The sequence below is a fragment of the Paenibacillus abyssi genome (assembly GCF_014640295.1).
Classification (GTDB): domain Bacteria; phylum Bacillota; class Bacilli; order Paenibacillales; family Paenibacillaceae; genus Paenibacillus_D; species Paenibacillus_D abyssi.
The window spans coordinates 57,672-115,342 of the sequence record NZ_BMGR01000001.1 but is presented as its reverse complement, the minus strand read 5'-3'; the positions used below and the strand labels follow the sequence as shown (position 1 = coordinate 115,342).

At 48.3% G+C, this 57,671-nt stretch carries 62 protein-coding genes and 1 riboswitch (2 of these 63 cut by a window edge); of the genes, 5 read left to right on the top strand and 57 right to left on the bottom strand.

Features of this window, described 5'->3' with window-relative positions; all coding sequences use genetic code 11:
• On the bottom strand, positions 1-114 hold the 5' portion of the coding sequence (locus IEW11_RS00630) for a CPBP family intramembrane glutamic endopeptidase (RefSeq protein ID WP_188528012.1). 480 nt of this gene lie to the left of the window's left edge; only the first 114 of its 594 coding nucleotides appear in the window; the start codon lies at positions 112-114; the stop codon falls past the left edge of the window.
• Positions 115-216: 102 nt separating this feature from the next.
• On the opposite strand from IEW11_RS00630, the gene IEW11_RS00625 reads away from it, so the two are divergent.
• Entirely contained in the window at positions 217-1,143 is a 927-nt protein-coding gene (locus IEW11_RS00625; protein ID WP_188528010.1) for a hypothetical protein, read from the top strand.
• A gap of 10 nt (positions 1,144-1,153) precedes the next feature.
• On the opposite strand, the gene IEW11_RS00620 is transcribed toward IEW11_RS00625, so the two are convergent.
• Complete coding sequence (locus tag IEW11_RS00620) at positions 1,154-1,483, bottom strand: rhodanese-like domain-containing protein (protein ID WP_229724897.1); 330 nt, start codon at positions 1,481-1,483, stop codon at positions 1,154-1,156.
• Between the two features lie 298 nt (positions 1,484-1,781).
• Here IEW11_RS00620 and serA point away from each other — a divergent pair, with 298 nt between their 5' ends.
• Positions 1,782-3,374, top strand: a complete 1,593-nt coding sequence (gene serA / locus IEW11_RS00615) for a phosphoglycerate dehydrogenase (protein ID WP_188528008.1) — start codon at positions 1,782-1,784, stop codon at positions 3,372-3,374.
• 166 nt (positions 3,375-3,540) lie between these two features.
• On the opposite strand, the gene IEW11_RS00610 is transcribed toward serA, so the two are convergent.
• The 37 genes from IEW11_RS00610 to IEW11_RS00430 form a co-directional block, all read right to left on the bottom strand.
• Positions 3,541-4,965 carry a HAMP domain-containing sensor histidine kinase gene (locus IEW11_RS00610; RefSeq protein ID WP_188528006.1) on the bottom strand — a complete coding sequence of 475 codons (1,425 nt, stop codon included), beginning with the start codon at positions 4,963-4,965 and terminating at the stop codon, positions 3,541-3,543.
• Between the two features lie 3 nt (positions 4,966-4,968).
• Positions 4,969-5,685 (bottom strand): response regulator transcription factor, encoded by a 717-nt coding sequence (locus tag IEW11_RS00605; RefSeq protein ID WP_188528004.1) that lies wholly within the window; start codon positions 5,683-5,685, stop codon positions 4,969-4,971.
• Positions 5,686-5,715: 30 nt separating this feature from the next.
• Positions 5,716-6,975: a cytochrome c biogenesis protein CcsA gene (ccsA, locus tag IEW11_RS00600; RefSeq protein WP_308422676.1), complete on the bottom strand. Its 1,260-nt coding sequence runs from the start codon at positions 6,973-6,975 to the stop codon at positions 5,716-5,718.
• Positions 6,972-8,627, bottom strand: coding sequence for a cytochrome c biogenesis protein ResB (gene resB, locus IEW11_RS00595; protein ID WP_188528002.1), 1,656 nt, complete (start codon positions 8,625-8,627; stop codon positions 6,972-6,974). The genes ccsA and resB overlap by 4 nt, the downstream gene beginning before the upstream one ends.
• 22 nt (positions 8,628-8,649) lie before the next feature.
• Positions 8,650-9,177 (bottom strand): redoxin domain-containing protein, encoded by a 528-nt coding sequence (locus tag IEW11_RS00590; RefSeq protein ID WP_188528000.1) that lies wholly within the window; start codon positions 9,175-9,177, stop codon positions 8,650-8,652.
• Between the two features lie 78 nt (positions 9,178-9,255).
• Positions 9,256-9,999, bottom strand: a complete 744-nt coding sequence (locus tag IEW11_RS00585; RefSeq protein ID WP_188527999.1) for a pseudouridine synthase — start codon at positions 9,997-9,999, stop codon at positions 9,256-9,258.
• A 174-nt stretch (positions 10,000-10,173) separates the two neighbouring features.
• Positions 10,174-10,707 (bottom strand): spore maturation protein, encoded by a 534-nt coding sequence (locus IEW11_RS00580; protein WP_188527998.1) that lies wholly within the window; start codon positions 10,705-10,707, stop codon positions 10,174-10,176.
• 15 nt (positions 10,708-10,722) lie between these two features.
• A complete protein-coding gene (locus tag IEW11_RS00575) occupies positions 10,723-11,382 on the bottom strand; it encodes a nucleoside recognition domain-containing protein (protein ID WP_188527996.1) in 660 nt (219 codons plus the stop codon).
• An 11-nt stretch (positions 11,383-11,393) separates the two neighbouring features.
• Positions 11,394-12,572, bottom strand: a complete 1,179-nt coding sequence (locus IEW11_RS00570; RefSeq protein WP_188527994.1) for a D-alanyl-D-alanine carboxypeptidase family protein — start codon at positions 12,570-12,572, stop codon at positions 11,394-11,396.
• Between the two features lie 174 nt (positions 12,573-12,746).
• Complete coding sequence (gene ytfJ, locus IEW11_RS00565; protein ID WP_188527992.1) at positions 12,747-13,226, bottom strand: GerW family sporulation protein; 480 nt, start codon at positions 13,224-13,226, stop codon at positions 12,747-12,749.
• Complete coding sequence (locus IEW11_RS00560; protein WP_229724926.1) at positions 13,199-13,885, bottom strand: DUF2953 domain-containing protein; 687 nt, start codon at positions 13,883-13,885, stop codon at positions 13,199-13,201. Before IEW11_RS00560 ends, ytfJ begins: the two co-directional genes overlap by 28 nt.
• A 64-nt stretch (positions 13,886-13,949) precedes the next feature.
• Positions 13,950-14,573: an SMC-Scp complex subunit ScpB gene (gene scpB / locus IEW11_RS00555; protein ID WP_188527988.1), complete on the bottom strand. Its 624-nt coding sequence runs from the start codon at positions 14,571-14,573 to the stop codon at positions 13,950-13,952.
• The gene (locus tag IEW11_RS00550; protein ID WP_188527986.1) at positions 14,542-15,327 is read right to left on the bottom strand and encodes a segregation and condensation protein A; all 786 of its coding nucleotides are present in this window, start codon (positions 15,325-15,327) and stop codon (positions 14,542-14,544) included. The genes scpB and IEW11_RS00550 overlap by 32 nt, the downstream gene beginning before the upstream one ends.
• A gap of 21 nt (positions 15,328-15,348) precedes the next feature.
• Positions 15,349-15,819 carry a 6,7-dimethyl-8-ribityllumazine synthase gene (gene ribH / locus IEW11_RS00545; RefSeq protein ID WP_188527984.1) on the bottom strand — a complete coding sequence of 157 codons (471 nt, stop codon included), beginning with the start codon at positions 15,817-15,819 and terminating at the stop codon, positions 15,349-15,351.
• An 18-nt stretch (positions 15,820-15,837) separates the two neighbouring features.
• On the bottom strand, positions 15,838-17,076 hold the full coding sequence (locus IEW11_RS00540; RefSeq protein WP_188527982.1) for a bifunctional 3,4-dihydroxy-2-butanone-4-phosphate synthase/GTP cyclohydrolase II: 1,239 nt from the start codon (positions 17,074-17,076) through the stop codon (positions 15,838-15,840).
• 30 nt (positions 17,077-17,106) lie between these two features.
• On the bottom strand, positions 17,107-17,784 hold the full coding sequence (gene ribE / locus IEW11_RS00535) for a riboflavin synthase (RefSeq protein WP_188527980.1): 678 nt from the start codon (positions 17,782-17,784) through the stop codon (positions 17,107-17,109).
• 12 nt (positions 17,785-17,796) lie between these two features.
• Positions 17,797-18,912, bottom strand: coding sequence for a bifunctional diaminohydroxyphosphoribosylaminopyrimidine deaminase/5-amino-6-(5-phosphoribosylamino)uracil reductase RibD (gene ribD, locus IEW11_RS00530; protein WP_229724925.1), 1,116 nt, complete (start codon positions 18,910-18,912; stop codon positions 17,797-17,799).
• Positions 18,913-19,059: 147 nt separating this feature from the next.
• Positions 19,060-19,226: riboswitch (FMN riboswitch) on the bottom strand.
• A 92-nt stretch (positions 19,227-19,318) separates the two neighbouring features.
• Entirely contained in the window at positions 19,319-19,750 is a 432-nt protein-coding gene (locus IEW11_RS00525) for a peptidylprolyl isomerase (protein WP_188527979.1), read from the bottom strand.
• 110 nt (positions 19,751-19,860) lie between these two features.
• Positions 19,861-21,192 carry a diaminopimelate decarboxylase gene (gene lysA, locus IEW11_RS00520; protein ID WP_188527977.1) on the bottom strand — a complete coding sequence of 444 codons (1,332 nt, stop codon included), beginning with the start codon at positions 21,190-21,192 and terminating at the stop codon, positions 19,861-19,863.
• Positions 21,193-21,328: 136 nt separating this feature from the next.
• Positions 21,329-22,951, bottom strand: coding sequence for a spore germination protein (locus IEW11_RS00515; RefSeq protein ID WP_188527975.1), 1,623 nt, complete (start codon positions 22,949-22,951; stop codon positions 21,329-21,331).
• A gap of 47 nt (positions 22,952-22,998) precedes the next feature.
• Positions 22,999-23,427, bottom strand: coding sequence for a stage V sporulation protein AB (locus IEW11_RS00510; protein ID WP_188527973.1), 429 nt, complete (start codon positions 23,425-23,427; stop codon positions 22,999-23,001).
• Positions 23,420-24,067 (bottom strand): stage V sporulation protein AA, encoded by a 648-nt coding sequence (locus IEW11_RS00505; RefSeq protein ID WP_188527972.1) that lies wholly within the window; start codon positions 24,065-24,067, stop codon positions 23,420-23,422. Before IEW11_RS00505 ends, IEW11_RS00510 begins: the two co-directional genes overlap by 8 nt.
• Positions 24,068-24,174: 107 nt before the next feature.
• Complete coding sequence (gene sigF, locus IEW11_RS00500; protein ID WP_188527970.1) at positions 24,175-24,930, bottom strand: RNA polymerase sporulation sigma factor SigF; 756 nt, start codon at positions 24,928-24,930, stop codon at positions 24,175-24,177.
• 12 nt (positions 24,931-24,942) lie between these two features.
• Entirely contained in the window at positions 24,943-25,389 is a 447-nt protein-coding gene (gene spoIIAB, locus IEW11_RS00495) for an anti-sigma F factor (protein ID WP_188527968.1), read from the bottom strand.
• Entirely contained in the window at positions 25,386-25,739 is a 354-nt protein-coding gene (gene spoIIAA, locus IEW11_RS00490) for an anti-sigma F factor antagonist (RefSeq protein WP_188527966.1), read from the bottom strand. Before spoIIAA ends, spoIIAB begins: the two co-directional genes overlap by 4 nt.
• 150 nt (positions 25,740-25,889) lie before the next feature.
• Entirely contained in the window at positions 25,890-27,065 is a 1,176-nt protein-coding gene (locus tag IEW11_RS00485; RefSeq protein ID WP_188527964.1) for a D-alanyl-D-alanine carboxypeptidase family protein, read from the bottom strand.
• Between the two features lie 195 nt (positions 27,066-27,260).
• Entirely contained in the window at positions 27,261-28,589 is a 1,329-nt protein-coding gene (locus IEW11_RS00480; protein ID WP_188527962.1) for a pyrimidine-nucleoside phosphorylase, read from the bottom strand.
• A 15-nt stretch (positions 28,590-28,604) separates the two neighbouring features.
• On the bottom strand, positions 28,605-28,784 hold the full coding sequence (locus IEW11_RS00475; RefSeq protein WP_188527960.1) for an aspartyl-phosphate phosphatase Spo0E family protein: 180 nt from the start codon (positions 28,782-28,784) through the stop codon (positions 28,605-28,607).
• 110 nt (positions 28,785-28,894) lie between these two features.
• Positions 28,895-29,719 (bottom strand): purine-nucleoside phosphorylase, encoded by an 825-nt coding sequence (locus IEW11_RS00470; protein WP_188527958.1) that lies wholly within the window; start codon positions 29,717-29,719, stop codon positions 28,895-28,897.
• A gap of 22 nt (positions 29,720-29,741) precedes the next feature.
• Positions 29,742-30,923 (bottom strand): phosphopentomutase, encoded by a 1,182-nt coding sequence (gene deoB, locus IEW11_RS00465; RefSeq protein WP_188527956.1) that lies wholly within the window; start codon positions 30,921-30,923, stop codon positions 29,742-29,744.
• A gap of 45 nt (positions 30,924-30,968) precedes the next feature.
• Positions 30,969-31,868: a site-specific tyrosine recombinase XerD gene (gene xerD / locus IEW11_RS00460; protein WP_188527954.1), complete on the bottom strand. Its 900-nt coding sequence runs from the start codon at positions 31,866-31,868 to the stop codon at positions 30,969-30,971.
• A 119-nt stretch (positions 31,869-31,987) separates the two neighbouring features.
• A complete protein-coding gene (locus IEW11_RS00455) occupies positions 31,988-32,221 on the bottom strand; it encodes a DUF4227 family protein (protein WP_188527952.1) in 234 nt (77 codons plus the stop codon).
• A 69-nt stretch (positions 32,222-32,290) separates the two neighbouring features.
• On the bottom strand, positions 32,291-33,409 hold the full coding sequence (gene ald / locus IEW11_RS00450) for an alanine dehydrogenase (RefSeq protein WP_188527950.1): 1,119 nt from the start codon (positions 33,407-33,409) through the stop codon (positions 32,291-32,293).
• Between the two features lie 152 nt (positions 33,410-33,561).
• Positions 33,562-34,020: a ferric iron uptake transcriptional regulator gene (gene fur / locus IEW11_RS00445; RefSeq protein ID WP_188527948.1), complete on the bottom strand. Its 459-nt coding sequence runs from the start codon at positions 34,018-34,020 to the stop codon at positions 33,562-33,564.
• A 97-nt stretch (positions 34,021-34,117) separates the two neighbouring features.
• A complete protein-coding gene (gene spoIIM / locus IEW11_RS00440; protein WP_188527946.1) occupies positions 34,118-34,762 on the bottom strand; it encodes a stage II sporulation protein M in 645 nt (214 codons plus the stop codon).
• A gap of 89 nt (positions 34,763-34,851) precedes the next feature.
• Complete coding sequence (locus tag IEW11_RS00435; protein WP_188527944.1) at positions 34,852-36,063, bottom strand: endonuclease Q family protein; 1,212 nt, start codon at positions 36,061-36,063, stop codon at positions 34,852-34,854.
• Positions 36,064-36,065: 2 nt separating this feature from the next.
• Complete coding sequence (locus tag IEW11_RS00430) at positions 36,066-36,629, bottom strand: NUDIX domain-containing protein (RefSeq protein WP_188527942.1); 564 nt, start codon at positions 36,627-36,629, stop codon at positions 36,066-36,068.
• A gap of 109 nt (positions 36,630-36,738) precedes the next feature.
• Here IEW11_RS00430 and mciZ point away from each other — a divergent pair, with 109 nt between their 5' ends.
• The gene (mciZ, locus tag IEW11_RS00425) at positions 36,739-36,876 is read left to right on the top strand and encodes a Z-ring formation inhibitor MciZ (protein WP_188527940.1); all 138 of its coding nucleotides are present in this window, start codon (positions 36,739-36,741) and stop codon (positions 36,874-36,876) included.
• A 61-nt stretch (positions 36,877-36,937) separates the two neighbouring features.
• Here the strand turns inward: mciZ and IEW11_RS00420 are convergent, their stop codons facing one another.
• Positions 36,938-38,065 (bottom strand): M20/M25/M40 family metallo-hydrolase, encoded by a 1,128-nt coding sequence (locus IEW11_RS00420; protein WP_188527938.1) that lies wholly within the window; start codon positions 38,063-38,065, stop codon positions 36,938-36,940.
• A gap of 75 nt (positions 38,066-38,140) precedes the next feature.
• Here IEW11_RS00420 and prli42 point away from each other — a divergent pair, with 75 nt between their 5' ends.
• The gene (prli42, locus tag IEW11_RS00415) at positions 38,141-38,239 is read left to right on the top strand and encodes a stressosome-associated protein Prli42 (protein ID WP_188527936.1); all 99 of its coding nucleotides are present in this window, start codon (positions 38,141-38,143) and stop codon (positions 38,237-38,239) included.
• Here prli42 and lipB read toward each other — a convergent pair.
• From lipB to lpdA, 5 genes are all read right to left on the bottom strand, one after another.
• Complete coding sequence (lipB, locus tag IEW11_RS00410; RefSeq protein ID WP_229724896.1) at positions 38,219-38,920, bottom strand: lipoyl(octanoyl) transferase LipB; 702 nt, start codon at positions 38,918-38,920, stop codon at positions 38,219-38,221. The genes prli42 and lipB overlap by 21 nt on opposite strands.
• Before the next feature lie 11 nt (positions 38,921-38,931).
• On the bottom strand, positions 38,932-40,257 hold the full coding sequence (locus tag IEW11_RS00405; RefSeq protein WP_188527934.1) for a dihydrolipoamide acetyltransferase family protein: 1,326 nt from the start codon (positions 40,255-40,257) through the stop codon (positions 38,932-38,934).
• Positions 40,258-40,271: 14 nt separating this feature from the next.
• A complete protein-coding gene (locus IEW11_RS00400) occupies positions 40,272-41,255 on the bottom strand; it encodes an alpha-ketoacid dehydrogenase subunit beta (protein ID WP_188527932.1) in 984 nt (327 codons plus the stop codon).
• Positions 41,255-42,289 (bottom strand): thiamine pyrophosphate-dependent dehydrogenase E1 component subunit alpha, encoded by a 1,035-nt coding sequence (locus IEW11_RS00395; RefSeq protein WP_188527930.1) that lies wholly within the window; start codon positions 42,287-42,289, stop codon positions 41,255-41,257. Before IEW11_RS00395 ends, IEW11_RS00400 begins: the two co-directional genes overlap by 1 nt.
• Positions 42,290-42,414: 125 nt before the next feature.
• Positions 42,415-43,848, bottom strand: coding sequence for a dihydrolipoyl dehydrogenase (lpdA, locus tag IEW11_RS00390; protein WP_188527928.1), 1,434 nt, complete (start codon positions 43,846-43,848; stop codon positions 42,415-42,417).
• A gap of 162 nt (positions 43,849-44,010) precedes the next feature.
• Between lpdA and IEW11_RS00385 the strand changes: the two genes are divergently transcribed.
• Positions 44,011-44,295 carry a DUF2627 domain-containing protein gene (locus IEW11_RS00385; protein WP_188527926.1) on the top strand — a complete coding sequence of 95 codons (285 nt, stop codon included), beginning with the start codon at positions 44,011-44,013 and terminating at the stop codon, positions 44,293-44,295.
• A gap of 94 nt (positions 44,296-44,389) precedes the next feature.
• Here IEW11_RS00385 and IEW11_RS00380 read toward each other — a convergent pair whose 3' ends face one another.
• The 12 genes from IEW11_RS00380 to dxs form a co-directional block, all read right to left on the bottom strand.
• Positions 44,390-45,490: a sensor domain-containing protein gene (locus IEW11_RS00380; RefSeq protein ID WP_188527924.1), complete on the bottom strand. Its 1,101-nt coding sequence runs from the start codon at positions 45,488-45,490 to the stop codon at positions 44,390-44,392.
• A 105-nt stretch (positions 45,491-45,595) separates the two neighbouring features.
• Positions 45,596-48,124, bottom strand: coding sequence for a bifunctional diguanylate cyclase/phosphodiesterase (locus IEW11_RS00375; RefSeq protein WP_229724895.1), 2,529 nt, complete (start codon positions 48,122-48,124; stop codon positions 45,596-45,598).
• Between the two features lie 24 nt (positions 48,125-48,148).
• Entirely contained in the window at positions 48,149-48,964 is an 816-nt protein-coding gene (locus tag IEW11_RS00370; RefSeq protein ID WP_188527916.1) for a 6-carboxytetrahydropterin synthase, read from the bottom strand.
• 21 nt (positions 48,965-48,985) lie between these two features.
• Positions 48,986-49,663: an SDR family oxidoreductase gene (locus tag IEW11_RS00365; RefSeq protein ID WP_188527914.1), complete on the bottom strand. Its 678-nt coding sequence runs from the start codon at positions 49,661-49,663 to the stop codon at positions 48,986-48,988.
• Positions 49,664-49,707: 44 nt separating this feature from the next.
• Positions 49,708-50,427, bottom strand: a complete 720-nt coding sequence (locus tag IEW11_RS00360) for an SDR family oxidoreductase (RefSeq protein WP_188527911.1) — start codon at positions 50,425-50,427, stop codon at positions 49,708-49,710.
• 155 nt (positions 50,428-50,582) lie between these two features.
• Positions 50,583-51,395 carry a sporulation transcription factor Spo0A gene (gene spo0A, locus IEW11_RS00355; protein ID WP_188527909.1) on the bottom strand — a complete coding sequence of 271 codons (813 nt, stop codon included), beginning with the start codon at positions 51,393-51,395 and terminating at the stop codon, positions 50,583-50,585.
• A gap of 263 nt (positions 51,396-51,658) precedes the next feature.
• Entirely contained in the window at positions 51,659-52,981 is a 1,323-nt protein-coding gene (gene spoIVB, locus IEW11_RS00350; protein WP_188527907.1) for a SpoIVB peptidase, read from the bottom strand.
• Positions 52,982-53,097: 116 nt separating this feature from the next.
• Positions 53,098-54,801: a DNA repair protein RecN gene (gene recN / locus IEW11_RS00345; protein WP_188527905.1), complete on the bottom strand. Its 1,704-nt coding sequence runs from the start codon at positions 54,799-54,801 to the stop codon at positions 53,098-53,100.
• Positions 54,802-54,833: 32 nt separating this feature from the next.
• The gene (ahrC, locus tag IEW11_RS00340; RefSeq protein ID WP_188527903.1) at positions 54,834-55,283 is read right to left on the bottom strand and encodes a transcriptional regulator AhrC/ArgR; all 450 of its coding nucleotides are present in this window, start codon (positions 55,281-55,283) and stop codon (positions 54,834-54,836) included.
• A gap of 21 nt (positions 55,284-55,304) precedes the next feature.
• On the bottom strand, positions 55,305-55,766 hold the full coding sequence (locus tag IEW11_RS00335; RefSeq protein ID WP_188527901.1) for a hypothetical protein: 462 nt from the start codon (positions 55,764-55,766) through the stop codon (positions 55,305-55,307).
• A 211-nt stretch (positions 55,767-55,977) separates the two neighbouring features.
• Positions 55,978-56,802, bottom strand: coding sequence for a TlyA family RNA methyltransferase (locus IEW11_RS00330; RefSeq protein ID WP_188527899.1), 825 nt, complete (start codon positions 56,800-56,802; stop codon positions 55,978-55,980).
• Positions 56,803-56,817: 15 nt separating this feature from the next.
• Positions 56,818-57,671 carry the final stretch of a 1-deoxy-D-xylulose-5-phosphate synthase gene (gene dxs, locus IEW11_RS00325; protein WP_188527897.1) on the bottom strand. 1,045 nt of this gene lie beyond the right edge of the window, so only the last 854 of its 1,899 coding nucleotides appear in the window; its start codon lies off the right edge, out of view; the stop codon is at positions 56,818-56,820.

Sequence of the window (57,671 nt, the reverse complement as noted above, 5' to 3'; positions counted from 1 at the left end):
GATAATTAAAGTGAGCGCCTGAGTGACATACAAATTGATCAACAGCAATCGATCATCGATCTGGTCTATCGTCACTTTCCGAAGCTTAAGCTTGCGGATGTCGAATTTTTTCATGTCTTCCCGCCTGTTGTAAAAGTATGATATTCCCTTTTAGCCAGAATTCCCCTATACTAGTAGCACAATCATTGAATCAATTACAAGATAAGGGAGATTATCATGGAGAAACGACTGACCCGTACGGAAATGTTGTTCAGCATCGGCTTTTTGTTCATGCTAATTCTGGCCGTCGCGGCTTTCTTCTACGGGGTGAAGATCGGATCCGAGAAGACGGAATCGAAATATCAACCCATGAAACAATTAAACAGCGAAACTGGTGCACAAACAATAGCCTATCAGCAGCAGGATCTGGTTTCTTTTTATCATACCGTATTTTTGCCTTATCGTGAATTTCAGAACGAATGGTACATCGCCATGGACAAATTAAGAACACAGCGCGTCAGCGACCCGGAATCAGCATTTAAAGAACTGAGCAAACAGGCAAAGAAGCATTACGATGCAATATCAACGGCTTCCGTTCCAGCTCAATCGCCTCTGCTCGAGAAATCCCAGGTGAACACGCTCAAAAGCTTAAAGCTGTTCGAGCAAGCTGCAGACAGGCAGTTAACAAACATCAATGATAAAAAGCCCGCACAAGTCTTGGAGGAACTGGTCAAGGACGCTTATTATGAGCAGGCACTGCAGTTCTCCGTCAATGCACAGCAAGAATACTACGCTTCGATGATGAAGTGGAGCGCTTCTGTTGATCCGGATATGCCGGACGTATACAAGATGCCTCCGCTGCTCAACATAAATGATTGGAACACGCTGCCGCTCATCGTAAAAAACAAAATCATGGCCGATCAGCTTGCATCCCGGTTATCGCTTTATCCCTTTTATCCGCATGACTTGACCACAAGAGTCGATGAATTCATCGCTTCCGGACAAGCCGATAAGATGAAGATCAAAACAGTGTCAGCGATCGTTGACCTGCTCATCAGTACGAAAGCGGTACGGGCCGGAGATTTCACATCAAGCAAATCAACATTGTATGAGAATGAACTGCTGCCTCAACTGCCGTTCTTTTTCCCTAATCTAGCAGAGTAAGAAATAACAATCAATCATATTGGAATCCTTCTACCAAGGCCACTGCCGCCATCCCGCCACTCACATTGTGGATGCCGCTGTGGCCTTGCCCGTATAAATAATCGCACACAGCAGCACTGCGGACGCCATGCGCACAAATGATATATAACGGCAGATCGCTATGAAGCTCACTCTGATGTAGAGGGATGGTGTTCATAGGAATAAGCGTTGTTCCTTCCAAATGATAATAATCCCATTCCATCTGCTCACGAACATCGATAATTTGTTCCGGCTTTATGTCACCATTCTTTAATCCGTTTAATAATGACCTTGCATCGATCTCTTCCCATGTTTCCATCATTTCTCTCTCCTTTAAGAAGCTTTATGTTTACGCTTTACCGCAGTTTCATACCGAAATACGGTGATGTCTTATATGCTTGAATCATAACGAAATTTTCACAATTGGGCAAGTTTGAGGATTGCAATTATGCACCTTGTTGCTATAAAATAGTAAAGGTTAAGAACGTTAAGTAAAAGCACAAATGAAATTCACTTTCAATTTTCGTGAATGAGACTCTCGTCCCGCTGCAGCATACGGAGCCGGGCCCGAGGGTTTTTCTCTTAAATAGCAAATCATCATTATAGGAGGCCAACTTTACATGTTTAAAGTGTTAGTATCGGATCCAATTAGCGACATGGGTATCCAACAATTAATGGATGCGCAGGACATCTCAGTGGATAAAAAACCAGGACTTAGCGAAGACGAGCTTGTGGCGATCATCGGTCAGTACGACGCTCTTCTCGTGAGAAGCCAGACACGGGTAACAGAAAGGGTTATGGAAGCCGGCAAACAATTGAAGGTCGTTGGACGAGCTGGTGTAGGCGTTGACAACATCGATCTCGAAGCTGCAACACAGCGCGGAATTATCGTTATCAATGCGCCAGACGGAAACACAATCACGACTTGCGAGCATACTTTCGCCATGATGATGGCTGTTGCCCGCCATATTCCTCAAGCATACCTGAAGACGGTTGGCGGCGTATGGGACCGCAAATCCTTTGTTGGCGTAGAGCTGCGCAACAAGGTTCTTGGCGTGCTCGGTATGGGCCGAATCGGCAGCGAAGTCGCCAAACGCGCCAAAGCGTTTGGTATGGAAATCATGGGTTATGATCCTTTCCTAACCGAAGAACGCGCGGAAAAAATGGGCATCAAATTATCCAGCGTAGAGGACATCGTCCGCAACGCCGACTTCATGACTGTGCATACTCCGCTGACGCCGGAGACACGTCATATGATCGGCAAGGCGCAATTTGAAATCATGAAGCCGGGGATGCGCATTGTAAACTGCGCTCGCGGCGGAATTATCGATGAATATGCCCTGGTCGAAGCAGTCGATCAAGGAATCGTTGCCGGCGCAGCATTTGACGTTTTCGAAGTTGAGCCGCCAACAGAGGACCACCCTTTCCTCAAACATCCGAAAATTATCGTTACGCCTCACTTGGGCGCTTCTACAGTTGAAGCCCAAGAGAATGTTGCGATTGATGTGTCGGAACAGGTGCTTCATATTCTGCGCAACGAACCATTCCGCAACGCAGTTAATATGCCGCCGATTCCTGCAGACGTATTGAATAAGCTGCAGCCTTACTTCTCGCTTGGCGAGAGACTCGGCAGCTTCATTGCCCAATTGACTGAAGGCGCCGTAGAAGAAATTACGGTCAGCTATTCCGGTGATGTAGCCGATGTTGATACACAGCCGTTAACGCGCCATATCGTTAAAGGCATCCTCTCCCACCATTTAGGTTCGGAGCAGGTCAATTTGGTCAACTCAATGCATCTTGCAAAACAGCGCGGCCTTAATATCGTGACACAAAAATCGAATGCAGCCAAAGGTTTCACTAACCTGCTCTCCGTTACGCTTCGCACGAAAAAAGAAGAGCGTTTGGTTGCAGGCACACTGCTTAACGGGTACGGCGCACGAATCGTTCAAATTGATAAATTCCCTGTAGACGTTGCGCCTGAAGGCAATCTTATCCTTGTATCACACAACGATAAGCCTGGTATCATCGGACGCGTCGGAACACTGCTCGGAAGCAACGATGTGAATATCGCAACGATGCAGGTTGGCCGTAAAATTGTAGGCGGCGCAGCGATCATGGTGCTGACAGTCGATAAAGGCGTACCGAAAAACGTCCTCACCGACTTTGCCCAGCTGCCTGATATCAACAACGCCAAAGAGATTATCCTTTTCTAATATATGAACCTCAAGGCCCGCTGATCGCCCCTGCGATAGCGGGCCTTCCCTGTCCCCTCCCCCTGCATGAACAACAAAGTAAAAAAGTTTGATGTCACCATAAAAAATAATCTTGCCGTACGTTGTTCCACGTACAACAAGATTATTCTCCATACTCGGACAGATCCTATTTCGCTTCGACAGGAAGCAGCAGTCTGAATGTCGTCCCGACTCCGATCTGGCTTTCCACATCGATGATGCCGCGGTGGGATTCAATAATGTTTTTCACAATCGCAAGACCTAAGCCCGTTCCGCCGGCCGAGGCTCTTGTTCTCGCTTTATCCGCTTTATAGAACCGTTCAAAAATATAAGGTAAATCTTCTCTGGGAATACCCTGGCCTTCATCCTTAATCCTAACCTCGATGTAAGAGGTGCCGTTCTTCAGCGTGAGGCTGGCAGATATGAAAATACCGGCCTCCCCGGGTGTATGGCGAAACGCATTATCCAGCAAATTCGTCAGCACCTGCTCCAAACGGTCTTCGTCGGCCGCTTCAACGATCAATGGTGTCTCAGGCAGGTCATAACGCAGCACGATGCCTCGTTCCTTTGCGTATACCTGGAATTTACGATGCACTCTGCGGATAAGCTCATTCAGCTCTACCTGGTGAAAGCTCATCTCGATATGCCCGGCCTCCATCCTTGCCAGATCAAGCAGATCCTTTACCAATCGGCCCATCCGGAGGGATTCATCATGGATAACCTGTACCAGTTCCTTGCGCTCCTCAGGTGAAGCGGCAATATCGTCAAGCAGTGCCTCGCTGTATCCCTGAAGCATCGATAGAGGCGTACGGATCTCATGCGAGACATTCGCCACAAAGTCCTTGCGCAGCTTTTCCAGCTTGACCTCTTCCGTCACGTTCCGCATTACAGCAACGGAGCCTCTCACGCTTTCATTGGATTTAAGCGGCGCCATCACAATTGACCATACGCCGTCATGCACATGGACCTTAGCGCTCAGATCCCTTCCTTCTCTGAGAACAGTGCGGTAAAGTTCATACAGCGGTTCAGGCACTTCGCCGAACGTTTTGTGTGACCCCGCTTCCTCCGACCAATCCAAGTTACTCCACTGCTCCATAATTTTCTGCCCTTGCGGATTTGTTAGTATCACATTACCGGAAGCGTCGAACGTAATGACCGCGTCGGCCATGCTTCGCAGTACACTTGAGAGATGGTCTTTTTCATGGTTCAAATCCTTTATGAGCGTTTCCAGTTCCGAGCCCATATGATTGAATGTATTGGCCAACTCACCGATCTCGTCGGATGACCGAATGGGCACGCGAGTCCTGTATTCTCCTTGCGATATAAGATCTGCAGCCTTCTTCAGCTGCATGAGCGGCTGCGTGATCTTCGTAATGAGGAAGAATGCAAAGAACGTCGTCAGCAGGAAGCCGATGACGCCCGTATAGATAAACAATGCCTTGATCTCATGCTGTGAATTTGCAAAAGCAATATCCACATATTGCAGCAAAAACATGCCTAACGTGATCAAAATGACAGCCACGAGCAGTATGATCGTGATCCACAGTTTACCGACTACGCTTCTCCATAACATGGCTTATTTAGGCACCTCAAGTTTATATCCGACACCCCAGACGGTTGTAATCATCGCAGCGGCATCGGGGGAAACCTTGTTTAATTTCTCGCGCAGCCGCTTAACATGCGTATCTACCGTACGAAGATCGCCAAAGAACTCATAGTTCCAGACGTCCTTTAACAGATCTTCACGGGAAAACACTTTGTCCGGAGAGATAGCCAGGTAATGAAGCAGCTCATATTCCTTAGGAGTTAAACTGACTTCATGTCCGCCTGCCGATACACGGTGGGCATCATGCTCAATCACCAAATGAGGGAACACAATATTGTTGCTTGAATTCGCTTCCTTTGTCAGATAAGCAGTAGCTGAAGAACGTCTGAGAATCGCTTTCACGCGGTAAATAACCTCACGCGGACTGAACGGCTTAACTACATAATCGTCTGCGCCAACCTCAAAGCCTTGTACGCGATTCATCTCTTCCCCTTTTGCCGTCAGCATGATGACCGGAGTCGCCTTCACTTGGCGAAGACGCGAACAGACCTCGATGCCATCGATCCCAGGCAGCATGACATCAAGCAAGATCAGATCATAATCGCTTCCGGTAGCCATGCGAAGAGCGCTTTCGCCATCCTCGGCTTCTTCGATCTGGTAGCCTTCTTTCTCAAGATACATCTTCAACAATCTGCGAATGCGTTCTTCGTCATCAACGACTAGAATACGATGTAATTGTTCAGACATTGGCATTAACTCCTCTCAATTGGAACTCACTTACACACCGGCGTAAGAATGCAATCCGGCAATGATGAGATTGACACCGATCAGCGTAAACATCACAATGACAAACCCGATAACCGCAAGCCATGCCGATCGATGCCCCTGCCAACCACGTGATAAACGAAGATGCAGGTATGCGCTGTAGTACAACCAAGTAATTAGAGCCCACACTTCTTTGGGGTCCCATCCCCAAAATCGCGACCATGCGATATTGGCCCATATCATCGCGAATATCAAAGCTCCTAAAGTAAATATCGGAAATCCGATCGCGATTGCGCGATAGCTAATCTCATCTAAATCTTCCGGATCGATGCCTTCCATCGCCGGATGAATGACCGCACCAAGCGGTTTTCGGAACACTAAACGCAGCAAACCGTAAAGCAGGCTGCCGGCAATAATCGACCAGACCACAGTATTAAGCTTGCGTCCGGCGTTTACCCCATCCATCCAATAAGGGGTTTCTAACAACGGCTGCTTCATGCCGATGAACGAATCCATGCTTATTGTCTCGCTATTATAAGGTTTAAAGATCGGAGGCATGGTGTATTGAACATTCTCTTCCGTAGTGGTCTCCTGCCCTCTGCTGTCTATGTTTACCTGCATTTGCTTAAACTCGGCTTCATACCCCATACCGCGGAATACAAACACGGTAATAATAAAGGAGATAACAACGATAATCACATAGAGGGTGAACTCAACCCAGCGTTGGGCCCGGCGAGCTTCTTTTGTTTTCCCTTTGAAATCAACAACACGCAGCAAGTACATTAAACCTGCGGCGAACCCTACAGCGAAAAATGCTTCTCCAAGCGCCGCAGTCGTTACATGGATTTTCAGCCAAATAGAATTCAATGCCGGGATTAACGGCTGCACCTCTTGCGGAAATACAGATGCATAAGCCACGATGATGATCGTGAGCGGCAGAGCGAACATCCCGAGCAGCGGCGACCGGTAGATCGAGTAAATGACAGTGAAAGCAATCATAATCGACATGCCCAGGAATGTCATGAACTCATACATATTACTGGTTGGAATGTGGCCTGCGCCGATCCAGCGCGTAAAAAAGAACGCGAGATGAGCGACAAGACCCAGCGTAGAGACAATATACGCGACCCGCCCCCAACGTTTGACATGCTGTTCGGGATCTCGGTTACTCCACTTTTTACCACCAATGGCAATCATATAAAACAAAAAACCAAAACAGTATAAGAAAAAGGCTGCTATAAACGCATCACTGCTGAATTCTAAAAAACTCACGTTTTGTTCCCTCCGTTATCGAGCGACTTCGGTTCTACTACAATATCCAATTTGCGCAGCGCCGAGGCGACATCGCCGCGCATGCCGAACCAATTTTTATTCGTATGTGCGCCAAGCGTCAGCTTGCCGTCATCTATCCTCAGCCAGATCCGTCGATGCTGCCAGTAAAATCCGAGAATAAGGCCAATCATCGAGATTGCTGCTCCAACCCAAACATATGGAATCGCAGTATCCACCCGAATATTGAGAAAAGTCGTTGCGCCGGATAACACTACATTCTCCATGGATCCAACCTTAATCTCAAATCGATCGGCAATATCCCGGTTGATCTGATCCTGGCTGAAGCGCACCTTATCAATCTCCCGTGGGAAGTACAAGTAAGACTCCCCTTCTTTCGGCAGTCCCGGTCCTTTAATAAGGAAGAAAAAGGCCGGAGCATTCGGTTCACGGGATAATGTCGTCGGTTTGCCGTTCTCTCCGATCGCAAACTCCATGAACTGATCTCTTAATTCCAGTGTATAAGGGCCAACCTGGTAAGAAATTTCCGGATTCGTCATCGACAATTCAAACGGTCCGTAGCTTTCCCCTGTCTGCTTGTCCACCAGAACCGGCTTTACCGCTTTAAGCTTGGGCGTCTCATCAAAATCAAATTGATAGGCATGCAGCCCCTTATAGGACAAGGGGTCGTTCACGATGATGTCGTGCCGGTGAACTTCTTTCAGCTCAGGTTCTCTGGTTAAGTCACCGCAATAGGCTGTGCATTCATACAAAACCGCTTTCGTCTCATAAAGCTTGGCCCGTAAAGTGCCTTTAAGCTCATCGGGTAGTTCATCGTCCGTGTAATACTGAACGGTAAACTTCTCATTCTTGATATAATAGTTGGTATCCTTAATCTCTACCGCTTCCCCTTCAGGCAGCGTTACGTAGCTGTCCATATACCAGCCTGGAATGCTCCGGGCGAGCACGGCAAGCAAAAATAAGATTAAACCGATATGATTAATGTAAGGCCCCCATCGGCTGAATCGCCCCTTCTCGGCCAGAAGCGCTGTTCCGTCCCGATTCACCCGATACCCTTTGCGCTTTAATTGCTCCCCGAGCTTCTCCACGAATTCTTCCGGATCTCCCGGGATATCCCTGGTGAACACGACTCTCTGACGTTTGAGGAACGTCAGATGCTTACGAATGCTCTGCTTGTTTAATGCGCGGTACAATGGCAGCACACGATCCAGGCTGCAGATAACAAGCGAAGTTCCGATCATAACCAGCAAGGTGATGAACCACCATGATTCGTATGTTCGAGATAAGCCAAGTGCATAATAAATTTTCCCGGGGAGACCATAGTTAACTTCATAGTAGGTTGTCGGATCTCCACTTAAAAACGTACTCTCTTGGGGATAAATAGTACCTAGTGTCGATCCAAGTAGTGTAATGACAATGAGATATACAGCAATTTTGACGGATGAAAAAAAGTTCCAAATTCGGTCTATCCAGCTGGGATTCGCTTTCTGGGAACGTCTTGCCACTCCGTCATAACGCATTTCTAAAGGCTCTTCGGACAAGCTTTCTTCACCTAGGGGCTTGCCGCAGTATTCACATAGCACGGTCCCCACATGATTTTGATGACCGCACTCGCACTTGGTGTTTTGAAACAATGTGGGAGACCTCCTTCCTTAATTATGTCTCCAGTAATCGTTCAACGCGCTCATTAATTTGTTCCTCTGTCATCCCGCCTACGAACACTTCCATAATCGTTCCGTCCTTTTTCACGAAAAATGTTGTAGGATAGGAACGCAGTCCATAATTACGCTCCGTTCTGCGGTTTACATCACGAAGCAGCGGATAGTCCAGGTCCATCTGACGTACAAAGTTGGCAACAGGAAGATCGGCTTCGCTTAAATTAATCGCCAGGATATCGAAATCCTCGCCCCGCCACTTCTCATATTGCCGTTGAAACTCAGGCATTTCCTCCACGCAAGGAGGACAGAAAGTGCCCCAAAAATTGATAACCAGCGCCTTCCCTTCGTAATCCGACAGATTGTGCACCTCACCATCCATGCCAAGCAGTGAAAAATCAGGAGGACGGTCACCGACCCCAGGAGGGCCTTGATCATCTGCAAACAGCGTCTTGCCTATCGCATATCCACCGATGAGCAAGACGCCAATTAAGATTACGATTTGAACTGTTTTTCTTGAAGCCCCCATCGTTCCACCACCTAAATAACATTACATTTAATAGTTACATTATAACGAATATCACCGTTTATTTGCTTTAACTGCCACTCACTTTTTATGAATATTATGTGTCTTGCCCGCGAGGTCCAGCAGTTCTTTCACCTCTTGCGGCGTCAAATGGCGATACTTGCCCCGCTGCAAATTCTGCAGACCGAGCTCACCAAAGCGTACGCGTTTGAGACGAATGACCGGATGGGATATCGCATCGAACATTCTACGCACCTGCCGGTTCCGACCTTCATGAATCGTAATCGTAATAGTCGATTGCTTGCTGTCCGGGTCAACGTCATAATACTCCACCTCTGCGGGGGCCGTCATGCCATCCTCAAGCTTAATTCCTTTAGCCAGCTTCTCCAGTGCTGTTCCATGCGGAACTCCCTTCACGGTTGCCAGATAAGTCTTGGGAACGTGATGCTTCGGATGAGTCAGCTTATTCGCAAATTCCCCGTCATTCGTAAGCAGCAGCAGTCCTTCGGTATCATAATCCAATCTGCCGACCGGGTAGACCCGCTCCTTGATATCTGGCAAAAAGTCAGATACGATCTTACGGCCTTCAGGATCCTTTGCGCTTGTGATAACACCTTTAGGTTTATTCATCATCAAATAGAGCTTTTTCTCACTCCTGATCGGTCTCCCATTAACGGTAATCACATCCTGGAGCGGATCCGCCTTCACCCCTAATGTCGTAACTGTTTCTCCATTGACCTGCACTTGTCCTGATTGAATAAGCTCTTCACATTTTCGACGCGAAGCGACACCCGCCTGCGCTAATATTTTCTGTAAACGTTCCAATATCTTTCACCTCATCCTCCATCATACCTATCCAGTGATAAAAGCACAAGCGGCGGCGGCGAAGCCAAGCCCGATTCCCCGCACACTAATGAAGAATGTGACGAAATGTTCATGAATTGACAGCAAAAAAGAGGGGTTATCCCCCCTCTTCCAGCTGCCGAAACTTATCTGTTTTTAGCCGAAAATGTAAAGGCAAATGAAAATAGCCGCGACAAATCCGACCAGGTCGGAGAACAAGCCCACCTTAAGCGCATATCTTGTTCGTCTGATGCCGATTGCCCCAAAATAAACAGTAAGCACATATAACGTCGTATCCGTGCTGCCCTGTATCGTAGAAGCAATTCTTCCAATCATCGAATCGGGACCATACGTCTTGATCAGCTCGGTAGTAAATGCCAGTGAGCCGGCACCTGTTAATGGCCTCAATACGCCTAGCGGCAGCACCTCGGAAGGAATGCCCATCCAATCAAAAAACGGACGCATGGCTTGTACTATCATTTCCATCGCGCCGGATGCACGGAACATGCTGATCGCCACCATCATGCCGACCAAGTGCGGGATAATCTGGATAGCCGTATCAAAGCCGCCTTTGGCTCCCTCAACAAAAGACTCGTATACAGGTACCTTACGAAAAGCGGCATAGAGGGGGATGAATACGATCATCGCCGGGATCGCCCATACCGAGAGAAGGGTGACGACTTCATACATTATGGTTCACACCTTTCAAGAGAGCAGCGATGTTCCCGCTCCCGATTCTCCGCTGCCCGAAGGCCCGCCAGTCCCTTTGATCGCCGGAACGAGCGGAGGTCTTACCCGGCTGCGATACCAGCGGTCTGCTAGTATTGCCGCTGCTGTGGCAATGGATGTAGCGATTAAAGTCGTGCCAACGATCTCGGCCGGATGCGCGGATTCAAAGTTCATCCGGATGGCGATAAGGGTGGTCGGAACGAGCGTAATGCTCGAAGTATTAAGAGCCAACAGCGTACACATTGCCGGCGTTGCGGTCTCTTTATCCGGATTGAGCTTTTGCAGCTCCTGCATTGCTTTAATGCCCATCGGTGTTGCGGCATTGCCAAGACCCAATATATTGGCGCTCATATTGGTCATAATATAGCCTAGAGCCGGGTGATTACGAGGGACATCGGGAAATAAAAAACGGACGAGCGGGCCGAGCAGGCCGGCTAATTTGCGAAGCAGCCCCGCATCCTCGCCGATGCGCATCATGCCTAGCCAAAAGACCAGAATGCTGATTAAGCCGAAGCTTACCGTTACGCCGGTTTTCGCGCCTTCGAAAGCAGCCTCGGTAACCAGCTCCATCCGTCCGTTAAATGCTGCAAACACAACGCTTACAACAATTAAGAATAACCAGATCCAGTTGACCATGTTTCATCCTCCTAACCAAGCAAGCTCTTCACTACCTTCATCAACGAAGACGCGAAGGATGACTTCTCTTGAATGCTTCTATTCATGCTCCAGGCTGCCTTATGCGGCTGCTGATTATTATGCCTGAAACTTTGGCTCTGTGCGTCCTGTCCTGCCGTTTCATATACAGGAACTGTACCAATCTTCGTTTCTTTCAAATATAGCTCCAGTCCGCCTCTCTCTCCTAACGCGTATGAGGAGGTCCTCGCATCGGCCAATATAAGCTTTGTTCTAAGGCCTGCCTGCTCCCCTTCCGCAAACGGATATCGGAACGTACGCCCTACGGCCAGAGGGTAGCCTGACACAACCTGATCTTGTTTAACAACCGTTTGAAGCGGATAATGCTCGAATCCCCAATCCAGCAGCTTGCGGTGATCCACCCAATCATCCCGGTCATTCAATGTAACGGCAGCCAGCTGTTGTCCGCCTCGGGTCGCTGAGCTGACAAGGCAACGTAAAGCTTGCGTTGTGTAACCGGTTTTTACGCCATCGGCCCCATCGTACATGGACAGCATTTTGTTTTTGTTGATCCATGAATAATCCCGATTGGTTACCTTCTTTGATTTTGTTTTCACGATATCGCGAAACGTCTCGTTTTTAAGCGCGTAAGCCGTCAGCTTTGCCAGATCATTGGCCGAGGAATAGTGATTCTCATGATCCAAGCCATGCGGATTCATAAAATGGGTGTTGTCTAATCCCAGCCACTGCGCTTTCTCATTCATCAAATGGACAAAGCCTTGCTGAGATCCGCCGACATGCTCAGCAATCGCCGTTGCTGCATCGTTTCCGGAGCGAAGCATCAGGCCGTACAGCATATCGTGCAGACTCATTTCTTCGTTATGCTCTAAATATATAGAGGATCCTTCCTTGCCGGCCGCCTGTTTACTGACCTTGACAATATCGGACAATTTGCCCTGTTCGATTGCGACGATCGCAGTCATAATCTTGGTCAGGCTGGCGATTTTCGTTCGTTCATCGCCACGCTGCGTATATAAGATCCTGCCGGACTCCACATCAATTAATGCCGCCGCATAAGCATTCGTGTACACCTTCGCAGGCTCAGCATTCGCGTATGGAGTGATTCCTGGCAATCCCGCGGCAATCATCATGATAAGAAATGTGCTTAGAAACCGTTTTGGAAGGCGTGCCATTATGTCTATTCCCTCTCCTTCTTTGCGGCGCAGCATACGCCGGGGTCTTGTACATTATATGATCCAAGCGCCGGGATATGTCCTGTCATTAGCGATCGTCTTATTTTTACAAGCAAAAAACTGCCCGTCAGACCGTATGGCCGTCCGGGCAGTTTTTATAAGTCGGGATGTTAATTAGATCAATTTTCCATTGTCGCTGGTGCCTGAACCCATAGTAACCGGTATCGGCGCGTCGGTTGCCATGGATCCGCTATGCTTGAACATCGTTTGAATTTTATCAAATACTTTTGGTGCAGAGTCAATGACACGTTCAATGAGGTGTGTCTGATTGTCAAGCGGCACAACTTTTACACCTTGCGTGCCAACCACCAAAAAGGCGATTGGCGTAATGGACACCCCGCCGCCGCTTCCGCCGCCAAACGGAAGAGAGACTGCAGCGTTGTGAGCATCCGCTTGGTGCTGACCGCTTAATGAGCCGTCCAGACGAATATCGCTTCCGCCAGCAACAAAACCAAAACCTACCTTCGAAATCGGCATGATCACGCTGCCGTCAGGTGTTTGCACAGGATCGCCCACAATGGTATTTACATCAACCATCTCTTTGATGTTCTCCATAGCGGTTTGCATCAAGCCTTGAATAGGATGTTCTGCCATGCTGTAACGCCTCCTTTCACCTTTCTTATGCGAACCAATAAATGCAGTCCGGCAAGAATAGCATAACCGAAGCGGATTTTCGCTATACAGGACCACTCGGTGGTAAATAACGTTTGATTATATTCCGGTTCAACCTGCATGCGGGGTACTGCCAAAAACCGCATGATTTGCGAAATGCCGCCAAGCAGGGCAGTTTGTGCTGACCAGAAAAAACCCGTCGCCATCGCCGTCCATGCCGCGTCGCCAGTACCGACTGTTGTGCGCCAGTCCCAAGCTGTAATTTTGACATGCGTTAATGTTTTACGAACCCACGCTGTCAAATGATCCGTATATTTCAGCAGGATCCGTGCTTTTTCAAGCTTGTCCATGATCATTTCAATGCTGATCTTCTCTAACCCGCCTTTTCGATTATCACCAACTGGAAAATTATCCGTTTGCTCCTGCTTGACTTGTACTTTTTCATCCAAGAATCGAATAAACGGCACTTCCAAATGGTAATTAATAATCCCCCATACTGCTTGAACTCGAAAAGATAAATAATCATCCTCGTTTTTTTTACGTACCTTTGCCAGTATCTCAATATGCATAGCGGCTATCGCGGCAAACAACAAAAAAAAGAGACCTGCCGCCGCGATCCATATCCAACCTGTGTGAAGCATAGTTCTCAAGCTTCACCTCGTTTCCTGATGCTGGTTAGATATAGTATGACCCGGCGTACAAATCTCATTCCTGTTCTTTAGGCTCTGTACGCGATATTTCGTCAATCGTTAACTGCCTTTCGTCGAGCTTCTCGAACAACATCTGAGTCTGCTCATCCAACAAATCTTCCGGATTCATCGCCGAAGGCTCCGGCAATGCGCTTAGTCCGGAAAGACCAAAGTAATCAAGAAACGCTCGTGTTGTTCCGTACAAAATCGGCCTGCCTACCGCTTCAGCACGTCCTACCTCTTCAATCAAATCTTTTCCTACCAGAGAGTGAAGGGCTCTCTCACTTTTTACGCCGCGGATCTCTTCGATCTCTACCCTCGTGATCGGCTGTCTGTACGCCACGATGGAGAGTGTCTCCAGCGCGGCTTGTGAAAGGCTAGCACGACTAGGCGAGAATGCCAGACGCTCAAAATAAGGAGCATGAGCCGGATTCGTAGTCAATCTAAAACCGCCCGCCACTTCAGCGATCCGGATGCCGCGCTGCGTTTTTTCGAGATCACCCTTCAGATCGTGAACGACATCGAGTATAAGCCCTGTATCCTGTTGTACTATTTCAGCCAGCTGTTTAGCGCTTAAGCCTTCATCTCCGGCCATAAACAACAGACCCTCAATAATCGATTTCAATGTCGGAAAGTCCACTGTCCGTTGTTTCCCCTCTCCAATAAATCACAATATCCTCAAAAAGCCGATCCTGATAACATCGGATCTGCTTCATTTTCATTAACTCCAATATCGCCAAAAAGGTAACCACGATTTCATGGCGAACCATATCCTGCCGCACCAGGCGGGAAAAACGAACCATTTCATGCTGACGCAGCAGCTCGACGATATCGACGATCCGATCCTTGACTGAGATCTCATCCCGTCTTACTGTCGCTACGAAAGATCGCCTTGCCGCACGCTTGAGCGCCTTCTGGAATGCCATAATCAGATCGGAGACATGCAACCCTTTTACCGGGTTCACCTGAACCTTCGACATAAAAGGCGTCAGATCCTCCGGCTCCTTGGTGTAAACGAGGCTTCGTTCCGCTTCCTTTTCGCGCAGTTGTTCGGCAATCTGTTTGTATTTACGGTATTCCACGAGCTTTTGAATCAACTCATCACGCGGATCCAAGCCATCATCGTCCATCCAGTAATCATCGAAGTCATCCGGCTGGACAGGAGGCTTAGGCAGCAACTGCTTGCTTTTGATCGATAGCAGGGTCGCCGCCATGACCAGAAATTCGCTCGTCACATCAAGCTCAAGCTCCTGCATGGCATTTAGGTAACCCATGTACTGATCGGTTATTTCACTTATCGATATTTCATGAATGTCGATCTCCGCTTTATCGATCAAGTGAAGCAGCAAATCCAGCGGACCTTCAAATGATTCCAGCTTATAAAGCACCGTCACGGTGTCATCCTCCCGCCTGCGTTAACCCTTTAAAGCTTGTGTCAAATTCGCCATTTCAATCGCTGTCGCTGCCGCTTCCCAGCCCTTGTTGCCGGCTTTTGTGCCCGCACGCTCGACAGCTTGTTCGATTGAATCGGTCGTCAGCACACCAAAGATCGTCGGCACGCCGGTTTTGAGAGAAATGGCAGATACACCTTTTGCCACTTCATTACATACATAATCAAAATGCGGTGTTGATCCTCTGATAACAGCTCCCAACGTGATGACTGCGTCATATTTACCGCTTTCCGCCATTTTTTGTGCGATTAACGGAATTTCAAACGCTCCAGGAACCCAGGCGATTTCGATTTCAGACTCCTCGGCACCATGGCGCTTTAATGCATCAAGCGCTCCGCTTAATAATTTGCCCGTAATGAATTCGTTAAATCTGCCTACTACGATGCCATATTTCAAGCCTTTTGTAACTAAATGTCCTTCATATACTTTCGTCATTGTTCTTCATCCCTTCAATTATTGTTCAGTTTGTGGATTTTCGTTTTCTTCAAAGCTTAGCAAATGTCCCAGCTTGGATTGTTTTGTATGCAAATAACGGGTGTTATCTTCATTTTCCTTCATTTGCAGCGGCACACGTTCAACAACCTCAATGCCGTAACCCTCCAACCCTTTTATTTTACGCGGGTTGTTGGTGAGCAAGCGCATCTGGCGTATGCCAAGATCCTTCAAAATCTGAGCTCCTATGCCATAATCCCGCAAATCCGGAGCAAATCCTAATTTAATATTCGCGTCGACGGTGTCGAATCCCTGCTCCTGCAGCGCATAAGCTTTCAATTTGTTGATCAATCCGATTCCGCGGCCTTCCTGACGCATATACAACAGAACACCATGGCCCGCCTCGTCGATCTGCCGCAGTGCTGCTTCCAGCTGTGGGCCGCAATCGCAGCGGTGAGAGTGAAACACATCGCCGGTCAAGCATTCGGAATGAACGCGCACTAAGGTCGGCACTGTGCTGTCGATCTGCCCTTTCACAAGCGCTACATGCTCTTTCCCGTCCACTTCATTCGAATATGCAATCGCTCTGAACGTACCAAAATCCGTAGGCATTTTGACATCGACGATACGTTCGACGAGCTTTTCCTTTTCATTGCGGTAATGGATCATATCCTGAATCGTAATGAGCTTGAGATTGTGCTTTACGCGAAACTCCAAAAGATCAGGCAGCCTTGCCATGGTTCCGTCTTCCTTGATAATTTCGCAGATCACCGCGGCCGGTGCAGAACCGCACATCCGCGCCAGATCGATCGCCGCTTCCGTATGTCCCGCTCTTCTCAGAACGCCGCCTTTCTTGGCGATCAGCGGAAAGATGTGGCCCGGCTTACGGAAATCGGCAGCTTTCGTGTTCTTGTCGATCAGCGCTTTAACTGTCAGCGCCCGTTCATGAGCCGAGATCCCTGTCGTTGTGGAAATGTGATCGACTGAAACCGTAAAAGCTGTACCATGATAATCTGTGTTATGGGCAACCATTGGCGGCAAATCCAGCTCCTCCGCCCTTTCTTGCGTAATCGGCACACATACAAGCCCCCGCGCTTCCGAAATCATAAAGTTGATAACCTCAGGTGTCGCTTTATCAGCCAAAGCAATGAGATCGCCCTCGTTCTCCCGATCCTCATCATCTACAACAATAACCGATTTCCCTAAGATCAGATCATATATGGCATCTTCAATCGCGTCAAATTTTATCTCCTGTTCCATGTCTGTTCCCCTCCTGGATCATAATCTTTCTTACAAGAAACCATGCTCGGATAAAAATGCCGCCGTCAGCCGTTGCTCCCCGGAACCCGAAACAGCCGCTGAACTGCCGGAGGAACGACCGAAATGCAGTAAATGATCAACATATTTTCCTAAAATGTCGGTTTCAATATTGATTGTCTCGCCAATTTGCTTGGACTGCAATGCCGTTTCCTTCAGCGTATGCGGAATGATAGAAACGCTAAAAGCGTCTTCCGTGGCGCTTACGACAGTCAAGCTGATGCCATCCAATGTTACGGAGCCCTGCGGGATCAAATGACGCATCGATTCCTTGTTCTCGGGGCGAATCGTGAAGACGACCGCGTTCACATCTTTGTTCCTGGAAATAATTGTGCCGATGGCATCCACATGGCCCTGTACGATATGCCCGCCGAAGCGGCCCCCGGCTTGCATCGCGCGCTCCAGATTCACGGTTTGCCCGCTGCGCAGTTCCTTTAAGTTCGTATGCCGATAGGTTTGCGGCATCACATCAACAGAAAAGGTCGTTTGATCATAGGAAATGACCGTCAAACATACGCCGTTCACGGAGATGCTGTCCCCTAACTTAACATCCTGCAATACTTTCGATGCTGCGATCGTTAATACCATCGCCTCGCCTTGCTGGCGGGCTTGGCGCATCGTGCCGATTTCTTCTATGAGTCCGGTAAACACAGGGATCCCCTCCTATCTTTGGCTGGCTGGATAGATGGGATAACCAGAAACACAGAGGTCATCCCCAATGATATCCACCTTCATGTTGCGAAGCTGCACCGCGTCGGCCATTCGATCCCAGCCTTCGAACTGGAAACTAACCGGAGCTGCAGCTCCGCCGATGATTTTCGGGGCAAAGAAAAGCACAAGCTTGTCAATCAATCCCGCTTCAAGCATGGCTCCGTTCAAACGGCCGCCACCTTCAAGCAGGATCGATCCGATCTCTAATTCGCCTATTCGTTTCATCGCTTGCTTCAAGTCCACTTGGCTCCCCGCTCCGCAAGCGAGTACCATCGCTCCGGCATTTTCCAACGCTCGAATCTTAGCGCGGTCGGCTTGCTCCGTCGTCAAAATGATCGTCTTGGTTGTCCCATCGCTTATTAATTGCGATGTCAGCGGCAGTCGAAGCTTAGAATCGGCGACGATGCGTACCGGGCTGATCGCAGGCACGGTTAGCCTAGTGGTCAGCAGCGGATCATCAGTCAGCGCCGTACCGGCACCAACCATGATCCCGTCATTTAAATGGCGCAGTGTATGGACCAGCTCTCTTGCTTTTGGCCCGGTCACCCATTGGCTATCACCGCTCTTTGCTGCGATTTTCCCGTCCAGCGTGCTGGCTGTTTTCAACGTAATAAATGGAAGCCCCGTCGTCACATATTTAATGAATGCCTCATTTAACGCCATCGCTTCAGCTTCAAGCACGCCGACCGTTACATTAATGCCTTGCTCACGAAGCCTAGCGATCCCTCTGCCGGCCACCTTTGGATTCGGATCGACCATCGCCACGACGACCTTAGCAACTTTGGCGTCAATAATCCGCTCACAGCAGGGCGGCGTTTTGCCGAAATGGCTGCATGGCTCCAGCGTGACGTATACTGTAGCGCCTTCCGCTTCCGTACCTGCCATCTGCAGGGCGTGAACCTCCGCATGTCCCTCTCCCCGTTTAAGATGTGCCCCCACGCCGATGATTCGACCCGCTTTAACCACAACGCAGCCTACAATGGGGTTGATTCCCGTTTGTCCTTGCGCCTTCTTCGCAAGCTCCAAAGCTAAGCGCATATAATATTCGTCATTGATTATATCCTGCAACACAAAAAACCCCCGACAGCGGTAAGCCTGCGGGGTGGAATGGAATATCGAATCAGAAACGTCTCAAATACAAATTCAAACAAGCCTGCATAGCCTGTGAAAAAAAGAACAATCGCCTGCAGGGCGGTCCGAAAATATATTGTCAAGCGTCTCCTTCTCCCATCCAGACTATACTGTCGGTCCCGGATTCGCACCAGGTCCACCGCTTCCGCAACATATAAGAATATTGACGGAATCGGGTCACGGACTGACGATTGCACTTCATGCAATCGATCACCGCCGGTTGGGAATTTCACCCTACCCCGAAGGAAAACCGCAATTCATTTGAAAGCAATCTTACCACTGAAATTCAAAAAATGCAACAAAAGCGCTGGAGAGAAGTCTCCGGCGCTTTTGTCCTATTTATTTATACCTCGACAATTTCAACCTTTTCCATCTTGTCGCGGCCTTGGAATGCATCAACATGCTCCATGCCTTTCACGACTTTACCAAATACAGTATGTTGACCATCCAAATGCGGCTGCGGCTGGTAGCAGATATAGAACTGGCTTCCGCCTGTATTCCGGCCTGCATGTGCCATCGCCAGCGTACCGCGCTCATGTTTGTTCGGGTTAATCTCGCAGTTGATTTGGTAGCCCGGTCCACCAGTGCCTGTACCATTCGGGCATCCGCCTTGCGCAACAAAACCAGGGATAACGCGGTGGAATACCAGTCCGTTGTAGAACCCTTCGTTTGCCAGCTTCTCGAAGTTTGCAACCGTGTTAGGCGCGTCCTGCTCGAACAAGTCGATTAGGACTTCGCCCCCATTTGCCATTGTAACTTTTGCTTGCTTTGCCATATGAACTTCACTCCTTATATGCTATGTACTTTTCATATCATACTACAAACCATGCTGTATGCGCAAAGGAAAGCGGCAGAGAGTCTTCTCTGCCGCTTTGGCCACGTGAATTACTTTGTAAGCGATGGTTTTTTCATCCGTGCCGGAATGACATCATTGCCTACGATATCTTGATAGGATTCGCGTTTTACAGCCAGATCAGCCTGTCCATCCTTTACAAATACGACGGCTGGACGACGGATCCGGTTATAATTGTTCGCCATTGCATAATTATAGGCTCCTGTGCAGAATACGGCCAGCAGATCGCCGCTTTTTGCTTTTGGCAGCTCCAAATCCCAAATGAGCATATCGCCGCTTTCACAGCATTTGCCGGCAATCGATACCGTTTCTTCTGCAGCTTCATTCGCGCGGTTAGCCAAAACGGCTTCATACTTGGATTCGTACAGCGCCGGACGCGGGTTATCCGTCATTCCGCCGTCTACGGCAATATATTTGCGTACGCCGGGAATGTCTTTGTTCGTGCCGACCGTATACAATGTCGTGCCTGCATCCCCAACAATACTGCGGCCTGGCTCCACCCAAATTTCAGGCAGCGGGTAGCTTGCATTCGTGAAATTCGAGATAATCGCATCTGTAATTGCCTTTACATATTCAGCAATCGGAAGCGGTGAATCCTCAGCCGTATAACGGATACCGAAGCCTCCGCCAAGGTTGATCACTTTGAACGTCAAACCAAGCTCGTGCTTGATTTTCACTGCGAAATCAGCAACTTTATCGACAGCCATGCGGAAGCCTTCGACCTCGAAAATTTGCGAGCCGATATGGGAATGAACGCCCAAAATTTCCAGGTTGGACAGCTTCATGCCTTCTTCAATCGCACGGTAAGCCGAGCCATTGCCAAGGTCAAAGCCGAACTTGGAATCCTGCTGGCCGGTCGAGATGTATTCATGGGTGTGCGCTTCAACGCCCGGTGTAATCCGGAGCAAAATTTTCACTTTCTTGCCTTTGTCCGCAGCAAGCGCGTTAAGCAGGTGCAGCTCGACAAAATTGTCTACAACGAAGCAGCCGATGTTTGCATCCAGCGCCATGTTGATTTCTTCAGGGGTTTTGTTATTGCCGTGGAAGTGAATGCGTTCCACTGGAAAACCTGCTTGAAGCGCTGTGTACAGCTCGCCGTCGGATACTACGTCCAGCGACATGCCTTCTTCTTCGGCAATCACGCACATTGCCATTACACAAAAGGCTTTGCTCGCGTAAGCGACTTGAAACCTCAGGCCGGAAGCCTTGAACGCTTCGACATATTCGCGTGCACGCTGGCGAACAAGCGCCTCGTCCACAATATATAGCGGTGTGCCGAACTCTGCCGCCAGATCGGTAACATCACACCCGCCGATCTCCAGATGTCCTTTGTCGTTAATTTTACTTGTTCCATGCAAATACATTGTATATTCCCTCCGCTTTCTCCATGAGTTCCAATTTGGGTTTGCATCATTTGACTATAGTATAACTCATGTCTGCCAATGGAGAAATGGATTAATGTGAAAAACATTTGCATTTTTTTATTTGATCATATTTTGTTCATTTTTTCGGCATCTTGTCGCGCTGCTGAGGGTTCAGCAGATTAGGGCGCGTACGGTTGTATAACACCGGCATCCTCAGAAACAGATTTCCCAATGCTCTGGCATCAAAAGGGATTAACGGCCACATATAGGGCCGGTTGAAGGAGCGCTCAAGAACAAGGATGACAAATACAATTGTCGTTGCAATGACAAATCCCGGCACTTGAAAGGCCGCGACGGCAAGGATGAGCAGCAGGCGAACGATACGATTGGCTAACCCGAGCTCATAGCTTGGCGTCGCAAACATGCCGATCGCGGCAACCGCCATATAAAGCACAACCTCGTTAATGAACAGCCCCGTCTTCACTGCAACGTCGCCGATCAATATCGCTGCCACCAAAGACATTGCAGCCGCTAGCGGTGTCGGTGTGTGGACTGCGGCCAACCGCATCAGGTCAATACCAATTTCCACCAGCACAAACTGTAGGACTAGCGGAAGCTTTCCTGCGTTTTGCGGCCCGATAAAATCAAGAGCAGGCGGTTTCAACTCCGGCTGCATGACAAACAGAAACCATAAAGGCAGCATGAACAGCGATGCAAAAATCCCAAAAAAACGAATCCATCGCAAGTAAGTCCCAATGAATGGGGTTTGCCTGTTTTCCTCGGCATGCTGAATCAAATCAAAAAAGGTTGTCGGCAATATCATCACGCTCGGCGTTGTATCCACGAAAACAGCTACATTGCCCTCGAGCAGATGGGCGGCAACCACATCAGGCCTTTCCGAGTAACGAACGAGCGGATAAGGGTTCCAGCCCCTTTTGACCGTGGCCTCCTCAAGCTGCTTGTCCGCCATTGGAAGTCCGTCCAGCTCTACCTGCTTCAGCTTTTTCCGAATATTATCCACCAATCTCGGATCAGCGATATCTTCGATATAAGCCAAGCTCACATCTGTTTTGGTCCGCCGTCCCAATTTCATAATTTCATAACGCAGTCCCGGATCGCGGATGCGCCGCCTGACCAAGCTTACGTTAACCATTAACGTCTCGACAAACCCGTCCCTGCTGCCCCGCACTACCCGTTCCAGCGTTGGTTCTTCCGGACCTCGTGCCGGGAAAGCCTTAGCATCGATCAACAGCACGGCGCCTTCATGCTCTATGAATAATGCCGTGCTCCCGGCCAATACGGCATCAATGACCTTCGTAAAATCATCTTCTTTTTCCGCCTGCACTGCCGGCACATACAGCTCGAGGAAAGAGTGCATCGCATGAGGCGAAACATCGTCCGGCTGCAAATACGTTAACCGTTTCAGCACTTCTGTAAGTACGGCATCCTTGACAAAACCATTCATAAAAAACAGCGCCGTACGCCGGTTGCCAAATGTCATTTCCCTGGCTACGACATCAAAGCTGGATCCCAGCCCGACCTTCTCTTTAAGCTTTCTTCTGAAATCCTCGAGCCGTTTAGGCACCGGTTCCGCATCGGAAGCCTGCTGCTTCCCGCCGGTATCAGCATCCAACGATTTCCGGTCCGTCTCCTCTCTTTCATAAGCCGGATCTTCAGTTATTAATTCATCCTGCATGATTTCACCATTGGGCAGCGGTTGAGAATCGACCGGATCCTGACCTCTATCCCTATTATTCATAAGTTCATCACCTCATAATGAATGTCTTTCGGTCTTTCTAATGGCCACTACCATTGATACACAAGCCAATCAAACAATGAACCGACTACCTTTCCCAGCACCATCGCCATCAGCAGACTTACAAGGTATTTCCCGATTCGCAGCCGCTTGGCCAAGATCGGCAGCACATTCATGACCTCTGTCAAAGCCGCGGCCAGCATCCCGACAAACATCCCGTCGAGCAAGCCGATACCCACTAATGGAAGCTGCAGCGGAATACCAAGCTTCCAATCAAAAAAATCCGCGAACGACCAATATACCGCACCACAAATGATCGCCGATTCGAACCAGGCTGAATTGCGGTACGCATAAGCCAACTGAGCCAGTCGGGGAATCAAATCAAAAACGACCAGTAAAGCCACCAAACCGCTTCCGACGGCAATTCCGCCGGCCAATCCGATTAATCCGAGGAACAACAGCCCTGGCAATTCAGCCATCGTCAGCGCCTCGCATGCCCGATTCTCCGTTCTTTTTGCGCATTTCCTCAGCGATCACATACGTATTTACGTTTTCTTGATACTGATAAAGCTCTACCTCCAGCGGATTGGGCTCTTCATTGAACCGTTTGCGAAACAAATGGTTAAAAAACAGGATCATGCCCAGCCCAATCCCAAAAGAGTATGGAATCTGAAACCACACCGGATGCTCCTGCTTTGTGCCGGTAACCAGCTCAGACAAACGAATATGAACCTCTCTCATGCTGACATCCGTATGAAAATTCATGATCGCAAGTCCGGCTCCGAAAAATAGCAAGAGCCAAGCAAGCACGAGGACCATTATTCGCGGCTTAAGCGGTTTGGCGCTTATGATGACCAATAACTGAGGATCACCATATGGCTCGATCGTTATGGATCTGTCAGCTTGCCTGATCGTTTTGATAATATGCAGCATGTCAATGACATAGCGGTTTCCGTCCGTCTGCTGATGATGATAAAGCACAAGCTGCTCGAAGTTCGTTTTCCGTTCCGGATCGACAAGCAGCCGTGCCGCTTGTCCGAGTGTTACGGTTTCGCCCGGCTTAATCGTAATCCGTTTTTTCAATCGCAAATAAAGTATCGAGACACCGGACACAGCCATCTTCCATCATCCCTTTTGTGTAAACTTGCAATTATAGTATGAGACAAGGACATGGCGGATAGTCATGTCACAAGCGGTAAAAACAACCAAAAAAAGACCAAACCGCGCTATTGCGCGATTTGGTCTTTGATGCACTGCAATATCTTTTTCTCCAGCCGTGACACCTGCACCTGGGATATCCCAAGCCTGGATGCTACCTCGGACTGCGTCTGATCGCGGTAATACCGTAAGTAGACGATCAGTCGCTCACGTTCGGATAAGGTTTCGATCGCTTCGCTTAAAGCTAGTTTATCAAACCATTTCTCCTGCGAATCGTCGGCAATCTGGTCCATTAATGTGATCGGATCGCCATCATTCTCAAATACCGTTTCATGTATCGAGGTTGGGGGCTTGTTAGCCTCCTGGGCAAAGACAACATCCTCGGGGCTGATGCCAAGGTGGTTTGCGACCTCTTTAATCGTAGGCAGCCGCCCAAGTACTTTTGAGAGCTCATCCTTTGCTTTGCGCACCTTGTTCGCCATTTCCTTCAATGAACGGCTGACCTTTAACGTTCCGTCGTCCCGTAAAAACCGTTGAATCTCTCCGATGATCATCGGCACCGCATAAGTGGAAAATTTAACGTCATACGATAGATCGAATTTGTCAACGGATTTCAACAGCCCGATACAGCCGATCTGAAATAGATCTTCCGGATCGTATCCACGATTGATAAACCGCTGCACAACCGACCAAACCAAACGGATATTGCACTGGACAAGCGTATCCCTGGCGCCGGAGTCGCCGGATTGGCTTAACAGGATCAACCGTTTTACTTCCGTGTCATCCAAGTAATGTTGCGTCGTTTGTTTCAAATCAACATCCATGAGGTTCAACCCCTAATTATACAGCGCTTTTTTCGATTCAATTCGCTTAACCATACTAATCTGTGTTCCGCCGCCTTGCTCGCTGGAAACTTCGAAACGATCCATGAAGTTTTCCATAATGGTAAATCCCATTCCAGACCGCTCCAGCTCCGGTTTGGAGGTGTAAAGCGGCTGCCTTGCCAGCTCTACATCCTCTATTCCCTTGCCGCTGTCCTTAACGGTGATCGAGACCGTATCTCCATCAATGGAAGCTTCAATGGAAACAACCCCCGACGGATCGCTGTCATAGCCATGAATGATTGAATTGGTCACCGCTTCGGATACAGCGGTCTTAAGGTCGTTTAATTCCTCGATTGTCGGGTCCAGCTGCGATACAAATGCGGCAACAGCTACGCGGGCAAACGCCTCATTCTCCGAACGGCTGGCGAATGACAGCGTCATAAAGTTCGTTCCGTTCATGATACGACCTCCAGACTAGAGAGCGCCATCCGCTCATTATCGTGAATCGTCAAGATTTTGAATAACCCGGACAGCTCGAGCAGGCGGTATACGCTCGGGTTCACATCGCATACAACCATCTTTCCGCCCTTTCCTTTAAGCTGCTTATACCTGCCAAGAATGACCCCTAGACCGGAGCTATCCATAAAGGCCAGCTCTTTAAGGCTGAGAATGACATGGTCACTGTTTCCTCTAAGAATCGCATCTTCCACTCTGTGCCGTACGGTATCCGCCGTATGATGATCGAGTTCTCCCCGCAGCCGAACAATCAACACGTTACGATGATGTTCGAGCTCCACCTGCAAACCCATAACCTGTTCACTCCTCCCCGTTGATAGAACAGAGTTTCTACATTGGATCAGCTCATTCCTGCTTCCCGACAAAACTAGAAGAAGGACGATAGCAGCTGACAAAAACCGATATGCTTACCAGTTCAATTCCAAAGTTCTTCGCATGAAAAGCTAGGTGAACAAATTCTCGCAAGCCCGCTTAAACAGCTTCCACCAACCCGCGCGCTCTACCGGTACCGGCGCTTCCACATCAAACTCCGTCAGCACCTGCTCTCCTTGGTAAACGATCAGCTTGCCGATCGGCTGACCTGCATGAATCGGCGCTTTCAAGGTACTCGTGATGTGCAGCTCGTGGCGGATATCCGCTGATGGAGTACCTTTCTTAAGCAGCACGCTGTACTGATGTTTAGCTACGATCGGAAGCTCTGCAACTGCGCCTTTTTCAATCGGAACCATGCCCATGCTGTCACCCTCTTTGAAAATCGGGTAGTTTGTATATTGGGCAAAAGAAAAGTCAAACATTTTGGATACTTCCGCATTTCTTGTTTTTGTGTTCGGTTCTCCCATAACGACGGCAATGACACGTAAATTGTCCCGGCTGGCCGTTGCGGACAAACAAAACTTAGCCTCATTCGTAAATCCGGTTTTCAGGCCATCCGCACCGGTATAAAAACGGACCAGCTTATTCGTATTCACCAGCCAAAAAGGCTTTTCGGAATCCTTGCGCAAATAATCCTGATACATGCCTGTGTAACGTGTGATTTCCGTATGTTTAAGCAGTTCCTTCGACATCACGGCAATATCATGGGCTGATGAATAATGATTGTCTGCCGGCAGGCCGTTGGCATTGGCAAAATGAGTGTTTTTCAAGCCAAGCTGCTTCGCCCGCTCATTCATCTTGCTTACGAATGACTCTTCAGTTCCTGCTATTTTCTCCGCCATTGCAACTGATGCATCATTTCCAGAGGCCATGGCAATGCCTTTGAGCATTTCATCGACCGTCATTTCCTCGCCGGGTTCAAGAAAAATCTGCGATCCACCCATGGATGCGGCATATTCGCTGGTGGGCACCTTATCGGTTAATTTTATCTTGCCTTCATCGAGCGCTTCCATGATGAGCAGCATCGTCATAATCTTTGTTATGCTCGCTGGCGGCAGCTTATCATGGCTGTTTTTCTCATAAATGATCGTACCGCTGTCGGCATCCATCAAAATAGCGGAGCGCGCAGAAGGTGCTAAATCAGGCATGGATGGCTGTGTTTCTTCCTTCGCAAAGACAGCAACAGGAAGCAGCCATGCAAATACTAGCGATGTTACGAGTAATTTGAACACAAACGATCTTTTCATTTGTTCCCCTCCTGGACAATAGCGGCATGGATGCTGGCCTAGCCACCAACAACCCCAAAACCTTCATTCGGCTGGATTCTCTTCACCATTGTTGACAGAAGGAAAGTAAATTATTCCAAACCAAGCAAATCTTCCTCCAGGAAGAAAACAAAAAAAGACCATCCTCCTTTCGGATAATGGTCAGTCAAATACGGTTTATAATCTCGCTATCCCGTCTGCTGTGACAATAGAGAGCAGAAGCGGACCTGGCGAATAAGGCTGATCCGATATATGATACGCATTCTGAATTTGCTTCAAGATCTCATCCGTCCCGTTGTTGTTAGCGCGTGCATGGACGACAGCAAGCGATTCGCCTGCCTCGACGCGATCACCGACCTTCTTGCTAAGCACGATCCCTACCGAATAATCAATTACCGCATCCTTTGTCGCGCGTCCAGCTCCCAGCTGCATGGCGGCCAAACCTAACTGCTCCGCATCGATCGCAGTGACTGTACCCGGCGCAGATGCGTTGACCTCAATCAGGACATCTGCCTTCGGCAGCAATTCAGGATGCTCTGCGACCTTAGCGTTACCGCCTTGAGCGGTAATGAATTGCTGGAACTTGCGCAGTGCGGATCCATCCCTCAGCTTCTGCTCCAACAGCCCACGGGCTTCGCTCTCCGACGCCCTGAGGCCGCCGAGAACAACCATATGCGCGCCCAATGTGAGACAAAGCTCGGTCAAATCATGAGGACCTTTACCCTGCAGGGTTAGAATCGCTTCATTAACCTCCAGCGCATTGCCGATTGCATAACCAAGCGGTTGATTCATGTCGCTGATGACCGCAGCCGTGCGCCGTCCGACATTAGTGCCAATCTCCACCATGGCCTGTGCAAGCGCTTCGGCCTCATCCAATGTCTTCATAAACGCTCCGCTGCCCATTTTGACATCCAACACGATCGCATCCGCACCGGCTGCAATTTTCTTGCTCATAACAGAGCTTGCGATAAGCGGGATCGAATCGACTGTCGCCGTTACATCCCGGAGCGCATACAGCTTTTTATCCGCCGGCGTTATATTGCCTGATTGGCCGATGACAGCCACACCAATCTCATTTACCTGCCGGGTAAAATTCTCTTGGGTCAGCTCGATTTGAAACCCGGGGATTGCTTCCAGCTTATCGATCGTTCCGCCGGTATGCCCTAAGCCTCTTCCGGACATTTTGGCTACCGGTACCCCGGCGGCGGCAACCAGCGGCGCCAGAATCAGCGTCGTTTTGTCACCTACGCCGCCCGTGCTGTGCTTGTCCACTTTGATCCCTTGAATCTTGCCCAGATCGACTTGGTCGCCGGAGTTCGCCATGGCCATCGTCAGGTCAGCGGTTTCGGCCGCTGATAACCCCTTAAAAAAGACGGCCATCGTCCAAGCCGCCATTTGATAATCCGGGATTTCTCCTTGGCAGTAACCTTGCACTAGATAATTCAATTCGGAAGCTGAAAGCTCACTGCCGTTTCTTTTCTTGTAAATGAGATCCACAGCGCGCATAGAAGCAGCCCCTTATTAACAAGTTTTTGTTCGCTTGCGCATCGCAACCTTTTCGGCCTGAACCTTTACAATGATTTGATCCAATAATTGACTGAGAATCAACACGTCGTGGTCCATGAGCGTCTGTTTTCGATTAGCGGTATCCATCATTTGTCCGCGCAGCCCTTCAAGCTGCAGCAACGATTGCTTGTCCATTTTCGTCCACTCCATTAATTGATTATCAATGGACAGTATACGACGAAAATAGTATAAAAGATGTCACAATCAGTCGAGTCAAATTTTACAATTTTGTTAACAAATCAGGATTATAGTTGCGGGATTACAGATAACACCAAATTCAAAAATCGAGATTTAACCCGTTCCGTAGTTTCAATAACCTCTTGATGCGAAAGCGGTTGATCCAATATACCCGATGCCATGTTGCTAATGCAGGAAATGCCCAGTACTTTCAAGTCGGAATGTCTTGCTGCGACAACCTCGGCTACTGTCGACATGCCTACAGCATCCGCCCCCATCGTGCGCATCATGCGGATTTCCGCCGGCGTTTCATAGGATGGGCCGAGCACCCCGACATATACCCCTTCGCGAAGCTCAAAGCCTTGCTCTTGCGCTGTTTTTCGGGCAAGCGCGCGAAGCTGCTTACTGTACGCTTCCGACATATCCGGAAAACGCACACCCAGCTCATCGTCATTAGGCCCGATCAATGGATTGCGGCCGGTCAGATTAATGTGGTCGGAGATCAGCATCAGATCCCCTGAGGCAAAGTCGGTATTGATACCGCCCGCCGCATTTGTTACGACCAATGTATGTACACCCAGCGCTTTCATTACACGTACCGGAAAAGCAGTTAACTCCGGGCCATAACCTTCATACATATGGAATCTTCCGCGCATCAAGACGACCGTCCGGCCCGACAGCTTGCCGATCATAAGCTCTCCGGCGTGCCCTTCCACGGTTGACAGCGGAAAATGAGGGATATCGCGATAAGGAATTACAACTTCCTCGCTCAAATGATCTCCAAGAACGCCAAGGCCCGATCCCATGATCAACCCGATCTCCGGGTTCTGGTTCGTAATCGAACGAATATATTCCGCAGCTTCACGGATGTGGGTAACAGTTAACATATTCATAATAAAATCCTCCGTTTGTCGTTTATATTGTCAATAATTGCGGCAAAAAACTAACGCCGTTCCCCGTTGCCTTGACACCGAAATTATCGGCGATTGTAGCGCTGACATCGGCAAAGGTCGCGCGAATTCCCAAGCTTTGCGGCGCTTGCAGCGAAGGGCTGAAGACAAGCAGCGGCACATACTCTCTTGTATGATCCGTTCCCGGATGCGTGGGATCATTGCCATGATCCGCTGTCACAATTAACAAATCATCCTGGCGCAATTGCGCTTCCAAGGTTGGAACCGCACGGTCGAATTCCTCCAATGCGCGGGCATACCCCTCCGGATCCCGACGATGCCCGTACAAGGAATCAAAATCAACCAGATTGGTAAACAACAGGCCTGTAAAATCACGTCCTAAAAGCTCTATCGTACGTGATATGCCATCCGCATTGCTCTTCGTCGGATAGGATTCAGTTATCCCTTCACCACTAAAAATATCGTTGATTTTTCCAACAGACAGTACATCCAGCTGTGCTTCCTGCAGAGCGTTAAGGACTGTCGGCTCCGGCGGCTTCACCGCGTAGTCATGCCGGTTGGGCGTTCTCGTAAATTTTCCGGGCTCACCGATGTACGGCCTGGCGATGACTCTGCCAACCGCATAACGCTCGTCCAAAGTCAGCTCCCGTGCAATTTCACATGCCCGGTATAATTCCTTAAGCGGAATGATCTCTTCATGGGCAGCAATTTGGAAGACGCTATCCGCAGAAGTATAGACAATCCATGCTCCGGTCTGCATCTGTTCCTCGCCCAGCTCGTCCAATATCTCGGTGCCGCTGGCCGCTTTATTGCCGATAACCTTGCGCCCGGTCCGATGCTCAAAGGCTTCGATGAGCGCCGCAGGAAAACCGTCCGTAAAGGTTTGGAACGGAACGCTCACCTTTAAGCCGGCAAGCTCCCAATGCCCTGTCATCGTATCTTTGCCGACGGACACCTCGGCCATCTTGCCGTAATACGCCTGCGGGTTAGCTGCAGGTGACCAACCCTCCAGCGGCGCGATATTCGCCAGCCCCCAGCGCCGCAGCTCCGGAAGGTCGAATCCGCTCACACGCTGCACGATATGCCCCAATGTATGCGAACCTGAATCTCCGAAACGATCCGCATCGGGCAGCTCGCCGATTCCGACGCTGTCCAGGACGATAACTGTCATACGTTTGAAACCCATCTGTTCTCCTCCATCCTGTTGAACCCATCATGTGGTGCTGAATTCTTATTGCATTCTAGCGCGGGGATGCGTCCTTTCGTAAACATCCTTCATTCTTGATTTATTAACATGCATATAGATCTGAGTGGTCGCGATATCCGAATGTCCCAGCATCTCCTGTACCGATCTCAAATCCGCTCCGTTTTCGAGCAGATGCACGGCAAAAGAATGCCGCAGCGTGTGGGGGGTAATGTCTTTGGTAATATTCGCTTCCCGCGCATACTTTTTAATAATTTTCCAGAAGCCCTGCCTTGTCATACGGGAGCCCAGATGATTAAGAAAAAGCGTATCTGCTGCCTTCTCTCCTCTGATAAGCCGGGGTCTGCCGAATTCCAGATAAGCTGAGATCGCATTCGAAGCAAGTTTTCCCAGCGGTATAATCCGCTCTTTGCCCCCGGAGCCGATGCAGCGGACAAATCCCATCTGCAGATTCAGATCATTCTTGTTAAGCGAGATTAATTCAGATACCCTGATTCCCGTTGCATACAGCATTTCGAGCATCGCCCGGTCCCGGCTCCCGGTTGCCGTTTCCGGCTGCGGGCTTCCAAGAAGCTGCTCTGTCTCTTCAATACTGAGCACTTGCGGCAGCTTTTTCTCCAGTTTAGGAGCCTCCATATAGATGGAAGGATCCTGCAGCAGCCTGCCTTGGCGGGTCATCTGCTGAAAAAAAGAACGAATCGATACCGTGCAGCGCGACACCGTGGCATTGGCCCGCCCCAACTGTTTAAGATGAAGGAAGTACTTTGCAATATGATGCTTTTGGATATCTTGAACCGATCGCAGTCCTTGGGCTTCGGCAAAATTCATGAACGCGGACAGATCCCGTTCATACGATTCAAGCGTATTGCGTGACAGACCACGCTCAGTTGTCAAATAGCGAATAAATGACTGCAATTCAAGTCTCATAACGGTGTCCTTTCCCCGTTCGAAAATACTGCCGGATAACAGATATCCGGAATCATAGACTCTGTATTCCACATGAAAGGCCCGTTATCCTGCAATATTCAACAAGATTCGTCTTTTTGCTATTCACCAAGCCAATAAAACCATCTGAGCCGATCCGGGATGCTTGCACCATCAGGAGAGGGTGGATCAGCCTGGAATACTTTTAACGCTTGGCCTTGCGGCGTTTCGTATGGATTTGTAAATAATACTTCATCCATGAGCCAATGGTAACCGCCAAAGACCAGCACAGTCAATCCGATAAACAGCAGCATAAACAATAACGCGGACAGCCACTTGCGAAGCGATACGACCATTCGTCCCATTCCTCTCACAGACAGGTTGTCTCGTTCAAACCTTATGACAGAGCTTCCGCGTTTATGCCTTTAATCCAGCAGGCCCCCTAACGGCATAAATGGCAGACCGACCGCATCAGCCACCGGACGATACGTAACATGGCCTTTATACGTGTTGACCCCTCGTTGCAGCGCTTCATTTCCGGAAATCGCTCCGGCAAAACCTTTGTTGGCAAGCTCAATTGCGTAAGGAAGCGTAACATTTGTCAGCGCAAAGGTCGATGTGCGGGGAACCGCGCCAGGCATGTTGGCCACTGCATAATGAAGCACGCCATATCGTTCATATACCGGATTTTGATGGGTTGTGACCCGATCAACCGTAGCGATTGACCCTCCTTGATCAACCGCCACGTCGACAATCACCGCACCCTTTTTCATGGTCTGCACCATTTCTTCCGTAACAAGGCGGGGCGCACGGGCGCCTGGAATCAGAACGGCGCCGATCAGCAGATCCGCTTTACGGACGGCTTGCCCAATATTGTACGGGTTAGACATTAATGTGCGTATCCGTCCGTTGAATACTTCATCCAAATATCTCATCCGATCGGCGCTGCGCTCCATGATGACGACGCTAGCTCCCATACCAAGTGCAATACGGGCTGCATTCGTTCCAACAATACCCCCGCCAAGAATAATAACCTCTGCAGGCGGAACACCCGGAACCCCTCCCAGCAGGATGCCTCTGCCTCCGTAGAAAGCTTCCAGAAATTGCGCGCCAACCTGGACAGCCATTCGTCCGGCTACCTCGCTCATCGGCGTCAACAACGGCAGACCACCGCCCGGCAGCTGTATCGTTTCATAGGCAATGCTTGTTACGCCATGCTCCACAAGCGCTTTTGTGAGCTCAGGCGCTGCCGCTAGATGCAGATACGTAAACAGAAGCAGCCCTTTTCGAAAAAATCCAAACTCTTCCTGCAGCGGTTCCTTCACTTTGACGATCATTTCTGAGGCCGCCCATACATCACCCGCCTGCTCGAGGATCACTGCCCCCTCTTGAATATATTGATCATCAGAAAAACCGCTGCCTTCACCTGCTCCGCGCTGTACAAACACGTCATGTCCAGCCGCTTTAAGCATTCCCGCCCCAGCAGGCGTAAGGGCGACCCGGTTTTCATTGTTTTTAATTTCTTGAGGAACTCCGATTTTCATAATCCCTCTCCTCCTTCTCGCACGCCTCTCCTACCATGTATTCGAGGCCGCTCACATTTGATCCTATGCGATACGGTTTCCTCAGATGGTAATAAATATGTATGTAACAAAAACGGCTTCGCTCCCCTTGAATAGGTAGCAAAGCCGTAACTTTATTGCTCTTTGTTGTCATTCTTTTCCCGGCATTTACGACAGATCCCTTGAAAATCCAAACGATGATCGATGACCGAAAAACCATATTCAAGCTCAAGCCGTTCTTCAAGCGGCCCCAGCCAATCATCCATAATTTCATCCATACTTCCGCATTGTACACAGATCAAATGATGGTGGTGATGCTTGTTGGAATCTGTGCGAAGATCATAACGGGCAACGCCGTCACCAAAATTCATCTTCTCTACCACATGCAAATCGCTGAGCAGCTCCAATGTGCGGTAAACCGTTGCAAGGCCGATCTCTGGAGCTTTGTCCTTGACTAGCATGAACACGTCCTCCGCACTTAGATGATCCTCTTCATTTTCAAGAAGCACACGCACCGTCGCTTCACGCTGTGGAGTTAATTTATAGCCCTGCGATTGCAGTTGTTGTTTGATTTTATCGATCCGGGCTTCCATGGTTTCCCCCCTTGCGTCAAAGCCGCGCCCATTCACCAGGACATTTGTTTTCATTATAGGGGGAAAATATAAAGAAAGTCAAACTTTTTGAAGAAAATCAGAAACCGGTTCCAGAGCCTATTATGAAGCTGGAAGCCCAGCCCATAAGAATCGGCGACACAAAGGCTTCAAATAGAGCGGCGCCCCAAAGAACGGCCAGCATGACTACAGCAACCGAGGTATGCGATAGAAAAGGCTGTAATAACGTTCCGCTGCGCTGCATCAGCCTGTGTTTAACAATGTGGATCGAGAAGGAAATCGCCGATACGCTAGCGATCAGGATCGCTGGAAGTATAATCAGATTGGGCGGAGCGACCGATGCAAGCGAGAACAGCACGCCTTCCCAGGCATGCTGGCTGACCAGCAGCCCGACGGAAAACCCGATTAACACGCCTTTAAGAAAATCCAGGGCCAGAATTAACGGCATCCCGACTACAGTCAAACCAAGCAGCCAAATAAGCAGCAGCCACTTCGTATGAAACCAGCCTCTCTCCACAAACGACTGCGTCTCATCCGGTCCCATCCCCGCAGAAAGCAGGCGGACAAAATGCTCGACATCACCGGTTAGATCCTGCTGCTGCTCCAGCGTCAGCGCTCCGACTAACAGCGCTCCGAAGACGACGCCGACCGCAAACAATACCGAGACAAATATATAGAGCGACAATTGATCCTTTACGAGCGGCTGCAGAAAGGGTGATCTCATCCTATTCTCCCCTCTTGTCCGAATAGTAAAGTGTATGATCACGGTCGCCTGCGTATGACGCTCGGGGCGTTATCTTCCTTCAATGATCGCTATCGGCGCTCTACCCTTCCATAACGTCCGCCGCCGCCGGAACGGAGCGATAGCCGGCCCTCTCGCGCCTGGATAATTAGAGATGCGACCGCTTCCCCCGCAACAGAAGCCAACTGCTCGGGAGATGTTGCATGTAGGATCGACATCTCTGTGCCGAAAGCCGCAATCAGCTTATTGAGCAACTTCGGTCCGAGTCCCGGGACAAACTCTAACGGCACTTGATTGATATAAGGCGGGCGATCTGGCGCTGTACAAGAAGTGTCGCGACCGATCAGCGCCGCAATCTGTTCGATGCGGTCCATGACTCCTCGGACCAACTTCATGCTGCCGCACATTGCGCACCGACTTGACGTTGCAGTCGTCTCCTCCGCCAGCGAACCGCAATTCACACAGAAGGAACGGTGGTATTTGCCAAGCCGCGGATTCAAGCCGTAATTAGCGATTATTCTTCTTCCGTGTTTCTGTTTCAGCACAAGCCGGAGTTCTTCGAAGCTCGGCTCTGCCATCAGCAGCGCGTTATATTCCCTTCCAATCTTGCGCAAGGAATGCGCATCCGAATTCGTCAGAAACGGATAGCGATCCAGCTCGGGAATCCAGCCGGCCATATGCGAGTCTGCGCTTAAGCCAAGTTCAACCGCATCGATCAGTTCCATGTCCAGTACGTCCGCGATTCGATCGGTGCAGCTGCCGAGCAAGCTTTTATGCGGTGTAAAAATATGTGCAGGAACAAACAAGCCGTCCCTGCGCTTCACTTCCTCCTGGAGGCGCTTTGCCGTCACATATATGCGTTGCGAACTGAGCTGAACGTTTCGCATATGAAGTGTCAGCCACTCCGTGAAGGAGCGCATGGCATCGAAGGTCGGCAAGTAGATGAGATGATGAGCGGGACCTCCTGTCCCTTCATCTTTCACCTCAATTTCGGCGCCTAACAAGATCGTTGTATTCCGATACCGGATGCCGCCGCCTTGCAATTCAACCATTTCACCGCTGCTAAGCAAGGCCTCAATATCCGTCTGTACCCCTGGAGAATGGGCATCAATGACACCGAGCAGGCCGATGCCTTTACGCACTGCCGCTTCATAAGCGATATTGCGAAACGTCAAGTCGCGGCTGCCGCTGATTTTGACAGGCAGACCGCTCTCTGTACGGCCGATGTGCAGATGCAGATCAGTGTACACCTGAGACAGGACAGTGACTTCTTCAGCATTCATGCCTACAGTTCTCCCGTGAGACGGTAGTTATTCCATACATAGACCGCCATCATCGTCTTGGCATCGCTAATTCTTTCTTCCCGGATATACTGCTGCGCTTGTTCGAAAGTAATGGCATCCACAGAAAGATATTCATCTTCATCGAGGCTCATATTACCCTTTTCCAGCTCATCGGTAAAATATAGGTACAGCTTCTCGTCTGCAAATCCCGGGGAGGTGTAGAACGCACTGATCAATTTCATCGATTTTGCCCGATAGCCCGTCTCCTCTTCAAGCTCGCGAATTGCCGCTTCCATTGGATCTTCGCCGGCGTCCAGCTTTCCAGCCGGAATCTCGATTTGGAACTTCTCAAGCGGCTTACGGAATTGTTCGACAACGAGCAGCTTACCGTCCAGCAGCGCAACCACCGCTGAAGCGCCTGGATGTTTAACAATTTCACGCGTCGATGTGCCGCCCCCTGGCAGCTTTACCGTATCAACCTGAAGCGAGATCACCCTTCCTTTAAATATCTCTTCGGTTGTTATTGTTTCTTCCTTCCACTGTTCCGGTCTTTTATGATCGTTCATTAATTTTAGTTCTCTCCTTTAGACTATAACTTTTTTGTGTCAGTAAGGGATAACTTGTCCTTGGGCTGCATAGCTATGATTATAACAGTTTTGAAGGGGGAAATGGACGATGAGAAGAGATATGAATGAGAACCAGCTCCGCTTGACTGGAAAAGCATGGGAGATTCGGCATACCCTTCGAAAACTTGCGAATTCAGGTCAGAAACAAGCGACATTAAGCGATTATTTAAAGAAGAAAACCACATAAAACTAAAAAGGCCAAACGCAGCCGCTGCGTTTGGCCTTCATACGCCGAATCTTTCAACCTGTTACGAACGTGACGCCTCGGATATAAGCTCCACGACCAGACGCGTCGTCTTCACTAAATCCTCTACTTTAATCTGTTCCTTAGTCGTATGAATATGCTCATAACCAACTGCCAGATTGACTGTCGGAATGCCATAACCATTAAAGATATTGGCATCGCTGCCGCCGCCCGAATGGAATGTGCGCGGCGTGCATCCAATTGCCGTAATCGCTTTTTTCGCCAGCTCAACGACCGGGTCGCCATCCGAATAATTAAACGCCGGATAGATAATCTCGCTTTCGAATTCCGCCTTCGCGCCAAAATCAACTGCCGCGCTCTCCAGCGCCTCGCGCATCGATCTAACCTGTTTATCCAGCTTTTCCTGTACGATGCTGCGCGCCTCTGCGTCAAGCCTTACCTGATCGCACACGATATTCGTTGCGCCGCCGCCTTCAAAACGTCCGATATTCGCAGTCGTTTCCTCGTCGATCCGCCCTAAGGACATTCGGGAGATCGCCTTAGCCGCTACTTGAATGGCACTGATCCCATCCTCCGGATTAACGCCCGCATGCGCCGACTTCCCGATCACCTTCATCGTAATTTTGGCTTGGGTGGGAGCAGCGACTGCAATATCGCCAATTTTTCCGTTTGAATCCAGCGCATAACCGAACTTCGCCTCCAAGCGCGAAGGGTCCATCGCACGCGCGCCGTATAATCCCGCTTCTTCCCCGACTGTGATGACGAATTGTACAGGTCCGTGCGGAATCTTCTGCTCCTTCAGCACACGAATCGCTTCAAGCATAGCTGCAATTCCAGCCTTGTCATCGCTGCCGAGAATCGTAGTGCCATCGCTCCGTATGTAGCCGTCATCGTCAAGCTGCGGTTTAATCCCCTTACCTGGCGTTACAGTGTCCATGTGTGAAGTGAAAAACAGCGTTGGAGCCCCTTCTGCGCCGCTAGCCTCCAGCTTGGCAAACAGGTTGCCGGCGCCATGTCCGGTTACCGCTGCGGTGTCGTCCTCGGTTACCTGCAATCCAAGCGAGCTGAACTTTTCTTTTAACACTTTGCTGATTTCCTGCTCATGCTGTGTTTCGCTATCGACCCGTACCAGCTCCATAAACTCTTCAACCAATCGTTTATCTACAACCATTGACTTTCCTCCATCCATGTAAATCGTATACAATAGGATTATTGTTTCTATTTTAACCGAGAGGAGACCGCAATCATGCAAAACAACAAATGGGTGAAAGTAGTGGTCTACCTGATCATTGCATCCATGCTGTTATCAACCTTGGTCATGGGATTAGGTATGATCTTCTACTAAAGGCGTGAGCGGGTATCCGAATGTCCTGCAGAAATGCGGGAGCAATTCTGACGCCGCTTGATGAAGCGTCATCTCCTGCCCCGTCAGATCGGCAAAGGAGGTGACGCCATACGTATCGATACCGCAAGGTATGATGCCGGTAAACCCTTCCGAAGCAATGCCTGCCTTCAGATTCAACGCAAATCCATGATTCGTAACAAAACCGCGCCTGCGCCGGCATTTATTGAATTTGACTCCGATCGCGGCAATTTTCAGATCTCCGACCCACACGCCAGTATATTCTGATTTCCGCCCGCCTATGATCCCGTAATCGGCCAGCCAATCGATGATAACTTGCTCCAGCTTGCGCAAATAACCATGCAGATCGAGTCCCGCAGCATCCAAATAAATCAACGGATAGCCGACAAGCTGACCCGGTCCGTGATATGTGATATCGCCGCCGCGGTCAATCTCGAACAGATCAATCCCCTGTTCCTTCAACTCCGTCTCATTAAGCAGCAAATGCTCCGGATTGCGCTGTGAACCGATCGTATAGGTCGGAGGATGCTGAAGGAGCAGCAGTGTGTCACTGCGCTCCTCCATATCGATTTGTTTTACATACGATTTTTGCAGATCCCAGCCCTCAGCATAACCGATCATCGGAATGAACCGGGCATCCAGCTTATTCATTATATCGCTCATAGTTACCTCGATTAGTACAATTTTGTCTCCAAATTGTAGCTTTCCAAATTCTCCTTCACGCGCTGCAGGAACCGGCCGCAGATCACGCCGTCCAATATCCGGTGATCAAGCGATAAACAGATGTTCGCCATCGAACGTACTGCAATCATATCGTTGATGACAACCGGGCGCTTAACAATCGATTCAAAGGTTACGATAGCCGCTTGCGGATAGTTGATAATCGGATAGGACAAGATGGAGCCGAATGATCCGGTGTTGTTCACCGTGAAGGTTCCTCCCTGCATATCGCTAAGCGTCAGTTTTCCATCTCGGGTCTTACGCGCGAGATCATCGATCTCTCTGGCAAGGCCGGCGATATTTTTCTGGTCGGCATTTTTGATTACAGGCGTCAGAACGGAATCCTCGGTTCCAACTGCCAACGAAATATTGATATCCCGCTTTACGATAATCTTATCAACCGCCCAAACGGAATTCATAATCGGGAAGTCCTTTATCGCGCTGACAACAGCTTTCATCAAAAAGGCGAGGTAAGTAAGATTAACGCCTTCCCGTTTGAGGAATTCATCCTTGAGCTTGTTGCGAAGCACAACAATATTCGTAACATCAACTTCAATCATCGTCCAAGCGTGCGGAATTTCGGTAACGCTTTGGCGCATATTTCGAGCAATGGTATTGCGGATTGGCGTAACATCAATAAAATATTCGCCTCTCCCTGCAGTCGATTGGCTCTCCACCTCAATTGTCGGTATGGTCGGTATCCGAGGCGTCTCCCCCAGGTGTAAGCCTGTCGATCGTACGGAAAGCTTCGGATCAATGTTAATGACAGCGGGATTATTGATCGGACCTCCGCGACTGGATGGCTTGCCGGATGTAATATAAGCCAGTACATCCTTTCGGGTAATTCTTCCTCCCGTACCTGTCCCGTTCACTTGAGACAGCTCGACCCCATGTTCGGCGGCAAGCTGCTGAACGGCCGGAGAGAACCGGTGCCGCATGCTCTGGTCGCCTGTTTGATCCCGTTCTCCTGAAATTGCATTTGAGGCCGTTAAGTCGGAAGGAGCTCTGCCTCCAAGCTGATCCTCGGCACCTTGTTCTTCGGTTTCAATTAAACAGATCGGAGTGCCGACCGCAACTGTCTCCCCGTTGCCCACCAAGATCCTGACCAGCTTCCCGGATACGGTAGAAGGAAGCTCCGCGTTCACCTTATCTGTTAATATTTCACATATTGGCTCGTACAGCGAGACTTCATCTCCCGGCTGCTTCAACCATTTATCAATCGTTGCCGATACCAGCGATTCCGCCAGCTGCGGCATGACGATTTCCGTCAACGATTTCATGATTCTATCATCCCCTAATAAAGCGCTAAGTTGCGCATCGCTTCTTTGGCTTTCTCTTTATTCAGCATAAAGAATTTCTCGCTGGGCGGATTGATCGGCATAGCCGGCACGTCCGGTCCGCACAAACGCATGATTGGCGCATCCAGCTCATAAAGCAGCTCTTCTGCAATAATCGCCGCCACTTCCGCTCCAACGCCGCCCGTTTTGTTGTCCTCATGCACAATGAGCACTTTACCGGTCTTTTTGACAGCTTCAAGAATCGCTTCTTTGTCCAAAGGCTGAATAGTACGCAGATCAAGCACATGAGCGCTGATGCCCTCTTGTTCCAGCTCAGCGGCCGCTTGCATCACGTAGTGCAGCGGCAAGCTGTAACTGATAACCGTTATATCTTCGCCTTCCCGCAGCAAGTTCGCCTTCCCGATCGGCACGATATAATCATCATCGGGCACATCGCCGGTTACAAGCTTATAACATTTCTTATGTTCAAAGAACAATACCGGATCCGGGTCGCGAACGGCAGCTTTGAGCAGGCCCTTCGCATCGTAAGCCGAATAAGGAGCGACAATCTTCAAACCTGGCGTTCCAAAGAATACGGATTCCGGACATTGTGAATGGTACAACCCGCCGAAGATACCTCCTCCGATCGGTGCACGAATAACAATCGGACAGCTCCAGTCATTGTTGGAGCGGTAACGTATTTTGGCCGCCTCACTAATAATTTGATTCGTTGCAGGGAACATAAAGTCGGAATATTGCATTTCCGCAATCGGCTTCATACCATACATCGCCGCACCGATAGCGACACCGGCAATTGCAGATTCAGCCAGCGGCGTATCAAGCACCCGCATTTCTCCGAACTGCTCCTGCAGGCCCTTGGTTGTTGTAAAAACGCCTCCCTTCAGGCCGACATCCTCTCCGAGCACGAAGACGTCCTCATCTCTAGCCATTTCTTCTTTCATTGCTAATCGAATGGCATCGATATATTCCATTACCGCCATTACGCTTGCCCACCTTTCCCGTCTTGATCGCCATATACGTACAGCAGCGTATCTTCGGGAGCAGGAAACGGTGCCTTATCTCCATAGGAAGTCGCATCATCCAGCATCTCACGTAGTTTCTTTTGCAGGGCCTGATCTTGTTCCTCGTCCCAAATGCCGCATTCGATCAGATACTGTTTATAACGAGGGAGGCCGTCTTTGCTGCGATGCTCGTCGACTTCTTCCTTCGTACGGTAAATCAGATCATTGTCGGATGTAGAATGCGGAGACAGACGGTATAATTGCGCGTCAATCAGGGTTGGCCCTTCACCGGCCATGCCCCGCGCTCTTGCTTCCTTCACTACACGGTACACTTCCAATGCATCATTGCCGTCCACCTCGATACCCGGGAAACCGTAACCGAGTGCACGATCGCTAATCCGGCCGGCAACTTGGCGATGTATTGGCGTTGAGATCGCGTAACGATTGTTTTCACACATGAAAATAACCGGCAGCTTGTGTACACCGGCAAAGTTACAGCCTTCGTGGAAATCGCCCTGGTTGCTCGAACCATCCCCAAAGGTAACAAACGTTACAAAAGGCTTCCCCTTCATCTTTGCAGCCAGCGCCAATCCAACTGCATGGGGAACTTGTGTTGTAACCGGACTTGAACCGGTCACAATACGAAGCCGTTTGGAACCGAAATGGCCAGGCATTTGCCGTCCGCCGCTGTTCGGATCCTCGGCTTTGGCAAAAACAGACAGCATAAGCTCCCGCAATGTCATGCCTGCCGCTAAGACGAGACCGTAATCTCTATAATATGGCAAGAAGTAATCATTCTCTCGATCCAGTGCAAATGCCGCCGCAACCTGTGCAGCCTCTTGACCGATTCCTGATACGTGAAAGTTAATTTTTCCAGCTCGCTGAAGCAGCATACATCGCTCGTCAAAGCTTCTTGCCATCAGCATGGTGGCATACATTTCGACTGCCTGTTCATCAGACAACCCAAGCTCATTGTGCTTGAAGGTTTGTCTTACCGATCCGGACTGTGTCATGAAGCAGCCTCCTATCCGTTTTTGAAATGGACTTCTCATTTTTTTATGATGAAAATGTTAGTCTTAAAACCAGGTACTAAGACTTGGTTATATTGATTATACCGCTTTTTGGATGAAAAAGAAACTCAATAAGCCAGCGCCTTTCCGTCTATTGCCAGCATCGCCTCGCCCAATGCCTCGGACAAGGTCGGATGTGGATGAATGACACTCCCGACTTCCCATGGCGTTGCATCGACTAACTGGGCGAGCGCAGCTTCCGAGATTAAATCCGTCGCATGCGGACCGATCATATGTACACCGATAATATCATTGGTCGCTTCATCCGCTATGACTTTCACAAACCCGTCGGTATCCCCTAATACGATAGCCTTGCCCACCGCTTGAAAAGGAATTTTGCCGACTTTTACCTTAATCCCTTTTTTCCTCGCCTCATGCTCCGTTAAGCCGATTGAAGCGATCTCCGGTCTCGAATAGATACATCTTGGAACGCGGTTATGTTCAAGCGGTGCCGGTTGATGACCGCAAGTGTGCTCCACAGCAATAATGCCTTCATGCGCTGCTGCATGCGCCAGCTGCAGGCCGCCATTCACATCGCCAATCGCATAAATATGCGGCTCTGTCGTTTGCATCATCGCGTTAATTTTGATATATCCATTTGCGACTTGAATATCCGTATTTTCAAGGCCGATGCCCTCTGCATTCGCCTGCCTTCCGACAGACACAAGGAGCTTGTCTGCACTTAACTGGATGATCCCTTCACTTGTTTCGCCCTTCACATGAATCTGATTATCGTCCGCACTAACATGAACAGACTGCAGATCCAATTGAATATTGGTCAGCACGCGTATTCCCCGCTTGCGAAGCAGCTTCTCTAATTCCGCTGAAATTTCAGCATCCTCGCCCGGCAGCAATCTTGATGCAGCTTCAACTAATGTCACTTCCACACCAAAATCATTCATCATCGATGCCCATTCAACGCCAATGACACCGCCCCCAATGATGAGAAGTGAAGCTGGAAGCTCTGCCAGCTCAAGCGCATCATCACTTGTCAAAATATGAACACCGTCCGGCTCTAACCCTGGCAGTGAACGCGGCCTGGAACCCGTCGCGATTATCAAATTCGTGGACACGACCGTTTCCATTTCTCCATCCGGCAGCTCTACAGCAACTGCGCCGCTGCGTGGCGAAAAAATGGATGGACCGATTACACGGCCTTTACCATGTATGATTTCGATGTTGTGTTTGCGCATTAAATATTGCAAGCCCCGATGCAGCTGTTCCACTGATTTACGCTTGCACTCCTGGACAAGGTCGAACCGAAGTGAAATCTGTTCCTTCGGAAGTACAACTCCGTAGCTTTCCGCATCCTGAACTGTATGATAAATTTCCGCACTGCGCAGCAGTGCTTTACTTGGAATACATCCCTTATGCAAGCAGGTTCCACCCAGCTTGTCCGCTTCAATTATTACAACTTTCTTGCCTAGCTGCGCAGCTCTTATCGCTGCCGTATAACCACCAGGTCCGCCACCTAAAATGGCTACATCCACTTCAATCGTCATTCGATACCCTCCATCTGGAATCGCTTTGGAATCCCTTTCTATTGTAACTGTTTTTGCGGCGGAAAAAAACATCCTCAGCACATGTAAAATGGACAGGATATGCAGAAAAAGGTATGATAGTGTCAATTGAAGCTCCAGTCGCGGTTAGGGAGGAAAGCTCGAATGAAAATTTTGATTTCACGCTTTATTGCCATTTTGCTGCTTGTCATTCCAGGGCTTGCAGCTACTTATGGTTTTTTGGAAGTCAAAAATGCCTTATTTAATTTTTTCTCTGGTTTCGGAAATGATGAGATTACGCCTGATTTTGAATGGGGAAGATTTATACTAGGTTCTGTGTTGTTTATGGCAGGCGTAGGTTTTATTGGCGGCTGGATCTTCTTCCGTGACCGCAAACGGAATTACTTGCAGCCCAGGTTTCGAAAAAAACGCCCGCGTCCCGGTTCATAACATCGGGTTCGACAATAAATGGATGGCTCCTATACGGGCCATCCATTTCTTTGTTTGCAAGAACCTCCCGCCTTAAGCGGCTTAAGCATATCTGTTACATTTCATCTGTGGAGTACGTATACATGTTTTTTCCGCTCTCTTTTGAACGGTACATCGCCTTATCCGCAGATTTGATAAGCGAATCGGCATTCATCCCATGGCGGGGAAACCTGCTGATGCCAATGCTTGCGGAGACTTCGATTTCATGTCCACCCAACATATATGGAAAACCAATCGAGCGTAATATCAACTCCGCGATTCGGTTCGTCTCATCATCAGAAATATTCTCAAGCATAATGAGAAACTCATCCCCTCCATGGCGGGCGACGAGATCTTGAGGACGAATGCAGCTGCTCAGCCTGGTTGCCACCTGCTTCAATAGATAATCTCCAACCTCATGTCCCAGCGTATCATTAACTTTCTTGTATCCATCCAAGTCTAAAAACATGATAGAGAACTCTTCATTGTTTTGACTTGCGAGCTTTATTTTTTCGATCAGGTTTTTACTGAATAAATCGCGATTTGGCAAACCCGTCAAAGAATCGTGGAAAGCCATATATCTAATAGTCAGCTCTGCTTGCTTTAGTTCCGTTATATCGTTGATAACGATGACCGCGCCCAGCAGTTCTCCTGACTTTTCATATAAGCGCCTGCCATTTACCAAAAAATATTTAGGAACTTTATTGTTATCTTTGAACATAAGCTCCAAATTCGTAACTTCCTTGCCGTTTAGAGCTTGTGCCAGCGGGAACTCTTCTTTCGCCAGCTTTATCCCTTCAAGATTGCACAGCTCCCAGGTTTGATCCCATTGATCAAATGGGATCGGATATTGCAAGTTGTCCATATTCCATCTTTTGATAAAAGGCTCGTTAACAAAAGTTATATTTCCTTTTGTGTCACAAACAATAACCCCTTCCCTCATGCTCTCCAAAATCACCTGTAAAAACGAATCTTTTTCAGATAATGCATTGGAAAATCGGTTCATGCTTCTCAGGAGTATATACACAATGATGGATATGAGTAAGACCAGCATAAAATCATAAATATAATACGATATACTGCGCTCAGAGTAATAGTAATGTACCATCATGAATGAAATGATAATGAACAGAAAAAATAATAACATCTTCTTCGGTGTGATTATCATAATCGCCATTATATCACAACCTCACTGACATAAAACTGAAAAGAGAATAACAGCATTCAAAGAAAAATCCCCCTCACGAGGGATCATTCGGGAACTCATAATATGAACGTTCCCTTAACTAACCTTTGCCGCCGCTGATTCCTCAATGGACCGGAATAATAGATTAAACTCCTCGACAGGCATTGGCTTACTGAATATATACCCCTGCGCTTCATCACATTTCTGATCGATGAGAAAACGAAGCTGTTCCTCTGTTTCTACTCCTTCAGCAATGACCGTTAACCTCATATTACGGGCCATCGCAATGATGGTAGAACAAATCTCTGCATTCAATCCCTCTTTAAGATCGCTTAGAAAGGATTTATCAATCTTCAACGTGTCGATCGGCAGTTTATTCAGGTAGCTTAGCGAAGAATAACCGGTCCCAAAATCATCCATCGCAATTTTGATCCCTAACTTTTTCAACGCATGAAGCTTAGCAATGACATAGTCTTCATTATGCATGGCAATGCTTTCGGTAATTTCCAGCTCTAAATACTGAGGGTCTAGTCCTGTTTGCTGCAAAATTTCCGTTACATTTTCCACTAAATTTTTTTGCTGGATCTGGCGTGCAGATAAATTGACGGAAACACGCATTGGAGAAAATCCGGCTTTTTGCCATGCCACATTCTGCTCACAGGCCTTGCGCAGTACCCACTCACCAATCGAAACGATTAGCCCCGTTTCCTCAGAAAGAGGAATGAAATCAGCAGGAGAAATCATCGACAGCTCTCCGTGATGCCAACGTATTAAAGCTTCATTGCCAATAATATGGCCTGTGGCTAAATTAATCTGCGGCTGAAAATAGAGGGTGAATTCATTGAGTTCGAGTGCCTTTCGCAGTCCTTTTTCCAATTGGGCTCTTCTATTAATGAGCTCATTCATTTCCGGATCATAAAACTGGTAATTGTTTCTCCCCAGCTCTTTTGCACGGTACATGGCAATATCCGAATTTTTGATCAGCAATTCCGCATTATCCCCATCGATCGGATACAGGCTAATTCCAATGCTAGGCGTCATAAAAAGTTCATTTCCTACGTGAATAAAGGGCCGTGACAGCTCTTCCAACAATTTTTGCGCGATTTTGGCAGCGGATTCCCGATTGTAATTAGGCAGTAAAAGAATGAATTCATCGCCACCGATTCGGGCAACCATTACATTGTCTTCGGTATGCTCCAGTACCCGATTAGCGACAGCCTTGAGCAAATAATCGCCGACAGAATGCCCAAACATGTCATTAATGAATTTGAAACGATCCAAATCCATAAACATTATCGCGATCCGCTCCGTTTTGTGCAGCTCTTCATCAAACTGAATGGTAAGACGCCGCAAATTCGGCAAGCCCGTCAAGAAATCATGATAAGCGTGATATTCAATCTCTGCATTTTTCTCTTTTAATTCCTTTGTGTAGCTATCCAAATTTCTTGACATCGTATTGACCTGCTCGGACAGCATGCCAAGCTCGTCTTTTCGATCGATCATGAGCTGCGCTCCAAAATTGCCTTCCGCAATTTCGTTTACCTTTTTTAAAATACGATTGACTGGCTTCACGATATAAACGGCAAGAAGATAGCTGATGCAAAGAACAATAAGCAATAAGATAATGGAAGTAATAATATTATTGAATAATTGCTTGTTCAATACTCCCTGAATGACTTCATAATCCGTGACAATGCCGATTACATAAGGCGATTCCGATTGTATAGGAATGAAGCTTTTTAATACTTTCTTGCCGCTGATTGTCGTTTCTAAGCTAACCAGCTGGCCCGTGGCCATCGCTTCGGAGACACTCCTTACATCATTTTCTTTATCCTGATAGGAATAATCGCCGAACTGAATTTCCTGATTAACAAAATCTATGTATCTTTGCCCATTGGTTTCGGTATATATCGGCGGTTTTCCGAATGTCCTCGGGTTAAAGCCCGTGATTTCCAACAGGGCACTATTACTCTCCATCGCTTTGGAAACAATGGTGTCGGGACCGACCTTTTCCTTGAAATTCATGATTTGATTGTCCCTGACATAAGGATTAATGATGTAGTCTGTCGTCCCGTCGAAATAGTACCCCCATTTATCAACATGATTAGGGTCTGTGTAGGAAGTATTCATTGGACCCGACCAATAGTTTTTCAGCTTCTGTCCTTCTGGAATCGTTACTTCATTATTTTGAAATAATTGTTCAAAGGCTGTAAACCAATATCCCCAGTCCTTCGTACTCATATCCCGTTCCTTAGGATCGGATGATTTGATCCCCTTGATGTCATCCTCTACTCTTGCAAGTAAAGTAATATAAGATACGCCAATCTTTTCAGCAATCTCAATCAGTTCATCATTATTTACATTTTCGATCTTTGAGTCCAGTGCATATTGGGCAGCCACAGCTGCAACACGCAACTTTTCCCCGATCAAATCCTCAACATATTGCGCTCCGTACTGGGAGTGTTCGATTGTATTTCCCATCACTTTTGCCAGTAGCTCCATTTGCTTTTCCTGATCTTTTCGCAATAGATTTTCAGTGATGATATAGTATAATGTATTGTTTAAAATGAGGATCGCTGTTACAACGAATGCAAAAATGATGGATAGTTTCTTTTTCAGCGACAAATGCAGTCACTCCCTATCCTTTGGCTATTTCACAGGACCATAATATTCAAAATAATTTTTCTCTGTTTCCCATAAGCCTATTTTATAAAGCCCGGATAGAGATGACGAAAGCATGTCCCATATGACCTTGACCATATTGTCTGAGGTAGGATTAACTTCTTTAAATTCCTCTGTATCGACGTTTAGGAATTTGTGATCAAATTTATCGATGACGATCCGATTGACTTTCTCGTCCAGCTCAGCCAGATTGATGACCATACCCGTAACAGGGTCCGGCTGACCACTCACAGTTACTTCAACATAATAGTTATGCCCATGTCCATAGGGGTTATTACACTTGCCGAATAGCGCCTTGTTCTCTTCATCCGTTAAGTGCTGGCTGTGCAGGCGATGAGCTGCACAAAAATGATATTTTCTAGCAAAATGAACCAAAGTGTCACTTCCTTTCTCCGCAAGCAAATAATGATTCTCATGAAGTCTGATTTTATGCAGTTCACAACCAATCATACGATTTTCCAACGAATTCCAAAGGTAGTTCACTATATTTTCAGTCGTTGGGATATTCGCTTCAAAATAAGGATGTTCAACATTCAGAAACTTTCCATCAAACTCTTCATTGATAAGCTGTTTAACCACCTTGTCAATGTCGCTGATATTGACGACGATACCTGACCGCTCATCAATCTGGCCCTTGACCATTACCTCAAGCGTATAATCATGGCCGTGTCCATTTGGATTACTGCATAAACCGAAAACCTGCCTGTTTTTCTCGTCGCTCCAATCTTCTATCCGATACCGATGAGCTGCAGAAAAATATAGCTTCCTTGACAAAAAAACCATGGTTCATTCCACCTTTATCTGCTATAAAACTCCCTTTGGAGGGGTTAGTGTCAGATCATCAATTCGAACATGCAGCGGGGTTGTGGCAATAAATGATACGACCCTGGCAACGTCGTTTACGCTAAGCATGTCGTCAGAGGAAAAGCCTTCGACCCCTTTCCATAGATCTGTATAAGTTGCTCCCAAATTAATATTGGTCGTCATAATCCCATACCGATACCATTCTTCAGCCAACACCTTCCCCATACCTTCCAGAGCCTGCTTTGAAGAGGTATAGATCGATTGTTGGGATAGCGGCCGCTTCGTCATGATCGAGGAAATGTTAATGATTCGGCCGCCGGCCTTTTCCATCAGCGGAAATGCCTTTTTTGTACACAGAAACGGGCCAAAAACATTGGTTTTAAATACAGCTTCCCAGTCCTTTTCATCGGCCTCCTGAAACGGTCCAGGCAAACTGATGCCTGCATTGTTCACGAGCACATCCAACGAATCATGCTTCTCTTGAATCAGCTGAAATACGCTGTTGACCTCAGTCTCATTAGTGACATCCATACGAAGCGGCACGATCCCAGCCTCTTCGCCCTCATGGCTATCCCGGCTTGTGGCATAGGTCACAAAACCTTGAGCAGCCAAGCCTGAGCTAATCGCTTGGCCGATCCCTTTTAGCCCCCCTATTACAAGCGCCGTTTTCTTTCTCATAATTCCTCCTTCAAAGTACAGTAATTCCTTGTATGATGGCTTTCCTATTGGACTTTGCTAGTAAGAATGCCTTTAGGAGGCATGATTTTTATCTCATCAATTCTTACATGTAATGGCTTAGCCGCAATATCAACGATGGCCTCAGCTGCATCTTCAACCGGGAGCATATCAGATGGGTCAAACAGTCCCTGCCCATCAGTCATTTCTGTTCTGGTTGCACCTAAAAATACAGTTGTAACCCTGATATTTTCTTCTTTCCCTTCCTCGTTCAAAATCTGCGAAAATCCATGCACCGCGTACTTGGATGTCCCATAAACGCCATTATTCAAAATCGGCGTATACCCGGCGATCGAGGAAAGATTAATAATTCTGCCGCCGCTGTTACATTTCATTATCTTGAATGCTTCCCTGGAAGAGAGAAACAGCCCTGTAACATTAATGTCGAGCACACGCTTCCATTCCTCAAGGGTTGTTTCAGCGATAGGCTTGAAAATACCGACCCCGGCACAGTTTATTAACACATCAATTTTACCTTGATAAGCTTTGATTCCAGCAAAAAACTCGATAACCTGATTCTCATCGGTAATATCCAGATAGATTTGGCTGATTTCACCTGCAGACGGCACTCTATTATTGGTAATGCCCTTGAGATCCCCTGACCAGACACTGGCCCCCGCATGTGCGAGCATCTCTCCGACTTTTTTCCCGATTCCCTGTGCGCCGCCTGTTATCGCTGCGACTTTACCGTAAAGTGCTTGATTCATCTATTTCATCCCCCAAATCTACCATCGAATCTGATGTGTACAGATTCAATCATAAAAATACCACTTTTAAACTGGTCTTTTGAAAACCAATAAATAAGTGGTATTAGTTGACCGATTTGTAGAAGTTGTATATTACCCCATTACCCCTAACCCTCTCAACTCACCTTGTGCTCGATGCGCAGCTTGTCAGCAACCATCGCGATAAATTCCGAGTTGGTAGGTTTGGACTTGCTGATGTTAATCGTGTAGCCAAACAGGTGGCTGATGCTGTCGATATTGCCGCGTGTCCACGCCACCTCAATAGCATGCCGGATAGCACGTTCTACACGGGAAGGTGTCGTTTTGAATTTTTCTGCAATTGCAGGATACAATGTTTTCGTAATTGCACCTAGTATCTCGATGTTATTATATACCATCGTAATGGCTTCACGTAAATATTGATAACCTTTAATATGTGCAGGTACGCCAATTTCATGTATGATGCTCGTTATATTTGCGTCCAAATTTTTGCCTTTGGCGATCGGAACAACGTTATTGGATTTGTAATTCGTTGATGAGCTGTACGTGCTGGAGGAAGTCACTGCAGAGTTTCCGACCAGCTGACGGATACGGTTTGCCAAAATTTCCATATCAAATGGTTTCAATATATAGTAGGAAGCTCCAAGTTGAACTGCTTTTTGGGTAATATTTTCTTGACCGAAAGCTGTAAGCATAATGATCTTCGGCATTGGGGAGAGATTCATATCGCGAAGGCGCTCAAGCACACCTAATCCATCCAAATGAGGCATGATGATATCCAAAATAAGGACATCAGGGCCTTTTCTTGATTCTTCGAGTATGCGGAGTACTTCCTCTCCGTTGTATGCAACCCCGGTTACCTCCATATCACTTTGCTCGGAAATATATTCCGATAAAAGATTTGTGAATTCTCGATTGTCGTCCGCCAATAATACTTCAACTTTTTGCAAGGTAGGTCCTCCCTTTTAATCTGAATTACCATAATAATAGATGGTATCTTTTTTATTCTACTCAGTTAGCTTTTCTTTTTCTTTCCTGTCATAACGTTTTCGACATTGGCTTATAAATTCCTTCTGTCGAAAATTATTTTTCTTTATTTTTTTTATAAATTGAATTATAATAAATAATTTATTACAATAAGCGTCACTGTTCGAATGAATTCGTATAATTTCGACAAAAGATGGCGCATGGTACAAAAAAATCTTAAGGCGCTTTAGCTCGCCTTAAGATTTTTTTCGGGTTTTAGCAAGACCCCTGCATCCTGCAGCATCCATTCAATAAAACAACCGTAACCTGATGTTGGATCATTGACAAACACGTGAGTAACTGCACCGACCAGCTTGCCGTTTTGAAGGATCGGACTGCCTGACATGCCTTGTACGATGCCACCAGTGTGTTCAATAAGTTTGGGATCTGTAATCCGGATGACCATGCCTTTGGTCGCCGGCGTCGTTTGCTTCGTTACATGCATAATCTCAATCTTGAATCGTTCGACCTTTTGTCCGCCGATTACCGTCAATATCTCGGCAGGGCCTTCCTGTACCTCTTCTGCAAAAGCAACCGGTACAGGCTTCATATCATAACTGTGAGAAGGAAGCTCGCTCATCTTGCCGAAGATGCCGAATTGCGTATTGCTAACGACGTTCCCCAATATTTTGCCCGCCTTCAGAAAATGAGCCCGTTTCTCCCCGGGTTCACCATTCTGGCTTTTGTTAATTGAAGTTACATTCGATTGAACGATTTGCCCATCACCGACTTCAATCGGGGATTGGGTGTCCATATCGGTTATAACATGCCCTAGGGCGCCGTATACCCTTTGATCCGGGGCATAGAAAGTTAAAGTACCCACACCGGCTGCAGAATCGCGGATGTACAAGCCTAAGCGCCATGCTTGATCTTCAATGTCATACGCCGGCTTGATCCGCTTCTCAATCAATTGCCCATTGCGTTTAATCGATAATTTTAAGGACTGTTTGATTTTACCTGATTTCTCTACAATTGTCGCTACCTTGGCAACTTCGTTTAAGTAAACGCCGTTTACTCGAACGATTAAATCCCCCAGCTTGATACCTGCTTGTTCACCGGGAGAGAGCTTGCTTTCTTTGCCAGTCGTCACTTGATGATGCCCAACAACCATAATCCCTGCCGATTTGACTTTGACGCCAATCGTCTGACCGCCTGGGATCACCTTCAAATCAGGTACCACACTTACTTTGACTGTCTTGAAAGGAATCCTGCCAAATAATTTCAACTTCAATTGCGTTTGGCCGCTTTGGTGCGGTTCCAGAGATAAAGGACGACTCAAATCCACCTGCATCGAACGATCCGTTGATCCGTTGACACTTAACACTTGCGGATTAACGGTAAGCTGAGCATGAACCGGCATCACGTAGTTCAAACGTTTCAGTTGGCCGGAGAATAAACGAAGTTCATTCGGGAATGCGGCAAAGTGTTGAAACGGTGAGGAAATGCCGATCATACAAACGACGAGTGCAAGAACAAGGCCGAACCATCGCTTCCGACTGCTGGAGTTCAATGATTTCACGCTCCCTATGCTTCCATCGCTTGACGAGTATCGCCAATGGCGTACCTATAAGGTAACCCTGTCCTCACGCTTTTATGTCCCATAAAACATTCCCTGAATGGCTTCCATTACGCCCCCTTCTGCCTGGTCGCCAAGTCAAGCATTTCTTGTGCATGATGTCTCGTTTTTTCCGTTACTTCCACTCCGCCGAGCATTCTCGCCAGTTCTTCGATTCGTTTATGCAGGGGCAGCTCTGTAACTGACGTAGCAGTCCGCTCATCAATGATGTTTTTGTGAATTTCATAATGATGGTCTGCCATGCATGCCACCTGCGGAAGATGCGTGATGGAAAACACCTGGCATCTTGTTGACAATACAGACATTTTCTCGGCTATTGCTTGTGCAGCACGTCCGCTGACACCGGTATCCACCTCATCAAATACAAGTACGGGTACGCGGTCAATCTGTGCAAATATGGCTTTGAGGGCAAGCATAATTCGCGACATTTCACCGCCCGATGCGATTTTGTTAAGCGGTTTGAGCGGTTCGCCCGGATTCGGTGAGATGAGGAAGACTGCCTCGTCGACCCCTTGCGGTGTCAAGCGCGCGCCATCTTGACCGTCCCGATGCTGCTCCAGCTGGACGCGGAACGTCGTACGGCCCATCTGAAGCTGCTTTAACTCGGTTTCTATAGCATCTGCAAGCCGGCTGGCTGCGTGCCGTCTAAGTTCGGATAACGTAAGGGCAAGCTTCATCGCCCGATCACGCGTGCTGTTTTCTTCCTCCTTTAATCGCTGCAGATGCTCGTCACGGTTTTCCAGCTTATCCGCTTCAGCCGTTATCTTGGCAAGATAAGACAGCATATCCGGGATGGATTCACCATATTTTCGCTTTAATCCATGAATAAGGTCCAGGCGGTCCTCAATTTCCGCAAGGCGTTCCGGATTGAATTCAATCCCATCGCGATAATCCCGCAGTTGGAAGGCCGCATCTTCCGCTTGATAATAAGCGGACTGGAGCTGTTCCAGCAAAGGATCAAGCACAGCTGAATCGTATGACCGAATATCTTCTAGTTTCGATATTGCTTTACTGAACGCATCCAGGCCTTTAGGACCGTAAAGCAGCGAATAAGCCTCTGAAGAATGGTCCATCCTGCGTTCCGCATGAGAGAGCTTGCGTTTCTCCTCTACAAGCGCTTCATCCTCGCCAATTTTTAAGCCTGCTGCTTTAATCTCTTCAATTTGGAAGCGGTACAGATCAAGCATTTGCATATTTTGGCGTGATGTATCTTCCAATTCTTTATACCTCACCCGCACCTGTTGATACATTCTAAATGCTTCCTGATAAGCTGTTTTTTTATCCATTAGCGGTTCACCCGCGTACAAATCCAACCACTCCAGGTGCTGCTCCGTTTTTAATAAAGATTGATGTTCGTGCTGGCCATGCAGATTGACTAACCACTCTCCTGCATCGCGAAGCATCGTTAAATTAACGATTTGACCATTAATGCGGCTTACGCTCTTACCATGCGTCGACAGCTCGCGACGAATAATCAGCATTTCATCCGGAGACGCGCTGATCCCGTTCTGGGCGAGCGACTGCCAGACCGGATGTTGAGCAGGAAGATCAAACATCGCTTCGATCTCGGCTTTGTCGCACCCATGACGAACCATATCCGCAGATCCCCGCCCGCCAACGACAAGGCTTAACGCGTCAATCAGAATTGATTTTCCCGCTCCCGTTTCACCAGTTAATACATGAAATCCTTCATGAAAGGTGACGTTAACTTGTTCAATGACCGCCAAATTACGAATGGACAATTCCCGAAGCATGTTATATACCTCCTTATTAATTCAGGACAAAATTAATTTAATAAATTAAGCAAGCGATCCACAACCTCGCCGCTCTGGCTCTTCGTTCTGCATATCATGAGGATGGTGTCATCCCCACAGATTGTGCCCATGACCTCGGTCCACTCCATGTTGTCGATCAAGGCTCCAATTGCATTGGCAGTGCCCGGCAAGCATTTCATGACGACAAGATTATCGGTGTAGTCAATATGGACATAATGATCGAGCAGAGCCCGTTTCAGTTTATGAACCGGATTGTAACGCTGCTCGGTCGGAAGCGAATATTTGTAACGCCCGTCATCAGTTTGTACTTTTATTAGCTGCATTTCTTTTATATCTCTGGACACAGTCGCTTGGGTAACCTGCTGTCCTGAGCTGCGCAGTGCTTCAACCAACTCATCTTGTGTCTCCACAACCTGATTGGTTATAATCTCTCTGATTTTGATATGTCTTATCCCCTTCATCTCTTACCTCCTGGGTACTTATCACTGTTCATTTATATGAAACGTAATCGTTCTAATCTGTTTCTCTTTGATGTCGACAAACAACACACCGGCGCAATAAGGAACAAGCAGTGCGTAGACAAGCAGCCGATCGCGTACTCCGCTGCCTGTCCAGTCAATCGGCATCCGATCACGGGCGCTCTTGACAATAAAAAGGCTGCCGTTCTTCTCCGCCACATAATCGATGTATAAACGGCTATGTAAAACTTCTTCATCCAGGCCGATTCGAATCGGAATGCGATGCTTCCCTGAGGATACTATATATCCTTCACTCTCAAGGAGCCGCACATACTCATCGTCATCATCCAATTCCATTCCGTCCTGAAGCAGGATGAGCCCTGTGCCCGAGGGCGTATGTAACCAACGATAAAATCGTGTGTATAACCAAAAAACGATCAGCCCTCCTGCAACGATCATCACGAACCAGTCTCCGTATTTCCCCACCGCAATCCCTCCCGGACAGCATTTGGTCGATACGGTACAATTCGATAGAGGCTTTGCAAATTCCTGTACGTATAAAGCGAACGCTTGTTTGGTTTTCGATATCAGTTTACCAAAATTAATCGTCCATGGCTACAATAAAATTAAAAAAAGAGAATAAATATCGCAGCTTTGAGCAGCTGTTACATTTATTCTCTCTTACTGGTGATTGTCATCACTTGCTCTGAAATGCCTCACCGGCTTGTTTGACTAATTCCGCAACCGCCTGTACATCGGGCCCCCGGCGCTCTCCTGAAGGCAGCCAATGCCAATAAGCTAAAAATTCAATATTTCCTTCACCGCCGGTAATCGGGGAATAGGTGACATTTTGCAATTGGAAGCCAAGCTCCCCCGCAAATGACAGCACATTCTCCAATACCTCTCTGTGCACAGCAGATTCTCTAACGACACCGGATTTGCCAACCTTTTCGCGTCCGGCTTCGAATTGCGGCTTGATTAGCGCAACAACTCCGGAGCCCTCGGGCAGCAGCCTTGACAAAGCTGGCAAAATAATCCGAAGGGAAATAAAGGATACGTCAATTGTTGCAAAATTCGGCTGCGGGCCTTTCAAATCTTCAGGCTGCATGTAACGAAAGTTAGTCCGTTCCATCACATTGACACGTTCATGCTGGCGCAGCGACCAGTCTAATTGGTTATAGCCAACATCGATTGCATAGACATATGCCGCCCCATTCTGCAATGCACAATCCGTGAATCCTCCGGTGGATGCTCCGATATCCAGCATCACGGCATCCTGCAGTGAAATGTTGAACTCGCGCAGCGCCTTTTCCAGCTTTAAGCCGCCCCGGCTTACATAGGGATGAAGCGCACCTTTGACATGGATGGCGGCCGTACGCAATACTTTCGTGCCGCTTTTCTCAATTCGTTCACCATCAACCAGTATAAGGCCGGCCATTAAGGCGGCTTTTGCTTTCTCACGACTTTCATAAAAGCCCTGCTCCACGAGGAGCACATCGATTCGTTCCTTCGCTGTCGTCATATTTCTCCTTGCCTATTACCGCTGTCCAGTTGCACTTCGTCTGCGCCGCGGCATTAATTTGATCATTTCCGCAGCAATCTGTTCGGACGTTAATCCGATCTCTTGTCTCTGTTCTTTAATCGAACCATGCTCAATGAACTCATCCGGAATTCCCATAATGCGTATCGCAAGATCATGAATGCCATGCTCGGAATAAAATTCGAGTACAGCACTTCCAAGACCGCCCTGCTGGGAGCCTTCCTCTAACACAATCATTTTCTGCTTATCAGCTGCAAGCTGTAACAGCATAGCTTTATCGAGCGGTTTAATGAAGCGCGCATTGACGATACGCACGTTCAGGCCATCGCGCTTCAGCATATCAGCCGCTTCTTCCGCTACTTGAATCATCGGGCCCAAGGTCAGGATCGTGGCCGAATCGCCTTCCCTCAGCACTTCCCAAGTGCCGATCGGTATCGGCTTCATCTCCGCATCAATTTCAACCCCAAGACCGGCTACCCGCGGATAACGAATCGCGATCGGGCCATCATTGTAATCCAATGCCGTTTTCATCATATTACGAAGCTCGTTTTCGTCCTTAGGCATCATCAACACCATGTTAGGGACATGGCGCAGGAAAGGTATATCATAAACCCCATGGTGGGTCTCCCCGTCCGGACCGACAAAGCCTGCCCGGTCGATAGCAAATACGACGTTAAGATTCTGGCGGCAAATATCATGTACCACCTGATCATATGCACGCTGCAGGAACGTGGAATAAACTGCAAATACGGGCTTCATGCCTTCAATCGCGAGCGCGGCAGACATTGTTGCCGCATGCTGCTCAGCGATCCCGACATCAATCATCCTGCCGGGGAAACGAGCCGCAAATT

What these genes read in the sequence shown, in the direction of transcription:
- IEW11_RS00430 (WP_188527942.1), bottom strand. Translation starts at nt 36,629, where the DNA reads ATGAACGATCATAAAAGACCGGAACAGTGGAAGGAAGAAACAATAACA.
- IEW11_RS00485 (WP_188527964.1), bottom strand. Translation starts at nt 27,065, where the DNA reads ATGAAAAGATCGTTTGTGTTCAAATTACTCGTAACATCGCTAGTATTT.
- IEW11_RS00470 (WP_188527958.1), bottom strand. Translation starts at nt 29,719, where the DNA reads ATGAATATGTTAACTGTTACCCACATCCGTGAAGCTGCGGAATATATT.
- sigF (WP_188527970.1), bottom strand. Translation starts at nt 24,930, where the DNA reads ATGGATGTTGATTTGAAACAAACGACGCAACATTACTTGGATGACACG.
- spoIIM (WP_188527946.1), bottom strand. Translation starts at nt 34,762, where the DNA reads ATGAGATCACCCTTTCTGCAGCCGCTCGTAAAGGATCAATTGTCGCTC.
- spoIIAA (WP_188527966.1), bottom strand. Translation starts at nt 25,739, where the DNA reads ATGGGTTTGCAGGTGGAGCTCGAACATCATCGTAACGTGTTGATTGTT.
- ribH (WP_188527984.1), bottom strand. Translation starts at nt 15,819, where the DNA reads ATGACGAAAGTATATGAAGGACATTTAGTTACAAAAGGCTTGAAATAT.
- IEW11_RS00540 (WP_188527982.1), bottom strand. Translation starts at nt 17,076, where the DNA reads ATGGAACAGGAGATAAAATTTGACGCGATTGAAGATGCCATATATGAT.
- IEW11_RS00525 (WP_188527979.1), bottom strand. Translation starts at nt 19,750, where the DNA reads ATGGCAAAGCAAGCAAAAGTTACAATGGCAAATGGGGGCGAAGTCCTA.
- lpdA (WP_188527928.1), bottom strand. Translation starts at nt 43,848, where the DNA reads ATGACGATTGAAGTGGATGTAGCCATTTTAGGTGGCGGACCTGGTGGT.
- lysA (WP_188527977.1), bottom strand. Translation starts at nt 21,192, where the DNA reads ATGTATTTGCATGGAACAAGTAAAATTAACGACAAAGGACATCTGGAG.
- IEW11_RS00455 (WP_188527952.1), bottom strand. Translation starts at nt 32,221, where the DNA reads ATGGTCGTATCGCTTCGCAAGTGGCTGTCCGCGTTATTGTTTATGCTG.
- IEW11_RS00395 (WP_188527930.1), bottom strand. Translation starts at nt 42,289, where the DNA reads ATGACACAGTCCGGATCGGTAAGACAAACCTTCAAGCACAATGAGCTT.
- ytfJ (WP_188527992.1), bottom strand. Translation starts at nt 13,226, where the DNA reads ATGGCAGAACATCCTATTCAAGGCTTGATGCAAACCGCTATGGAGAAC.
- deoB (WP_188527956.1), bottom strand. Translation starts at nt 30,923, where the DNA reads ATGGGTTTCAAACGTATGACAGTTATCGTCCTGGACAGCGTCGGAATC.
- IEW11_RS00370 (WP_188527916.1), bottom strand. Translation starts at nt 48,964, where the DNA reads ATGGTTTTTTTGTCAAGGAAGCTATATTTTTCTGCAGCTCATCGGTAT.
- IEW11_RS00360 (WP_188527911.1), bottom strand. Translation starts at nt 50,427, where the DNA reads ATGAATCAAGCACTTTACGGTAAAGTCGCAGCGATAACAGGCGGCGCA.
- ahrC (WP_188527903.1), bottom strand. Translation starts at nt 55,283, where the DNA reads ATGAAGGGGATAAGACATATCAAAATCAGAGAGATTATAACCAATCAG.
- ald (WP_188527950.1), bottom strand. Translation starts at nt 33,409, where the DNA reads ATGAAAATCGGAGTTCCTCAAGAAATTAAAAACAATGAAAACCGGGTC.
- mciZ (WP_188527940.1), top strand. Translation starts at nt 36,739, where the DNA reads ATGAGAAGAGATATGAATGAGAACCAGCTCCGCTTGACTGGAAAAGCA.
- IEW11_RS00400 (WP_188527932.1), bottom strand. Translation starts at nt 41,255, where the DNA reads ATGGCGGTAATGGAATATATCGATGCCATTCGATTAGCAATGAAAGAA.
- IEW11_RS00420 (WP_188527938.1), bottom strand. Translation starts at nt 38,065, where the DNA reads ATGGTTGTAGATAAACGATTGGTTGAAGAGTTTATGGAGCTGGTACGG.
- serA (WP_188528008.1), top strand. Translation starts at nt 1,782, where the DNA reads ATGTTTAAAGTGTTAGTATCGGATCCAATTAGCGACATGGGTATCCAA.
- IEW11_RS00510 (WP_188527973.1), bottom strand. Translation starts at nt 23,427, where the DNA reads ATGGCTGAATTGCCAGGGCTGTTGTTCCTCGGATTAATCGGATTGGCC.
- IEW11_RS00480 (WP_188527962.1), bottom strand. Translation starts at nt 28,589, where the DNA reads ATGCGCGCTGTGGATCTCATTTACAAGAAAAGAAACGGCAGTGAGCTT.
- lipB (WP_229724896.1), bottom strand. Translation starts at nt 38,920, where the DNA reads ATGAGCGATATAATGAATAAGCTGGATGCCCGGTTCATTCCGATGATC.
- IEW11_RS00605 (WP_188528004.1), bottom strand. Translation starts at nt 5,685, where the DNA reads ATGTCTGAACAATTACATCGTATTCTAGTCGTTGATGACGAAGAACGC.
- IEW11_RS00610 (WP_188528006.1), bottom strand. Translation starts at nt 4,965, where the DNA reads ATGTTATGGAGAAGCGTAGTCGGTAAACTGTGGATCACGATCATACTG.
- IEW11_RS00560 (WP_229724926.1), bottom strand. Translation starts at nt 13,885, where the DNA reads ATGCTTCACACAGGTTGGATATGGATCGCGGCGGCAGGTCTCTTTTTT.
- IEW11_RS00385 (WP_188527926.1), top strand. Translation starts at nt 44,011, where the DNA reads ATGAAAATTTTGATTTCACGCTTTATTGCCATTTTGCTGCTTGTCATT.
- prli42 (WP_188527936.1), top strand. Translation starts at nt 38,141, where the DNA reads ATGCAAAACAACAAATGGGTGAAAGTAGTGGTCTACCTGATCATTGCA.
- IEW11_RS00580 (WP_188527998.1), bottom strand. Translation starts at nt 10,707, where the DNA reads ATGTATGAAGTCGTCACCCTTCTCTCGGTATGGGCGATCCCGGCGATG.
- IEW11_RS00515 (WP_188527975.1), bottom strand. Translation starts at nt 22,951, where the DNA reads ATGAATAATAGGGATAGAGGTCAGGATCCGGTCGATTCTCAACCGCTG.
- IEW11_RS00435 (WP_188527944.1), bottom strand. Translation starts at nt 36,063, where the DNA reads ATGAATGCTGAAGAAGTCACTGTCCTGTCTCAGGTGTACACTGATCTG.
- IEW11_RS00365 (WP_188527914.1), bottom strand. Translation starts at nt 49,663, where the DNA reads ATGAGAAAGAAAACGGCGCTTGTAATAGGGGGGCTAAAAGGGATCGGC.
- recN (WP_188527905.1), bottom strand. Translation starts at nt 54,801, where the DNA reads ATGCTTCGGGAATTGTCCATTCGTAATTTGGCGGTCATTGAACAAGTT.
- xerD (WP_188527954.1), bottom strand. Translation starts at nt 31,868, where the DNA reads ATGAGACTTGAATTGCAGTCATTTATTCGCTATTTGACAACTGAGCGT.
- IEW11_RS00505 (WP_188527972.1), bottom strand. Translation starts at nt 24,067, where the DNA reads ATGGCTGTGTCCGGTGTCTCGATACTTTATTTGCGATTGAAAAAACGG.
- IEW11_RS00575 (WP_188527996.1), bottom strand. Translation starts at nt 11,382, where the DNA reads ATGGTCAACTGGATCTGGTTATTCTTAATTGTTGTAAGCGTTGTGTTT.
- IEW11_RS00590 (WP_188528000.1), bottom strand. Translation starts at nt 9,177, where the DNA reads ATGGGGGCTTCAAGAAAAACAGTTCAAATCGTAATCTTAATTGGCGTC.
- IEW11_RS00570 (WP_188527994.1), bottom strand. Translation starts at nt 12,572, where the DNA reads ATGGCACGCCTTCCAAAACGGTTTCTAAGCACATTTCTTATCATGATG.
- IEW11_RS00330 (WP_188527899.1), bottom strand. Translation starts at nt 56,802, where the DNA reads ATGACGACAGCGAAGGAACGAATCGATGTGCTCCTCGTGGAGCAGGGC.
- IEW11_RS00405 (WP_188527934.1), bottom strand. Translation starts at nt 40,257, where the DNA reads ATGAAATCGTTGACGGAAATCGTCATGCCGCAGCTGGCGGAATCGCTG.
- fur (WP_188527948.1), bottom strand. Translation starts at nt 34,020, where the DNA reads ATGGAAGCCCGGATCGATAAAATCAAACAACAACTGCAATCGCAGGGC.
- IEW11_RS00625 (WP_188528010.1), top strand. Translation starts at nt 217, where the DNA reads ATGGAGAAACGACTGACCCGTACGGAAATGTTGTTCAGCATCGGCTTT.
- IEW11_RS00475 (WP_188527960.1), bottom strand. Translation starts at nt 28,784, where the DNA reads ATGGACAAGCAATCGTTGCTGCAGCTTGAAGGGCTGCGCGGACAAATG.
- spoIIAB (WP_188527968.1), bottom strand. Translation starts at nt 25,389, where the DNA reads ATGAACGGAACGAACTTTATGACGCTGTCATTCGCCAGCCGTTCGGAG.
- IEW11_RS00380 (WP_188527924.1), bottom strand. Translation starts at nt 45,490, where the DNA reads ATGGCGATTATGATAATCACACCGAAGAAGATGTTATTATTTTTTCTG.
- IEW11_RS00620 (WP_229724897.1), bottom strand. Translation starts at nt 1,483, where the DNA reads ATGATGGAAACATGGGAAGAGATCGATGCAAGGTCATTATTAAACGGA.